General features: G+C 56.5%; 56 protein-coding genes and 1 rRNA gene (1 of these 57 cut by a window edge). 16 read left to right on the top strand and 41 right to left on the bottom strand.

All coding sequences use genetic code 11. The annotated features are described in order from the left end of the window. Positions 1-37, top strand: the 3' portion of a protein-coding gene (locus KIF87_RS04570; protein ID WP_213328051.1) for a MurR/RpiR family transcriptional regulator. It extends 734 nt beyond the left edge of the window; 37 of the gene's 771 nt are visible here — the last part of the coding sequence; its start codon lies beyond the left edge, outside the window; it ends in the stop codon at positions 35-37. A 17-nt stretch (positions 38-54) separates the two neighbouring features. Here the strand turns inward: KIF87_RS04570 and sseB are convergent, their stop codons facing one another. The 11 genes from sseB to trmJ form a co-directional block, all read right to left on the bottom strand. Next, a complete protein-coding gene (sseB, locus tag KIF87_RS04565; protein ID WP_213328050.1) occupies positions 55-831 on the bottom strand; it encodes an enhanced serine sensitivity protein SseB in 777 nt (258 codons plus the stop codon). Between the two features lie 111 nt (positions 832-942). Beyond that, positions 943-2,229 carry an aminopeptidase PepB gene (gene pepB / locus KIF87_RS04560; RefSeq protein WP_213328049.1) on the bottom strand — a complete coding sequence of 429 codons (1,287 nt, stop codon included), beginning with the start codon at positions 2,227-2,229 and terminating at the stop codon, positions 943-945. Positions 2,230-2,289: 60 nt separating this feature from the next. Beyond that, entirely contained in the window at positions 2,290-2,490 is a 201-nt protein-coding gene (iscX, locus tag KIF87_RS04555) for a Fe-S cluster assembly protein IscX (protein WP_003860650.1), read from the bottom strand. 1 nt (position 2,491) lies between these two features. Beyond that, positions 2,492-2,827, bottom strand: a complete 336-nt coding sequence (gene fdx / locus KIF87_RS04550) for an ISC system 2Fe-2S type ferredoxin (protein WP_032659448.1) — start codon at positions 2,825-2,827, stop codon at positions 2,492-2,494. A 1-nt stretch (position 2,828) separates the two neighbouring features. Then, a complete protein-coding gene (gene hscA / locus KIF87_RS04545; protein ID WP_213328048.1) occupies positions 2,829-4,679 on the bottom strand; it encodes a Fe-S protein assembly chaperone HscA in 1,851 nt (616 codons plus the stop codon). A gap of 15 nt (positions 4,680-4,694) precedes the next feature. After that, on the bottom strand, positions 4,695-5,210 hold the full coding sequence (hscB, locus tag KIF87_RS04540) for a co-chaperone HscB (protein ID WP_119915345.1): 516 nt from the start codon (positions 5,208-5,210) through the stop codon (positions 4,695-4,697). A gap of 198 nt (positions 5,211-5,408) precedes the next feature. After that, complete coding sequence (gene iscA / locus KIF87_RS04535) at positions 5,409-5,732, bottom strand: iron-sulfur cluster assembly protein IscA (protein WP_003860659.1); 324 nt, start codon at positions 5,730-5,732, stop codon at positions 5,409-5,411. Between the two features lie 13 nt (positions 5,733-5,745). Next, a complete protein-coding gene (gene iscU, locus KIF87_RS04530) occupies positions 5,746-6,132 on the bottom strand; it encodes a Fe-S cluster assembly scaffold IscU (RefSeq protein ID WP_003860661.1) in 387 nt (128 codons plus the stop codon). A gap of 24 nt (positions 6,133-6,156) precedes the next feature. Then, positions 6,157-7,371, bottom strand: a complete 1,215-nt coding sequence (gene iscS, locus KIF87_RS04525; protein WP_008502157.1) for a cysteine desulfurase — start codon at positions 7,369-7,371, stop codon at positions 6,157-6,159. A 117-nt stretch (positions 7,372-7,488) separates the two neighbouring features. Beyond that, complete coding sequence (gene iscR, locus KIF87_RS04520) at positions 7,489-7,980, bottom strand: Fe-S cluster assembly transcriptional regulator IscR (protein WP_023308826.1); 492 nt, start codon at positions 7,978-7,980, stop codon at positions 7,489-7,491. Positions 7,981-8,199: 219 nt separating this feature from the next. Beyond that, positions 8,200-8,925, bottom strand: coding sequence for a tRNA (cytosine(32)/uridine(32)-2'-O)-methyltransferase TrmJ (trmJ, locus tag KIF87_RS04515; RefSeq protein WP_023333041.1), 726 nt, complete (start codon positions 8,923-8,925; stop codon positions 8,200-8,202). 131 nt (positions 8,926-9,056) lie between these two features. Here trmJ and suhB point away from each other — a divergent pair, with 131 nt between their 5' ends. Beyond that, positions 9,057-9,860: an inositol-1-monophosphatase gene (suhB, locus tag KIF87_RS04510; protein WP_028014077.1), complete on the top strand. Its 804-nt coding sequence runs from the start codon at positions 9,057-9,059 to the stop codon at positions 9,858-9,860. A 61-nt stretch (positions 9,861-9,921) separates the two neighbouring features. Here suhB and KIF87_RS04505 read toward each other — a convergent pair whose 3' ends face one another. Beyond that, the gene (locus KIF87_RS04505) at positions 9,922-10,902 is read right to left on the bottom strand and encodes a nickel/cobalt transporter (RefSeq protein ID WP_213328047.1); all 981 of its coding nucleotides are present in this window, start codon (positions 10,900-10,902) and stop codon (positions 9,922-9,924) included. Next, complete coding sequence (locus KIF87_RS04500) at positions 10,893-11,531, bottom strand: DUF1007 family protein (RefSeq protein ID WP_032659456.1); 639 nt, start codon at positions 11,529-11,531, stop codon at positions 10,893-10,895. Before KIF87_RS04500 ends, KIF87_RS04505 begins: the two co-directional genes overlap by 10 nt. A 125-nt stretch (positions 11,532-11,656) precedes the next feature. Here KIF87_RS04500 and csiE point away from each other — a divergent pair, with 125 nt between their 5' ends. Next, on the top strand, positions 11,657-12,934 hold the full coding sequence (gene csiE / locus KIF87_RS04495) for a stationary phase inducible protein CsiE (RefSeq protein ID WP_213328046.1): 1,278 nt from the start codon (positions 11,657-11,659) through the stop codon (positions 12,932-12,934). Here csiE and KIF87_RS04490 read toward each other — a convergent pair. Beyond that, on the bottom strand, positions 12,929-14,074 hold the full coding sequence (locus KIF87_RS04490; RefSeq protein WP_213328045.1) for a 3-phenylpropionate MFS transporter: 1,146 nt from the start codon (positions 14,072-14,074) through the stop codon (positions 12,929-12,931). The two genes, csiE and KIF87_RS04490, sit on opposite strands and share 6 nt — an antisense overlap. 173 nt (positions 14,075-14,247) lie before the next feature. On the opposite strand from KIF87_RS04490, the gene KIF87_RS04485 reads away from it, so the two are divergent. Further along, the gene (locus KIF87_RS04485; RefSeq protein ID WP_063143407.1) at positions 14,248-14,670 is read left to right on the top strand and encodes a DoxX family protein; all 423 of its coding nucleotides are present in this window, start codon (positions 14,248-14,250) and stop codon (positions 14,668-14,670) included. Between the two features lie 54 nt (positions 14,671-14,724). Here the strand turns inward: KIF87_RS04485 and glyA are convergent, their stop codons facing one another. Beyond that, positions 14,725-15,978, bottom strand: coding sequence for a serine hydroxymethyltransferase (gene glyA / locus KIF87_RS04480; RefSeq protein ID WP_008502165.1), 1,254 nt, complete (start codon positions 15,976-15,978; stop codon positions 14,725-14,727). 304 nt (positions 15,979-16,282) lie between these two features. On the opposite strand from glyA, the gene hmpA reads away from it, so the two are divergent. After that, the gene (gene hmpA, locus KIF87_RS04475) at positions 16,283-17,473 is read left to right on the top strand and encodes an NO-inducible flavohemoprotein (RefSeq protein ID WP_213328044.1); all 1,191 of its coding nucleotides are present in this window, start codon (positions 16,283-16,285) and stop codon (positions 17,471-17,473) included. 81 nt (positions 17,474-17,554) lie between these two features. Here the strand turns inward: hmpA and glnB are convergent, their stop codons facing one another. The 5 genes from glnB to purL all read right to left on the bottom strand — a co-directional run bounded on the left by glnB (position 17,555) and on the right by purL (position 25,872). Beyond that, positions 17,555-17,893 (bottom strand): nitrogen regulatory protein P-II, encoded by a 339-nt coding sequence (gene glnB / locus KIF87_RS04470; RefSeq protein ID WP_003860685.1) that lies wholly within the window; start codon positions 17,891-17,893, stop codon positions 17,555-17,557. 65 nt (positions 17,894-17,958) lie between these two features. Beyond that, positions 17,959-19,296, bottom strand: a complete 1,338-nt coding sequence (gene glrR, locus KIF87_RS04465; protein ID WP_054829700.1) for a two-component system response regulator GlrR — start codon at positions 19,294-19,296, stop codon at positions 17,959-17,961. Continuing rightward, the gene (gene qseG / locus KIF87_RS04460) at positions 19,283-20,020 is read right to left on the bottom strand and encodes a two-component system QseEF-associated lipoprotein QseG (RefSeq protein ID WP_193939301.1); all 738 of its coding nucleotides are present in this window, start codon (positions 20,018-20,020) and stop codon (positions 19,283-19,285) included. Before qseG ends, glrR begins: the two co-directional genes overlap by 14 nt. A 1-nt stretch (position 20,021) precedes the next feature. After that, on the bottom strand, positions 20,022-21,449 hold the full coding sequence (gene qseE, locus KIF87_RS04455) for a two component system sensor histidine kinase QseE/GlrK (RefSeq protein ID WP_213328043.1): 1,428 nt from the start codon (positions 21,447-21,449) through the stop codon (positions 20,022-20,024). Between the two features lie 535 nt (positions 21,450-21,984). After that, positions 21,985-25,872 (bottom strand): phosphoribosylformylglycinamidine synthase, encoded by a 3,888-nt coding sequence (gene purL, locus KIF87_RS04450; RefSeq protein ID WP_213328042.1) that lies wholly within the window; start codon positions 25,870-25,872, stop codon positions 21,985-21,987. A gap of 267 nt (positions 25,873-26,139) precedes the next feature. Between purL and mltF the strand changes: the two genes are divergently transcribed. Next, on the top strand, positions 26,140-27,690 hold the full coding sequence (gene mltF / locus KIF87_RS04445) for a membrane-bound lytic murein transglycosylase MltF (protein ID WP_213328041.1): 1,551 nt from the start codon (positions 26,140-26,142) through the stop codon (positions 27,688-27,690). Here the strand turns inward: mltF and tadA are convergent. The 4 genes from tadA to murQ are packed head-to-tail and all read right to left on the bottom strand — an operon-like array spanning position 27,578 to position 31,046. Beyond that, positions 27,578-28,084, bottom strand: a complete 507-nt coding sequence (gene tadA, locus KIF87_RS04440; RefSeq protein ID WP_213328040.1) for a tRNA adenosine(34) deaminase TadA — start codon at positions 28,082-28,084, stop codon at positions 27,578-27,580. The genes mltF and tadA overlap by 113 nt on opposite strands. A 56-nt stretch (positions 28,085-28,140) precedes the next feature. Further along, on the bottom strand, positions 28,141-28,776 hold the full coding sequence (yfhb, locus tag KIF87_RS04435) for a phosphatidylglycerophosphatase C (protein ID WP_213328039.1): 636 nt from the start codon (positions 28,774-28,776) through the stop codon (positions 28,141-28,143). Between the two features lie 3 nt (positions 28,777-28,779). Next, positions 28,780-30,141, bottom strand: coding sequence for a PTS transporter subunit EIIC (locus KIF87_RS04430; protein WP_213328038.1), 1,362 nt, complete (start codon positions 30,139-30,141; stop codon positions 28,780-28,782). A gap of 11 nt (positions 30,142-30,152) precedes the next feature. Further along, the gene (murQ, locus tag KIF87_RS04425; RefSeq protein ID WP_213328037.1) at positions 30,153-31,046 is read right to left on the bottom strand and encodes an N-acetylmuramic acid 6-phosphate etherase; all 894 of its coding nucleotides are present in this window, start codon (positions 31,044-31,046) and stop codon (positions 30,153-30,155) included. 117 nt (positions 31,047-31,163) lie between these two features. Between murQ and KIF87_RS04420 the strand changes: the two genes are divergently transcribed. Next, positions 31,164-32,012 carry a MurR/RpiR family transcriptional regulator gene (locus tag KIF87_RS04420; protein WP_023308844.1) on the top strand — a complete coding sequence of 283 codons (849 nt, stop codon included), beginning with the start codon at positions 31,164-31,166 and terminating at the stop codon, positions 32,010-32,012. A gap of 46 nt (positions 32,013-32,058) precedes the next feature. Next, positions 32,059-32,319, top strand: coding sequence for a YfhL family 4Fe-4S dicluster ferredoxin (locus KIF87_RS04415; protein ID WP_213328036.1), 261 nt, complete (start codon positions 32,059-32,061; stop codon positions 32,317-32,319). Here KIF87_RS04415 and acpS read toward each other — a convergent pair. From acpS to rseD, 12 genes are all read right to left on the bottom strand, one after another. Continuing rightward, positions 32,316-32,696, bottom strand: coding sequence for a holo-ACP synthase (gene acpS, locus KIF87_RS04410; RefSeq protein ID WP_213328035.1), 381 nt, complete (start codon positions 32,694-32,696; stop codon positions 32,316-32,318). The genes KIF87_RS04415 and acpS overlap by 4 nt on opposite strands. Further along, positions 32,696-33,427, bottom strand: coding sequence for a pyridoxine 5'-phosphate synthase (pdxJ, locus tag KIF87_RS04405; protein ID WP_213328034.1), 732 nt, complete (start codon positions 33,425-33,427; stop codon positions 32,696-32,698). The genes acpS and pdxJ overlap by 1 nt, the downstream gene beginning before the upstream one ends. A 33-nt stretch (positions 33,428-33,460) precedes the next feature. Further along, complete coding sequence (gene recO / locus KIF87_RS04400; RefSeq protein ID WP_159514707.1) at positions 33,461-34,168, bottom strand: DNA repair protein RecO; 708 nt, start codon at positions 34,166-34,168, stop codon at positions 33,461-33,463. A gap of 17 nt (positions 34,169-34,185) precedes the next feature. Next, positions 34,186-35,091 (bottom strand): GTPase Era, encoded by a 906-nt coding sequence (gene era / locus KIF87_RS04395; RefSeq protein ID WP_042715851.1) that lies wholly within the window; start codon positions 35,089-35,091, stop codon positions 34,186-34,188. Beyond that, on the bottom strand, positions 35,088-35,768 hold the full coding sequence (rnc, locus tag KIF87_RS04390; protein ID WP_003860711.1) for a ribonuclease III: 681 nt from the start codon (positions 35,766-35,768) through the stop codon (positions 35,088-35,090). The genes era and rnc overlap by 4 nt, the downstream gene beginning before the upstream one ends. 222 nt (positions 35,769-35,990) lie before the next feature. Further along, on the bottom strand, positions 35,991-36,965 hold the full coding sequence (gene lepB, locus KIF87_RS04385) for a signal peptidase I (RefSeq protein WP_213328033.1): 975 nt from the start codon (positions 36,963-36,965) through the stop codon (positions 35,991-35,993). A 15-nt stretch (positions 36,966-36,980) separates the two neighbouring features. Beyond that, positions 36,981-38,780, bottom strand: coding sequence for a translation elongation factor 4 (lepA, locus tag KIF87_RS04380; RefSeq protein ID WP_063143397.1), 1,800 nt, complete (start codon positions 38,778-38,780; stop codon positions 36,981-36,983). Positions 38,781-38,965: 185 nt separating this feature from the next. Further along, positions 38,966-39,442, bottom strand: coding sequence for a SoxR-reducing system protein RseC (gene rseC / locus KIF87_RS04375; RefSeq protein ID WP_032643653.1), 477 nt, complete (start codon positions 39,440-39,442; stop codon positions 38,966-38,968). Continuing rightward, positions 39,439-40,392 (bottom strand): sigma-E factor regulatory protein RseB, encoded by a 954-nt coding sequence (gene rseB, locus KIF87_RS04370; protein WP_213328032.1) that lies wholly within the window; start codon positions 40,390-40,392, stop codon positions 39,439-39,441. Before rseB ends, rseC begins: the two co-directional genes overlap by 4 nt. Beyond that, on the bottom strand, positions 40,392-41,039 hold the full coding sequence (gene rseA / locus KIF87_RS04365; RefSeq protein ID WP_213328031.1) for an anti-sigma-E factor RseA: 648 nt from the start codon (positions 41,037-41,039) through the stop codon (positions 40,392-40,394). Before rseA ends, rseB begins: the two co-directional genes overlap by 1 nt. A 31-nt stretch (positions 41,040-41,070) precedes the next feature. Next, complete coding sequence (rpoE, locus tag KIF87_RS04360; RefSeq protein ID WP_006176728.1) at positions 41,071-41,646, bottom strand: RNA polymerase sigma factor RpoE; 576 nt, start codon at positions 41,644-41,646, stop codon at positions 41,071-41,073. Next, on the bottom strand, positions 41,643-41,705 hold the full coding sequence (gene rseD, locus KIF87_RS23450) for a rpoE leader peptide RseD (protein ID WP_229255512.1): 63 nt from the start codon (positions 41,703-41,705) through the stop codon (positions 41,643-41,645). The genes rpoE and rseD overlap by 4 nt, the downstream gene beginning before the upstream one ends. Positions 41,706-42,068: 363 nt before the next feature. Between rseD and nadB the strand changes: the two genes are divergently transcribed. Continuing rightward, a complete protein-coding gene (nadB, locus tag KIF87_RS04350) occupies positions 42,069-43,688 on the top strand; it encodes an L-aspartate oxidase (RefSeq protein ID WP_213328030.1) in 1,620 nt (539 codons plus the stop codon). Here the strand turns inward: nadB and trmN are convergent. Next, positions 43,673-44,410: a tRNA(1)(Val) (adenine(37)-N(6))-methyltransferase TrmN gene (gene trmN, locus KIF87_RS04345; RefSeq protein ID WP_023344703.1), complete on the bottom strand. Its 738-nt coding sequence runs from the start codon at positions 44,408-44,410 to the stop codon at positions 43,673-43,675. The genes nadB and trmN overlap by 16 nt on opposite strands. 132 nt (positions 44,411-44,542) lie before the next feature. Between trmN and srmB the strand changes: the two genes are divergently transcribed. Further along, on the top strand, positions 44,543-45,871 hold the full coding sequence (srmB, locus tag KIF87_RS04340) for an ATP-dependent RNA helicase SrmB (protein ID WP_047647043.1): 1,329 nt from the start codon (positions 44,543-44,545) through the stop codon (positions 45,869-45,871). A 49-nt stretch (positions 45,872-45,920) separates the two neighbouring features. Here srmB and grcA read toward each other — a convergent pair whose 3' ends face one another. Beyond that, positions 45,921-46,304: an autonomous glycyl radical cofactor GrcA gene (gene grcA / locus KIF87_RS04335; RefSeq protein WP_008502190.1), complete on the bottom strand. Its 384-nt coding sequence runs from the start codon at positions 46,302-46,304 to the stop codon at positions 45,921-45,923. 313 nt (positions 46,305-46,617) lie between these two features. Between grcA and ung the strand changes: the two genes are divergently transcribed. After that, positions 46,618-47,307: a uracil-DNA glycosylase gene (ung, locus tag KIF87_RS04330; protein WP_213328029.1), complete on the top strand. Its 690-nt coding sequence runs from the start codon at positions 46,618-46,620 to the stop codon at positions 47,305-47,307. 40 nt (positions 47,308-47,347) lie between these two features. Here ung and KIF87_RS04325 read toward each other — a convergent pair whose 3' ends face one another. Next, positions 47,348-48,478, bottom strand: a complete 1,131-nt coding sequence (locus KIF87_RS04325; protein ID WP_023308857.1) for a tRNA/rRNA methyltransferase — start codon at positions 48,476-48,478, stop codon at positions 47,348-47,350. A gap of 204 nt (positions 48,479-48,682) precedes the next feature. Here KIF87_RS04325 and trxC point away from each other — a divergent pair, with 204 nt between their 5' ends. From trxC to KIF87_RS04295, 5 genes are all read left to right on the top strand, one after another. Then, positions 48,683-49,102: a thioredoxin TrxC gene (gene trxC, locus KIF87_RS04320; protein WP_023308858.1), complete on the top strand. Its 420-nt coding sequence runs from the start codon at positions 48,683-48,685 to the stop codon at positions 49,100-49,102. A 69-nt stretch (positions 49,103-49,171) separates the two neighbouring features. Continuing rightward, positions 49,172-49,870 (top strand): tRNA-uridine aminocarboxypropyltransferase, encoded by a 699-nt coding sequence (locus KIF87_RS04315; protein WP_213328028.1) that lies wholly within the window; start codon positions 49,172-49,174, stop codon positions 49,868-49,870. Positions 49,871-49,905: 35 nt separating this feature from the next. Further along, positions 49,906-52,569 carry a bifunctional acetate--CoA ligase family protein/GNAT family N-acetyltransferase gene (locus tag KIF87_RS04310; RefSeq protein WP_213328027.1) on the top strand — a complete coding sequence of 888 codons (2,664 nt, stop codon included), beginning with the start codon at positions 49,906-49,908 and terminating at the stop codon, positions 52,567-52,569. A gap of 110 nt (positions 52,570-52,679) precedes the next feature. Beyond that, the gene (gene pssA, locus KIF87_RS04300; protein ID WP_213328229.1) at positions 52,680-54,035 is read left to right on the top strand and encodes a CDP-diacylglycerol--serine O-phosphatidyltransferase; all 1,356 of its coding nucleotides are present in this window, start codon (positions 52,680-52,682) and stop codon (positions 54,033-54,035) included. A gap of 45 nt (positions 54,036-54,080) precedes the next feature. Next, the gene (locus KIF87_RS04295) at positions 54,081-54,404 is read left to right on the top strand and encodes a YfiM family lipoprotein (protein WP_213328026.1); all 324 of its coding nucleotides are present in this window, start codon (positions 54,081-54,083) and stop codon (positions 54,402-54,404) included. Here the strand turns inward: KIF87_RS04295 and KIF87_RS04290 are convergent. Together KIF87_RS04290 and rrf are read right to left on the bottom strand one after the other, a co-directional pair. Beyond that, complete coding sequence (locus KIF87_RS04290; RefSeq protein ID WP_029741120.1) at positions 54,401-55,696, bottom strand: MFS transporter; 1,296 nt, start codon at positions 55,694-55,696, stop codon at positions 54,401-54,403. The two genes, KIF87_RS04295 and KIF87_RS04290, sit on opposite strands and share 4 nt — an antisense overlap. A 208-nt stretch (positions 55,697-55,904) precedes the next feature. Further along, positions 55,905-56,020: ribosomal RNA gene (gene rrf, locus KIF87_RS04285) — 5S ribosomal RNA — on the bottom strand. Positions 56,021-56,164 lie beyond the last annotated feature (144 nt).

The raw sequence follows: 56,164 nt of genomic DNA, 5'->3' as shown, positions 1-56,164 counted from the left end.
GCTGATGGATTTACTGCTGCTGGAAGCAACGGGGTGATATTCACCCCGCCGTAATCAGATGATGCGGTTAGTTTTGAGATCGCGCAGGAAGCCGCCCCAGCGACGCTCGTAGAACGGGGTGATATGCTCGGTAATAAAGTGGCTGATGCCCTTCTCACCGTTCTTCACCTGGCAGATATCAATCGGCTCATCCCCCGGCAGCGTGTCGGTCGCCACGCTTCCCGCTGCCTGAATGATTTCGTCGATATCGCCGTCCGCCTCAATACCAATCAGCAGAACCGGATGCTCGTCCGCGCGCTCTTTAATGGAGCAGAGAAACGCGCGTCTAACCGGTTTCAAGGTTTTGAACAGCGTGGTCAGGGAGTCAATCATCTGCGCGGGCGGCTCGGCCACTTCAGACAGCAGCAGCGTTTCGCCCCCTTCCAGCACCTCCTGGGTGCTGAGCGGGTTGCCCTCTTCGCCAATCAGGTGGCTGATTTCACGCGGCGTGAACTCTTTCCCGGTCGGCAATTTAGCGTTGAGGAACAGCGTCTGGCCCAGCGTCATTTCAAACAGAGTACGCACCGGCATAACCACGAACGCCTGTTCGTCTTCTACCGCTTTCTGCAGGGCTTCCAGCGAGGTGAAGAACGGGATCACCGACGTGCCGTCGTCTTTCTCCCAGTGCAGCAGTTCCAGCGCGCTGTCTTCGACAACCTGCTCACCTTCCGCCGCGGTGCCCGGCACCCAGACGGTGGATTCCAGCAGCGTGCGGAAAAATGCCGGACGGTGGGCGGGCTCGGTCGCCGCCTGCTCCAGCAGGGTTTCTAATTCGTTTTTGGTTTCTGACATAACAATTCCAGATGATGCATTTCCCCCTCACCCCGGCCCTCTCCCTCAAGGGAGAGGGAGCAAACCATCCCCTCTCCCCATGGGAGAGGGTTAGGGTGAGGGCAATAACGATTACTCAGCCGTCAGCAGGTTCGCCACGGTACGCACGCCCAGACCGGTCGCGCCCGCGGACCACTGCTCAACCGCCGCTTTACGGTACGTTGCGGAGCAGTCGATGTGCAGCCAGCCTTCGTGATAATTCTCAACGAAGTGGGACAGGAAGCCTGCTGCGGTGCTTGCACCCGCCGGGTACGCCGCGCTCGCGGTGTTGTTCAGCTCGGCAAAGTTGGACGGCAGCTGGCTGCGGTGGAACTCGGCCAGCGGCAGACGCCAGAACGGCTCGTTTTCCGCAGCGGCGCTTGCCAGCAGGCGAGCGGCCAGCTTGTCGTCGAAGCTGAACAGCGCATGGTAGTCGTTGCCCAGCGCCGTTTTCGCCGCGCCGGTGAGGGTCGCCATGTCGATAATCAGCTCCGGCTTCTGGGCAGAGGCGTCGATCAGGCCATCGGCCAGCACCAGACGGCCTTCGGCGTCGGTGTTCATCACTTCGACGTTTTTGCCGTTGCGGTAGCGAATGATGTCGCCCAGCTTGAAGGCGTTACCGCTCACCATGTTGTCCGCGCAGCAGAGATACAGCTTCACGCGCTTGTTCAGACCGCGAGTGATGGCAAACGCCAGCGCGCCGGTGATGGTTGCCGCGCCGCCCATGTCGGACTTCATAGAGTCCATGAACGCGCTCTGCTTCAGGCTGTAGCCGCCGGTATCGAAGGTGATGCCTTTACCCACCAGGCAGGCAAAGACCGGTGCCGCTTTATCGCCGGTTGGGTTGTAATCCAGCGCCAGCAGGACCGGAGGACGCTCGGAACCACGGCCCACGGTGTGGATGCCCATGTAATTCTGCTCGCGCAGGTCTTCACCTTTGGTGATGCGGTAGGACATTTTGTCGCCCGCCACACCGCACAGCAGGTCAACGGCGCGCTGCGCCAGCTGCTCCGGACCGAGCTCTTCCGCCGGGGCGTTGATGGTGTCGCGCACCCAGTCGATAATGTTCAGGCGGCTTTCCAGCTCTTTCTGGCCGGCTTCATCAAGGTTAGCCCACTCAATTTTGCGGGTGCCTTTCGGGCCTTTGTAGCCCGCCCAGAATGCCCAGCTGCGGTCGGTGTCCCAGCCTTCGCCTTCCAGGGAGACATGCTTAATGCCCAGACCGTCAATTTTACGGGCAGCGCGCTGGATCAGGCCGGTATCATCTTTGCCGGTCAGGTGCAGGGTAATGCCGTCGTTATTAATGCTGTAGGTGGCTTTCTCGCCCCAGCGCGCGTCGGCAGGCTGATTCGAGAGCGTAATCTTCATCGCTTCGGTCATTTTATTTTTCCTTATTAGCAACTAGCAAACGGGCCGCCTGAAGGCAGCCCGTTATGTTATTTATTCTGCTTCATCTAACCAGACTAACAGAATCGCCTCCAGAATTTTTTCATTGGATGCGTTTGGATCGTCGTCGAAATCCTCTAAATCGCAGATCCACTGATGCATGTCGGTGAATCGTACGGTCTTCGGATCGAGATCCGGGTTCGCGTCGTAGAGCGCTTCGCCGATTTCACGGCTGTCTGTCCACTTCAGTCCCATATCAATGCTCGCGTGCGTGGTTGATGGTGTAGCGTGGGAATTCCACGACCAGATCTTCATCGGTCACCGTAGCCTGGCAGCTCAGGCGGCTGTCTGGCTCCAGACCCCATGCTTTATCCAGCATGTCGTCTTCGTCTTCGGTGCTCTCGGCGAGAGAGTCGAAACCTTCGCGCACGATGCAGTGGCAGGTGGTGCAGGCACAGGATTTCTCACAGGCATGTTCCACTTCGATACCTGCACGCAGGGCAACATCGAGAATGGTTTCACCGGTCTTCGCTTCCAGAACAGCGCCATCCGGACAGAGGTCCGCATGAGGCAAAATTACAATCTTTGGCATATTAAACCTCGTCCACGGACTGGCCTTTCAGCGCGACGCGGACAGATTTGTCCATGCGGCGAGCAGCAAAGTCCTGGGTTTGTTTATCAACGTTTTTAATGGCTTCTTCTATTGCGTCAGCGTCATCGCCTACTGCGACAGCGCTTAAGTGCGCGGCAGCATCGTCAATCACCTGACGCTCAGCGGCGCTTAACAGCGCGGCATCGGCAGCAAGCGCGCCGTTCAGGCTTTCCAGCACGCGGGCGGCTTCAACTTTCTGTTCAGCCAGCATACGCGCCTTCACATCCTGCTCGGCGTAGCTCATTGAGTCCTGAATCATGGAGGCGATTTCGCCATCGGTCAGGCCGTAGGACGGCTTCACCTGGATGGACGATTCCACGCCGGTGGATTTTTCCATCGCCGTGACGCTCAGCAGGCCGTCCGCATCCACCTGGAAGGTGACGCGAATATGCGCCCCGCCCGCAGGCAGCGCCGGAATACCGCGCAGCGCAAAGCGCGCCAGAGAGCGGCAGTCCTGCACCAGCTCGCGTTCGCCCTGCATCACGTGGATGGACATAGCGGTCTGGCCGTCTTTGAAGGTGGTGAACTCCTGCGCGCGCGCCACCGGAATGGTGGTGTTACGCGGGATCACTTTCTCCACCAGGCCGCCCATGGTTTCTAACCCCAGCGACAGCGGAATGACGTCAAGCAGCAGCATTTCGCTGTCCGGTTTGTTGCCGACCAGAATATCGGCCTGGATTGCAGCGCCCACGGCAACCACTTTATCCGGGTCGATGGAGGTCAGCGGCGTGCGGCCAAAGAATTCGCCCACGCGCTCGCGCACCAGCGGCACGCGGGTCGAGCCGCCCACCATGACGACTTCCAGCACCTCGTTTGCCTCAACGCCCGCATCTTTCAATGCGCGACGGCAGGCCAGCAGGGTGCGTTTCACCAGCGGGGCAATCAGATCGCTGAACCGGTCGCGGGTGATGTCACCCTGCCAGCCCGCAACGTTTACGGTAACCGTCTGCGCATCGCTCAGGGCGATTTTGGCGTCGATGGCCGCATCCAGCAGCTCACGCTGCACGCGCGCATCGCTGCGATCGCTGATCCCCGCCTGCTCGCGAATGTAGTCAGCCAGCAGATGGTCGAAGTCATCGCCGCCCAGCGCGGAATCCCCGCCAGTCGCCAGCACTTCAAACACCCCGCGGCTTAAGCGCAGGATCGAGATATCAAAGGTACCGCCGCCGAGATCGTAAACCGCAATGACCCCTTCCTGACCGGAGTCGAGGCCGTAGGCAATCGCCGCCGCCGTCGGTTCGTTCAGCAGGCGCAGCACGTGCAGGCCCGCCAGACGCGCGGCGTCTTTGGTGCCCTGACGCTGTGCATCGTCAAAATAGGCCGGAACGGTGATCACCACGCCGTCTAAATCGCCGCCGAGCGTCGCCGTCGCGCGCGCCGCGAGCGCTTTGAGGATGTCGGAGGAAACACGAATCGGGTTCAGCAGACCGGCCGCGGTCGCGATCATCGGCAGGCCGTTTTCACTGGCCTGCAGCTGATACGGCAGATGCGGATAGCGGGTCTGAATATCGGTCAGCGAGCGGCCCATCATGCGCTTTACGGAGCTGATGGTGTTGGCCGGATCGCGCGCGGCGTTGGCGCGAGCGTCATAGCCGACCGCGTGACCCTGCTGCTGGTAGTGGACTACGGAAGGCAGCAGATGGCGGCCCTGCTCGTCGGCCAGCGTTTCCGCCTGGCCGCTGCGCACGGTCGCCACGAGGGAATTGGTGGTGCCGAGGTCAATACCCACCGCCAGACGACGCTGGTGCGGTGCGGCACTTAAGCCAGGCTCACTAATTTGTAATAAGGCCATAATTGCTTCCGAAATTTAAAAATCGAGCAGCTTTTCTTCGAGTTGTTCAGCACTGCTTCGCAGTTTATCGAGAAAACGGAGTTTGCGCACAGTATCTGCCGCCACGTCCCAGGTCTCGTTGTTCAGTTGCTCCACCATCTGCTGATGGCGGGTATCGAACATGCCCTTCACGCGCGTGATGAAGCTTTCCAGACGCGCTTCGTCTTTGGCCTGTTCAATCTCATCCAGCTCTTCGCGAAGTTCCAGCTGTTCCATCAGAAACGCGGTGTCGCGCACGGTATGCTGTTCGCTCGCCAGATCGAAACCGTGGAGCGAGAGTAGGTACTCGGCACGGCTCAGCGGATGACGCAGCGTCTGCCAGGCCTGGTTGATGGTCGCAGAGTGCGATACCGCAGCCAGCTGTTCTGCCTGAGTACCACTGGCGAATTTATCCGGGTGATACTGACGCTGCAGATCCTGAAAGCGGATCGTCAGCGCCTGCAGATCAATCGGGTATTGAGCGGGTAGTCCGAAGAGAGTGAAGTAATCCATAACAATCTCAGGGGTAGCCTGTTAGAAGAAACCCCACGCGCAGCAGAGCCACGGTGGGGTTATACCTTCTTACTTCGCGCTGCAGATGCGTTGTCTGCGCTCGTTCCCCCCAGTCACTTACTTAAGTAAGCTCCTAGGGATTCACTCGCTTGCCGCCTTTCTGCAACACGAATTAATCGGTATAACAGCGGAACGCGGTTAAACGTGGAAGCTTTCGCCGCAACCACACTCGTCTTTGACGTTCGGGTTCGTGAATTTGAACCCTTCGTTCAGGCCTTCTTTAACGAAGTCCAGCTGAGTGCCGTTGAGGAATTGCAGGCTTTTGCCATCGACCACCACCTTCACGCCCTTGTCTTCAAACACGGTGTCGTCAGACGCCGGTTCATCAACAAACTCCAGTACGTAAGCCATACCAGAACAGCCGGAGGTACGTACGCCCAGTCGCAGGCCAAAGCCTTTACCACGGTTCGCCAGAAAAGAGCTTACTCGCGCGGCAGCGCTGTCGCTAAGGGTAATCGACATACTCAAACCTCAATTATTTTGCTTCACGTTTGCTTTTGTAATCCGCAATGGCGGCTTTGATCGCGTCTTCTGCCAGAATTGAACAGTGAATTTTCACCGGTGGCAGTTCGAGTTCTTCAGCAATATCCGTGTTCTTGATTGCCTGTGCTTCGTCCAGAGACTTGCCCTTCACCCATTCGGTGACCAGGGAGCTGGACGCGATAGCAGAACCGCAGCCGTAGGTCTTGAAGCGCGCGTCTTCAATGATACCTTCATTGTTGACTTTAATCTGCAACTTCATCACGTCGCCACACGCCGGTGCGCCAACCATGCCGCTACCGACAGATTCGTCGCTGTTGTCAAAAGAGCCAACGTTGCGCGGGTTTTCGTAATGATCGATGACTTTTTCGCTGTATGCCATGATTGAATTCTCCTTATATACCGATTAGTGATGTGACCATTCAATGCTGTTCAGATCCACGCCCTGCTTGAACATTTCCCACAGTGGAGAAAGGTCGCGCAGACGGCCGATGGAGTTGCGAACCAGCTTGATGGTGTAGTCAATCTCTTCTTCGGTAGTGAAACGACCTAAAGAGAAACGGATAGAGCTGTGTGCCAGCTCGTCGGTCATACCCAGCGCGCGCAGCACGTAGGATGGCTCCAGGCTTGCAGACGTACAGGCAGAACCGGAAGAAACGGCCAGGTCTTTCAGCGCCATGATCAGCGATTCGCCTTCAACATAGTTAAAGCTGACGTTGAGAATGTTGGGTGCGCCCTGCTCGAGATCGCCGTTCAGATACACTTCTTCCATATCTTTCACGCCGTCCCACAGACGGTTACGCAGCGTGCGCAGGCGCGCCATCTCGGTTTCCATCTCTTCTTTTGCAATGCGGTACGCTTCGCCCATGCCCACGATCTGGTGAACAGGCAGCGTACCGGAACGCATGCCGCGCTCGTGACCGCCGCCGTGCATCTGTGCTTCGATGCGGATACGTGGCTTACGACGAACGTACAGCGCGCCGATCCCTTTCGGGCCATAGATTTTGTGGCCGGAGAAGGACATCAGGTCCACTTTCAGCTGGCTCAGGTCGATAGGCAGTTTGCCCACGCTCTGGGTCGCGTCCACGTGGTAGATGATGCCGCGCGCGCGGCACATTTCGCCGATGGTCGCGATGTCCTGTACCACACCGATTTCGTTGTTGACGTGCATGATAGAAACCAGAATGGTGTCATCACGCATGGCCGCTTCGAGCTCTTTGAGGTCAATAATACCGTTGCTCTGTGGGGCGAGATAGGTCACTTCGTACCCTTCACGCTCCAGCTGGCGGCAGGTATCAAGCACGGCTTTGTGTTCGGTTTTGCTGGTGATAATGTGCTTGCCTTTTTTCTGATAAAAGTTGGCTGCACCTTTGATCGCCAGGTTGTCGGATTCGGTCGCACCGGAGGTGAAAACAATCTCACGCGGGTCGGCACCCACCAGGTCGGCAATCTGATTACGGGCGATATCAACCGCCTCTTCAGCATGCCAGCCAAAACGGTGTGAACGGGAAGCTGGGTTACCAAAGTTTCCGTCCAGGGTCAGACACTGCATCATTTTCTCGGCAACACGCGGGTCCACCGGCGTGGTTGCGGAGTAATCGAGATAAATCGGTAATTTCATTGCTCTTTAAACTCCGTACATCGCTTCAATGCAAGGAATCAGGCAACCGGCTGGATGTACGACCGAGTACGCGGGGCGTGTCCGCCCCGGCCTGATTCTGAAATCTTTATCGTTTTATTACGCGCGCAGTTTGACGTCGATAGCGTCCTGCGCGCGGGTGCTGCGTTGGGAATCCTGACCGTGCTGACGACCCGAGACATCCAGAACTTCCTGGTTATTGACCAGTTCACCCAGGGTGATGTTGTTCAGGAAGCCGGTGAGACGGTCGCTCAGATCGCGCCACAGCGCGTGGGTCAGGCATTTGTCGCCGCCCTGGCAGCCGCCTTTACCCTGGCAACGGGTCGCGTCAACGGATTCGTCAACTGCGCTAATCACTTCACCAACTGCAATACTGCCCGCGTCTTTACCCAGCAGATAACCGCCGCCTGGGCCACGAACGCTGGAAACCAGTCCATTTTTACGCAGTCTGGAGAACAGCTGTTCCAGATAAGAGAGGGAGATCCCTTGTCGTTCAGAAATATCAGCCAACGGAACCGGGCCCGCTTCGGAGTTGAGCGCAACGTCCAGCATCGCGGTCACGGCATAACGCCCTTTAGATGTCAGTCTCATGTCTTACTTAACCTCAAACTCGCCCCTGCCCGGGGTTTTTTATAGTAAAATGGGGTATTGCATAGCAGGGCCAAGTCTGACATTCCTGACTAAAATGGTCAACTATTTACTTGACTGTTTTAGTCAGGTATTTAACCTTCCGTGCCGTTTTACCTGGGTGCGGCCTGATGCCCTCACCCCGGCCCTCTCCCACGGGGAGAGGGAGAAAACAAACCGGCACTATTCCTTATTCTTCTGCTCAATCGACGCCAGAATTCCGCGCAGGATGTTCAGCTCCTGGCTTTCCGGGCGCGCACGGGTAAACATACGGCGCAGCTTGTTCATTACCTGGCCCGGGTGGCCTTCACGGATAAAGCCGGTTGAGAGCAGCGTCTGCTCCAGGTGACCGTAGAAGCGCTCAAGGTCGTCCACCAGAGGGTAGGCCGTCTCTTCTTTCGGTTCGACCGGTTTCTCCTGCGTCGCCAGCCACGCCATACGCACTTCATAGGCGATAACCTGCACCGCCATCGCCAGGTTCAGCGAGCTGTATTCCGGGTTCGCCGCGATGGCAACGTGATAGTGGCACTTCTGCAGCTCGTCGTTGGTCAGGCCAACGCGCTCGCGGCCAAACACCAGCGCAACCGGTGCCTGCTCCGCTTCTGAGACGCTTTTCAGGCCGCATTCGCGCGGATCCAGCATCGGCCACGGCAGCGTGCGTGATCGCGCGCTCGTGCCGACAACGAGGCTGCAGCCGGCCAGCGCTTCGTCAAGGGTGTCGACGATCTGGGCGTTGCCGATCACGTCGCTGGCACCGGCCGCCAGGGCGATGGCCTGCGAGTCTGGTTTCACCAGCGGATTAACCAGCCACAGGTTTGTTAATCCCATGGTTTTCATAGCGCGGGCAACGGAGCCCATGTTGCCGGTATGCGATGTTTCGACCAGCACGATTCGAATGTTTTGCAGCATAATTTTTAATGTCTGAATTCAGCGTCTGAAGAATATTCGGGCATATTATCATAAACGGGAGACATAATCCGATCCCACTGCTATACTCTGCGCCGATTTTCCTGTTCTTTAACATCCAGTGAGAGAGACCGATGCATCCGATGCTGACCATCGCCGTGCGCGCAGCGCGCAAGGCGGGTAATGTAATTGCCAAACACTACGAAACGCCAGACTCCGTAGAAACCAGCCAGAAAGGCAGCAATGATTTCGTGACTAACGTCGATAAAGCCGCAGAAGCGATTATTATCGAAACGATCCGCAAATCTTACCCACAGCACACCATCATCACCGAAGAAAGCGGTGAACATGAAGGTACCGATCAGGATGTTCAATGGGTTATCGATCCACTGGATGGCACCACCAACTTCGTCAAACGCCTGCCACACTTCTCTGTGTCTATCGCAGTACGTATTAAAGGCCGTACTGAAGTCGCCGTTGTTTACGATCCAATGCGTAACGAACTGTTCACCGCTACCCGCGGTCAGGGTGCACAGCTGAACGGCTACCGTCTGCGCTGCAGCAACGCACGCGATCTGGACGGCACCATCCTGGCGACCGGTTTCCCGTTCAAGGCGAAACAGCACGCGACCACCTATATGAATATCCTGGGCAAACTGTTCACCGAATGCGCGGACTTCCGTCGCACCGGTTCTGCTGCGCTGGATCTGGCCTACGTGGCGACCGGCCGCGTTGACGGTTACTTCGAGCTGTCACTGAAGCCTTGGGACTTTGCTGCGGGCGAGCTGATCGCGCGTGAAGCAGGCGCGATTGTTTGCGACTTCACCGGCGGCCACAACTACATGACCACTGGCAACATCGTTGCGGGTAACCCACGCGTTGTTAAAGCCATGCTGGCAAACATGCGTGATGAACTGAGCGATGCGCTGAAGCGTTAATCCCGGTAATTCCCTCTCCCTGTGGGAGAGGGTCAGGGTGAGGGCATCAGACCGCACCCTATTAGAAAGGCCGCAATCCCCTTCCTACCGGCACCGCGCTCATCCACATCGTCACCGCCGCCACCAGCAGAATCACCCCGCCCGCCAGCGCAAGCGTTGTCCACCCTACCTGTCGCCACAGCACCGGCGTTTTATTGCCGCTGAGTTTGACCGCCAGCTGACGGAAGCTGTGTACCAGCAGCGCTAACGACGAAATGGTGAGAGACGTTCCTGCCGCCATCGCCAGCGCGGAGAGCATTCCCCAGCCGAACACGCCAATCACCTTACTGAACAGCAGCACCATGATGGCACCCGAACACGGGCGCATACCCATCGAGAGAACAATCATCAGCCGCGCGCGCCAGTCGTCACCGTTCTGCAACTGTTCCTGCGTGGGCAAATGCTGATGCCCGCAGCCGCAGCTTTCATCATGAACGTGGTGCGGTGTAAAGGTTTTGAATTTCGGTTTTTGCAGCAGCACGCGCAGCTTTTTCAGCGCCCGCCAGCAGAGGATCAGCCCCAGCACGCCCACCAGCGCGTAGCTCCCCTTCTCAAGCCAGAAGCTGCTCAGGTGCAGCTGGCGCGCGGGAAGCTGTAACAGCGAAAGCACGACCACGACGAGCGCAATCGCCACGCCGCCCTGAAGCAGGGAGGAGGCTAGCGTCAGGCCAATACTCGATTTCAGCTTCGACGGATGTGTGGCGAGCCAGGTTGTGATGACAATTTTGCCATGCCCCGGCCCCAGCGCGTGCAGAACGCCATAGATAAAGCTGAACGCCAGCAGGGAGCCACCCGCTTTGGTCGGGTTCTCCGCCACCGCCTTCAGCAGCCCGCTCATCTGCTGGTTGACCTCACGCTGCCAGACAATGCTTTTCATCATGACCTGCGGCCAGGCCTGCCACAGCCACAGCGAACCGCAAACGGCGAACAGCAGAAAGAGCGCCAGCGGCCAGAGGTGAAGCCAGCGGCGTGGTTTCCGAACCGGAGAGGAGATCACTGACATTGTAACGTCACCTCCTGCGCGAACTGTTTACCCAACTCCATGTCCTCAGGCGGTGCATCTTCTTTATCAAGCGAGACCGCAAAGTTCAGCGTCTCCTCGCTGGGTTTCGGGGTATGCACGCCAATTTTGCAGTTTTTTTGCAGAGCGTCCGGCAGCCGTACGTCGCTGTCTTTGTCATAGCGCATGTCGACATAGTAGGTAGGATCAAAGGTGGAAAAACGGTACGTTTGCCCCGCCAGCGGCTGCGGATGCGCCAGAGGAAGCACGAACGTCAGCACCGCCTGATGCCCGTCACGCGTCATACCGTATTCCGTTGGCCGGTTAAGAAATTTGACCTTCTGCCCGTTGTGCCAGAATTCCGTGAAGTAGTGCTGGCCGAGCACGTTGGCCATCACTTCCGCCGCCAGCTTTTTCCAGATTTCGTCGCCGGGCTTCGCGTTTCCCGCATCATAGAGCAGATCGGCCGAGGTGATTTCATCCATCGTCCAGCGCATCTTCAGGCCGCTCAGCTGCGTGCCGTCGGTGACCAGCTCCGTCTGGAGGTCAATAAAACTGTGAGGGTGTGCGCTGGCGGTGAAGCTGATAGCCGCCAAAAATAACGCCATCGCACTTTGTTTAACTGTTTGCATCAATTCCTCACGTCAAAAATTCTGTGATGTTCCCCAGCAATCCTGAGTGAAAGGCCTGCCGGCGCGCTTTTCAGCGCTCATCCTTTAGCTATTCTTATCAAACATTCACACTGGATACCCGACAGATGATGACGACGCTTGAAATTCCATCTGTGCTTTCCAGTTCGCAGCGCCGCTGCCAGGTGCTCTTGATGCTTTACCTGCCCGATGCTGCCGTCACCGCACAGAGCATCATTGCTGCCAACGGGGTTGACGACGCGATGGCACGGCAAGATATAGCCGAGACGCGCGATGAAATCCAGCGCTATCACCGGCTGGACATCGTCACGCACCACGACGGCAGCTACCGGATTGAAGGCACAGCCCTGAATCAGCGTTTATGCCTGCTGCACTGGCTGCGTCGGGCGCTGCGGCTTTGCCCGCAGTTTGTCTCGCACCAGTTTACCCCCGCATTAAAAACCGCGCTTAAACAACACGGCATTGCGCGGCCGCTTTACGACGATGCGAACCTGCGGGCGCTGATCGGCTTCTGCTCACGCAAGCTCCAGCGCCAGTTTGAATGCCGCGACGTCCAGTTTTTACAGCTCTATTTACAATACTGTCTTATTCAGCACCAGCTCGGGAATACGCCGCAGTTTTCTCACGTTCAGCGCAGCTGGACCCAGTCGAGAGGGGAGTATTTTACGGCCCAGGAGATCGTGCGTCACTGGAGACGGCGCGTCCCGCAGGGAGCGCACGGGGAAGAACAGCTGTTTCTGGCGCTGCTGTTTATGATGCTCCGCACGCCCGATCCGGTGCTCGATAAGCACCAGCAGGATCAGCGCTTGCGCCGGGCCATCGTGCGCATGGTCGCCCGTTTTCGCTCACAGACCGGAATGAACTTCAGCGACGAGCAAGGGCTGACCGATCAGCTGTATATCCATCTTGCTCAGGCGCTGGACCGCTCGCTGTTTGAGATTGGCATCGACACTTGCCTGCCGGAGGAGATCCATCGTCTCTATCCCCGGCTGTTACGCACCACGAAGGAAGCGCTGTTTGAGCTGGAGGCGGAATTTGGGCTGCGTTTTTCTGATGAAGAGATGAGCCTTGTCGCGGTGATTTTCGGTGCCTGGCTGATGCAGGAGACCGATCTGCACGAAAAACAGGTGATCCTGCTGACGGGAGACGATAAGGCCAGCGAGGATCTGATTGAACAGCAGCTTCGCGAGCTGACGCTGCTGCCGCTCAATATTCGCTATCTGACGCTGCAGGCTTTCCAGAAAGAGGGGGCACCGCGCGAGGCCGCGCTGGTTATCACCCCCTACCCTACCGTCCTGCCGCTGTTCTCGCCGCCGCTGATCCATGCCGTTGAGACATTGAACGCGCAGCAGCAAGAACATATTCGCGCCATGCTGGAATCATAGCGACGCGCGAGCGGCCACTTTAGGGCGAACAACGATTGCGGGTAAGGCGACCAGCGCCATCACCCAGAAGACGCCATGCCCCAGATGCTGGTAGAGGAACCCCGCAAAGACCGTCATGATCGCGATACTGCCCCCCATTGCAACCGCAGAATAGACGGCCTGCAGCCGAATAACGTCCCCACCCTCGCGCGCAGCGATATAGCGCATCGCCGCCAGATGACACACGGTAAAGGTGCCGCAGTGAAGAATTTGCGCCACTATCAGCCACGGCAATTCGGTCGTCCAGCCCATAATGCCCCAGCGCGCCACGCCGCACACGGCGGAAAGCAGCAGCAGGTCACGCGCGCCAAAGCGACGGAATAGCTTCTTGCTCAGGGCGAAGATAATAACTTCGGCCACCACGCCCAGCGACCACAGATAGCCCACGGCGGAAGCAGAGTATCCCGCTCCCTGCCAGTAGATGGCGCTGAAGCCATAGTACGCCGCATGCGCCCCCTGAAGCAGACAAACACACGCGAGAAAGCGCCAGCTTTGTGCTACCAGGCTCCGCCAGGCGGGCCAGCCTGCGCTCTCCTGATGGCGGCTCTCTCCCTGCGGCATTATCGACGGCCGCAGCAGCATGCCCAGCAGCATTGAGGCAATACCGATACTCAGCAGGGCGAGAATGGCGCGGTAATCGTAAAGGCTGACCAGTTTACCCACCAGCGCGGAGCCAATCACAAAGGCAATAGAGCCCCACAGGCGCACGCGCCCATAGTCCATGGTGATCTGCTTTTGCCAGGTGTTCGCCAGGGCATCCGTCAGCGGTACCAGCGGGGAGAAGAACAGGTTAAAGCCGACCATCACCACCATCAGCCAGGCAAACTGGTGGCTGACCCAGAAGCAGGCAACAAAGACCAGCGTCAGCAGAGCAAGAATGCGCACAGCCTTGATCAGCAAGGAGGGATCGCTGACGCGCGGGGCAATCAGCAGGCTACCGAGGAAACGCGCCACCAGCCCGGCCCCCAGCAGGACGCCGATGGTCTCGGGAGTCAGGCCGATACCCTTGAGCCAGACGCTCCAGAAGGGCAGAAAAATACCGTAGCTAAAGAAATAGGTGAAATAACTGAGCGCCAGCCAGCGCGTGGAATGCAAGACCATGAATCCCTCCCGAAATCGAGGCCATAGTCTGGCGAGAATATAAAAATTAAGCAAGTCGATAGCCTGCTATAAATTAACGAAAAATTAACATCTTGTGCAGTCGCCTGGCTTATGGCAGGGAATGAAAATATGTATTACGTTTAAATTACTCCACTTGCAGAGGTTTTTCTGCCATGAACTCACTACGTTATTTCGATTTCGGTCAGTCACGTCACCTGCTGCTGCTGATTGGCCGCATCGCGCTTGTCGTGCTGTTTATTATCTTTGGTTATCCAAAACTGACGGGGTTTAGCGGCACCGTACAATATATGACCTCGCTGGGTGCACCGATGCCCATGCTGGCGGCCATTATTGCGGTGGTGATGGAAGTGCCTGCCGCTATCCTGATCGTGCTGGGCTTTTTCACCCGTCCGCTCGCGGTACTGTTTGTATTCTATACCCTCGGAACCGCGGTGATTGGACACCACTACTGGGATATGACCGGTGATGCGGTCGTGCCGAATATGATTAACTTCTACAAGAATATCAGTATTGCCGGTGCCTTTATTTTGCTGGCCATTGTCGGACCGGGAGCCATTTCCCTCGACCGGCGTTAAACCATAAAAAAAGGCCGCATGCGCGGCCTTTTTTATTTCTGCAAAGCAGATGAATTATGCGTATACCGGGAAGCGTGCGCAGATATCCAGAACTTTACCTTTGACGCGCTCGATTACCGCTTCGTCATTGATGTTGTCCAGAACGTCACACATCCAGCCGGCCAGCTCTTTTACTTCCGCTTCTTTAAAGCCGCGGCGAGTCACGGCCGGAGAACCGATACGGATACCGGAGGTCACGAACGGGCTCTTCGGATCGTTTGGCACGCTGTTTTTATTCACGGTGATGTTGGCGCGGCCCAGGGCAGCGTCAGCTTCTTTACCGGTCAGGTTCTTATCAACCAGATCCAGCAGGAACAGGTGGTTTTCGGTACCGCCGGATACCACTTTGTAGCCACGGTTCAGGAACACTTCCACCATCGCTTTGGCGTTCTTAGCAACCTGCTGCTGATAAACCTTGAACTCTGGCTCCATCGCTTCTTTCAGCGCTACCGCTTTAGCCGCGATAACGTGCATCAGCGGGCCGCCCTGCGCGCTTGGGAACACGGCGGAGTTCAGTTTTTTGTACAGCTCTTCGTCACCGCCTTTCGCCAGGATCAGGCCACCGCGCGGACCCGCCAGGGTTTTGTGGGTGGTGGTGGTCACAACGTGAGCGTGTGGAACCGGGTTCGGGTAAACGCCAGCGGCAATCAGGCCCGCAACGTGCGCCATGTCGACGAACAGGTAAGCACCGATGCTGTCCGCAATTTCACGCATTTTTGCCCAGTCAACGATACCGGAGTAAGCGGAGAAGCCACCGATGATCATCTTCGGTTTGTGCTCTTTAGCCTGCTTCGCCATGTCTTCGTAGTCAATTTTACCGGACTCATCAATACCGTAAGGGATGATGTTGTACAGTTTGCCGGAGAAGTTAACCGGGGAGCCGTGAGTCAGGTGGCCGCCCTGCGCCAGGTTCATACCCAGAACGGTATCGCCCGGCTGCAGCAGCGCGGTGTAGACCGCGAAGTTAGCCTGAGAGCCAGAGTGCGGCTGCACGTTCGCATAGTCAGCGCCAAAGAGTTCTTTCGCACGGTCGATAGCCAGCTGCTCAACGATATCAACGTACTCGCAACCGCCGTAGTAGCGTTTGCCCGGGTAACCTTCAGCATATTTGTTAGTCAGCTGAGAACCCTGCGCCTGCATGACGCGCGGGCTGGTGTAGTTTTCGGAGGCGATCAGTTCGATGTGCTCTTCCTGACGTACTTTTTCCTGCTCCATAGCCTGCCACAGTTCGGCATCATAATCGGCAATGTTCATTTCACGCTTTAACATCCGCATCTCCTGACTCAGCTAACAAGTAAATTTTGGCCTGAAAAGGCAGTCCTGTTGGACGACGGGCAACAGTATAACTGATTAGTTCTGTGATAACAGGTCTTGACAAACGATTTTACGCAAACGTTTTCCTACGCGCCACGCAAGGGTTTGAGGAATAAAGCTCTCGTCATTTCCAGCGGATTTCTTTTCAGGTTTGTGATGCATATTTTTCATCTTGCAAAGAACCATTTACAACGCAGGGGTATTTTTTATAAGATGCATTTAAAATACATCATTAAAGTCACATCAGAAGGATGCGCTCATGCTCGACGCTCAAACCATCGCTACCGTTAAAGCCACCATTCCCCTGCTGGTGGAAACCGGCCCTAAACTCACCGCCCATTTCTACGATCGCATGTTCACGCACAACCCGGAGCTCAAAGAAATTTTCAACATGAGCAACCAGCGTAACGGCGATCAGCGCGAAGCGCTGTTCAACGCCATCGCGGCCTACGCCAGCAATATTGAAAACCTGGCTGCGCTGCTGCCCGCGGTGGAAAAAATCGCCCAGAAACACACCAGCTTCCAGATTCAACCCGAGCAGTACAACATTGTGGGTGGCCACCTGCTGGCGACGCTGGACGAGATGTTCAGCCCGGGTCAGGAGGTGCTGGACGCGTGGGGTAAAGCCTACGGCGTGCTGGCAAACGTGTTTATCAACCGTGAAGCACAGATCTACAGCGAAAACGCCAGCAAGAACGGCGGCTGGGAAGGCACGCGAGCCTTCCGCATCGTCGAGAAAACCCCGCGCAGCGCATTGATTACCAGCTTTGAATTTGAGCCGGTGGACGGACAGCCGGTTGCCGATTACCAGCCAGGCCAGTATCTGGGCGTGTGGCTGAAGCCTGAAGGCTTCCCGCATCAGGAGATCCGCCAGTATTCTCTTACCCGCAAGCCAAACGGCAAAGGCTACCGTATTGCTGTGAAGCGTGAGGACGGCGGTCAGGTCTCCAACTGGCTCCACAACGAAGCTAACGTGGGAGACGTGGTTCATCTGGCCGCGCCGGCGGGCGATTTCTTCATGGCCGTAGAAGCGAATATCCCGGTTACGCTGATCTCTGCGGGCGTCGGCCAAACGCCAATGCTGGCGATGCTCGATACGCTGGCGAAGGCAAACCACGGTGCGCAGGTCAACTGGTTCCACGCTGCGGAAAACGGTGACGTGCACGCCTTTGCGGATGAAGTGAAAACGCTCGGGGCGTCCCTGCCGCGCTTCACCGCGCACACCTGGTATCGCCTGCCGACGGATGCAGACCGCGCAGCCGCACGGTTTGACAGCGAAGGCCTGATGAATTTAAGCCAGATGGAAGGGGCGTTTAGCGCGCCGGACATGCAGTTCTACGTCTGCGGACCGGTGGCGTTCATGCAGTATGCCGCGAAGCAGCTGGTAGAGCTGGGTGTGAACAAAGACAATATTCATTACGAATGTTTCGGGCCGCATAAGGTGCTGTAATGAAAAAGCCCCTCGTTCGAGGGGCTTTTTTTCGCCGGGTGGCGGCTGCGCCTTACCCGACCTACAAAACCGTTGGCAATGTTAAATCGCGGCGTCGTCTTCTTCGCCGGTACGGATACGGATCACGCGCGCCACGTCAAAGACGAAGATTTTACCGTCGCCGATTTTGCCCGTCTGCGCGGTGCGGATAATGGTATCCACGCAGGTATCGACGATATCGTCGCTGACCACGATTTCAATTTTTACTTTCGGCAGAAAGTCGACCATGTACTCTGCGCCACGGTAAAGCTCGGTGTGGCCCTTCTGACGACCAAAACCTTTCACTTCCGTCACGGTCATCCCGGTGATGCCGACTTCCGCCAGCGCTTCACGCACATCATCCAGTTTGAAAGGTTTAATAATCGCATCAATCTTTTTCATGGTGGGTCCTTAAACTCTTGCCTGTAAGCTGCCTCGTAATCGATTGCTCACAGTACCATACGGCATTACTCTTTAAAATCGTTTGCTTCCAGCTCGTGGCGCGACAGCAGCTTGTAGAACTCGGTGCGGTTGCGTCCGGCCATGCGCGCCGCGTGGGTCACGTTGCCTTTGGTGATCTGCAATAGCTTGCGCAGATAGTTGAGCTCAAACTGATTCCGCGCTTCGGCAAACGTCGGCAGGGCCGTGTTTTCCCCCTCCAGCGCCTGCTCCACCAGCGCATCGCTGATCACCGGTGACGAGGTCAGCGCCACGCACTGCTCAATCACGTTCACCAGCTGACGCACGTTGCCCGGCCAGCCTGCGGCCATCAGCCGCTTCATCGCGTCGGTGGAAAACGCGCGGACGAACGGTTTATGGCGATCGGCCGCCTGGCGCAAAAGGTGGTTCGCCAGCAGCGGAATGTCTTCCGCCCGTTCCGCCAGCGCCGGGATCTTCAGGTTCACCACGTTCAGGCGGTAGTAGAGATCTTCGCGAAACTCGTTGCGGGCCATCACTTTTGGCAGATCGCGGTGGGTGGCGGAAATAATTCGCACATTAATATCAATGTCGCGGTTGCTGCCCAGCGGGCGAACTTTTCGCTCCTGCAGCACGCGCAGCAGTTTGACCTGCAGCGGCGCGGGCATGTCGCCAATCTCGTCCAGGAACAGCGTGCCACCTTCTGCTGCCTGGAACAGCCCTTCCCGGCTGCTCACCGCGCCGGTGAATGCGCCGCGGGCGTGACCAAACAGTTCAGATTCAAGCAGCTGTTCCGGAAGCGCGCCGCAGTTAATGGCGATAAAGGCGTTTTTACTGCGCGGGCTGGCGTTATGGATTGCCTGCGCCAGGATCTCTTTCCCGGTTCCGCTCTGGCCGTTGATGAGCACGCTGACGTCGGACTGCGCCACCATCCGGGCCTGTTCAAGCAGACGCAGCATAATGGGGCTGCGGGTGACGATGGACTCTCGCCATGCTTCATCCCCCGCCGGGGCAGCATGTTCCAGCGCGCTGTCGATGGCCTTATAGAGCGCGTCTTTGTCCACCGGCTTGGTCAGGAAGCTGAAGACCCCCTGCTGCGTCGCGGCAACGGCATCCGGGATCGACCCGTGCGCCGTCAGGATAATCACGGGCATACCCGGCTGCTGCTTCTGGATCTCCGCAAATAGCTGCAGGCCATCCATTTCATCCATCCGCAGATCGCTTATCACCAGATCGATTTTCTCGCGGGTGAGGATCTTCAGTCCCTCCAGCCCGCTTTCAGCGGTCACGACGCTGTAGCCTTCACTCACCAGACGCATGCCCAGCAGCTTTAACAGCCCGGGATCGTCATCCACCAGTAACAGATGGGCAGGTTTACGGCTCGTCATGCTTCACATCCTCTTGTTTCGGCGTATCGCTATCCGGTGCCGCGGATGAACTCCCCGGCTGATATTTACGCGACGAAAGCTGCCTTTCGATATCGGTCAGGTTCTCCAGCTTGCGCGTCGTGGTATCCAGTTGCGTACGTAAATGTTGCTGCTGTTGACGCAGCGTATCAAGCTCGCTGTCGGTTGACTGTTGCAGTTTGCTGTAGCGGGAGCGCTCTTCAGACAGCTGAAGCTGTAATGTCTGCCCATCGCGCCAGAGCTGGTATACCGGGCGTACCTGTACCGGAAGATTGACCACAAACGTGTCCAGTCGGGTCACATTGACGCGGCGTTCAACGGGGGTGATTTTCGCATCTGCGAGTAAAATCCCACGCTTGAACGCGTCCTGCCAGGTGTCGTCATCCAGCATCGCCGCCTTCGAACGGGCGTCTACCGGCGCAAGACGCTGGGCGCAATCTATTCCACGCAGCCAGAACAGCGGGTTGCTTTCAACGTCATGTCCTGACAGGTTCCAGATGTCTTCACAGCGGGTGGAGAGGAAATCTGCCAGCTGGTTATCGGGCCATTTATCTTCTTGTTTATCGCTAATGGCACTTTGTGGCGTATGGGAAACACACCCAGCCAGAAATAAACAGGGCAGGCTCAGGCGAAGCGTGTTGCAGGAAAACACCGCGCGTACGGCGCGGAAAAAGACGTGTGACATACTCACCAGACATAGATTCATTTTATTGATTTTTCCGGCTCAGGGGCAGTTCGATACGGAAGCAAACATCTGAACGTTCGTCCGCGGCAATGTTTAGCTCACCCTGCATGCGTCGTATGCAGTCCCGGGCGATGCTCAAGCCCAGCCCGCTTCCTTTAACCGCGCCTTTCCGCTGATGACTCCCCTGGAAAAAGGGTTCGAAGATCATGATTTTTTCGTCATCGGGGATCGGGGTGCCGGTGTTTGCGACGTCAATAAACACCCGTGAACCATTCGTATTACTTCGGATATAAATGTTACCGGATTCAGTACCATAGTGCACCGCATTGGAGTAAAGATTATCCAGAACGCTCATCAGCAGCATGGGCTCAGCCAGGCACGCAGGCGCATTCAGCTCGACGCCGGTATGCATCATTTTAGCTCTTGCTGGCAAGCTATGGGCGGAGATCACCATATCCACCAGCGGCTCAATCGCAACGTTTTCCAGTACGACCGCCCCGTCTGCCAGCTTGCGGTTGTAGTCCAGCAGTTGCTCAATTAGCTTTTGCAGATTACGGCTGCTGTTATCCAGGATCTCGACAATTTCTTTCTGTTCTGGCGTAAGGGGCCCGGCCACTTCGTCCGCCAGCAGCTCCGTTCCTTCACGCATGCTGGCCAGCGGCGTTTTAAGCTCATGAGAGATATGGCGCAGAAACTGATGGCGCTGAGATTCGAGCCACGCCAGGCGCTCGGACAGCCAGATAATGCGCTGGCCGACGGATCGCAGCTCGCGAGGGCCTTTAAAAGCGACCGTATCCCCGAGCGATTTTCCCTCTCCCAGGCGGTTGATCATACGCTGAATGCCCTTCACCGGGCCGATGATCATGCGGGTAAAGAGCAGTACCAGCCCAAGACTCACCAGGAAAAGCACCAGCGCCTGCCAGCCGAAGAACTGGCCGCGCTCGGCAATCTCCTGCTGGAGCTGCTGGCCGCGAGAGAAAATCACCGTGCGCGTTGACTGCACCATCTCGGTGTTGGCGCTGGCAAAAGCTTCAAGACGCGCGGCGGCGGCGGCATCCGGGCCGCTGTTGCTGCACTGCAGCTGCGCAAGATCGTTCAAATCCTGACGTAACGCCTGATAGAGCTTGTCGTCAGGCAAAACCCCCGCGTGAGCGTCCAGCATTTCGCTGTAGCGTTTACGCTGACTCTGATAAACCTTTTCCAGCGTCCGATCGTCAAGCACGCAATACTGACGATAGCTACGCTCCATCTCCAGCGCGGCGTTGGTCATCGCTTCACTGCGCCTGGCGTCGATGAGCGTCGTGCGGTTGGTCAAAGCCGCCTGCGCGCTCAGCGCGTTCAGACTTTGCCACGCCTGCCAGGCAAGGATCAGCAGCGGCAGCAGGATCAGCAGGAAGGCCATCATGACGAGCTGCCGCAGGGAACGGGGGAAAACGGGCCAGCGTTTCAACGCATTACTCTCTTAATGGGGGTTTACGCAGAGCGTAACTGAGTCTGCCCTTCAGATACAACAAAGCCGGGTAAAAACCCGGCTTTGTCATGGAATGAGGCGGTGCCTAACTCGACGTTTCGCCCTGGCCTGATAAAGCATCGCTATGATCAGTAGTTGGACGGCAGGCACCTTTTTGTGCGTCATTCGAAGTTTATGTAGCGCGTCCCGAAGGGGCTGACATAAGAAGGTGAATGAGCCACTGGTTAATATTATGCAACACCCGTGCCAGAATGCAAAACAAAATATTAACACATTGAAATATATGATTTTTACTCGTTTAACCGATTAATTATCGGTTGAATGATTTCCAGGCTAAGTGTCGCTATTAAGCAACACCTTAACGGGAACCTTTACTGCCATATATAAATCAATGAGTTAAGTGTCTCCATTTAGAGACAGTCGCATACCCTCTTTGTCGCAGTTTTGCGACACGCATAAAAAAGCCCGGTGGCGCTTACGCTTACCGGGCCTACAAGGGTTAGGGTGCTAAAACTTAACCCAGCTGTTTGCGCGCGTTACGGAAGATACGCATCCACGGGCTGTCCTCGCCCCAGTTTTCCGGGTGCCAGGAGTTGCTCACGGTACGGAACACGCGTTCCGGGTGCGGCATCATGATGGTCGCGCGACCGCTTTCGCTGGTCACTGCCGTAATACCGTTGGCGGAGCCGTTCGGGTTAGCCGGGTAGGTTTCTGTCACCTTGCCGAAGTTATCGACAAAGCGCAGCGCCACCAGGCCTTTGCTCTCCAGCTGAGCCAGATGCGCAGCATCACGCACTTCTACCTGACCTTCACCGTGGGAAACGGCGATTGGCATCTGTGAACCGACCATCCCCTGCAGCAGCAGAGACGGGCTTTGGGTCACTTCCACCAGGCTGAAGCGCGCTTCGAAGCGGTCAGACTGGTTGCGCACAAAGCGCGGCCAGGCTTCGCTGCCCGGGATCAGCTCGCGCAGGTTAGACATCATCTGACAGCCGTTACACACGCCCAGCGCCAGGGTCTGCGGACGGTGGAAGAAGGTTTCGAACTCGTCGCGCACGCGGCTGTTGAACAGGATGGACTTCGCCCAGCCTTCGCCCGCGCCCAGCACGTCGCCGTAGGAGAAGCCGCCGCACGCCACCAGCGCCTGGAAATCTTCCAGACCGGTACGCCCGGCCAGCAGGTCGCTCATGTGGACGTCGATAGCGTCAAAGCCCGCGCGGTGGAAGGCAGCCGCCATCTCAACGTGAGAGTTAACGCCCTGCTCGCGCAGCACCGCCACTTTCGGACGCGCGCCGGTCGCAATGTACGGCGCGGCAATGTCTTCGTTGATGTCGAAGGAGAGCTTCACGTTCAGGCCTGGATCGTTGTCGTTAGCCTTGGCGTTGTGTTCCTGGTCGGCGCATTCCGGGTTATCACGCAGGCGCTGCATCTGCCAGGTGGTTTCCGCCCACCACATGCGCAGCGTGGTGCGGCTTTCGCTGAACACGGCGTGACCGTCTGCTTCAATGACGAAGCGGTCGCCCTGAACGGCTTTACCCAGATAGTGCACGCAGTCTGCCAGACCGTGCTTCGCCAGAATGGCTTCAACCGCGTCGCGATCCGCCGCACGTACCTGAATCACGGCACCCAGCTCTTCGTTGAACAGCGCCGCCAGACGGTCTTCGCCAAGCGTGGCAATGTTCGCTTCCACGCCGCAGTGGCCGGTGAAGGCCATCTCTGCCAGGGTCACCAGCAGGCCGCCGTCGGAACGGTCGTGGTAGGCCAGCAGCTTACGCTGCGCCACCAGCGCCTGGATGGCATCGTAGAAGCCTTTAAGCTGGGCAACGTCGCGAACGTCGGCTGGCTTGTCGCCGAGCTGGCGGTAAACCTGCGCCAGCGCGGTGGCACCCAGCGCGTTGTGGCCTTTACCCAGGTCAATCAGCAGCAGGGCGTTGTCTTCGGTCGCAAGCTGCGGCGTAACGGTGTGGCGCACGTCTTCCACGCGGGCAAACGCGGTGATCACCAGCGACAGCGGAGAGGTCATCTCGCGCTGCTCGCTGCCTTCCTGCCAGCGGGTTTTCATCGACATGGAGTCTTTGCCCACCGGAATGGTCAGGCCGAGGGCAGGACACAGCTCCTCGCCCACCGCTTTCACGGCTTCATACAGGCCAGCATCTTCGCCAGGGTGACCGGCTGCGGCCATCCAGTTTGCGGAGAGCTTAATGCGTTTGATATCGCCAATCTGCGTCGCGGCGATGTTGGTCAGCGCTTCACCGACGGCCAGACGGGCAGAGGCCGCGAAGTCCAGCAGCGCCACCGGGGTGCGTTCGCCGAGAGCCATCGCTTCGCCGTAGTAGCTGTCGAGGCTCGCGGTGGTCACGGCGCAGTTAGCAACCGGGATCTGCCACGGGCCGACCATCTGGTCGCGCGATACCATACCGGTCACGGTGCGGTCGCCGATGGTCACGAGGAAGGTTTTCTCCGCCACGGCAGGCAGGTGCAGCACGCGGTTAACCGCGTCGGTAACGGTAATGCCCTGGCGATCCAGCGCTTTGCCCGCCGCTTTGCGGGTCGTTACGTCGCGGGTCATCTTCGGCGTTTTACCGAGCAGAACGTCGAGCGGCAGATCGATCGGCTGGTTGTCAAAGTGGGTGTCACTCAGGCTCAGATGCTGCTCTTCGGTCGCTTCACCGATGACGGCATACGGCGCACGCTCGCGGCGGCACAGCTCGTCAAACAGCGGCAGCTGATCCGCAGCAACCGCCAGCACGTAGCGCTCCTGGGATTCGTTACACCAGATTTCCAGCGGGCTCATGCCCGGCTCATCGCTCAGGATATCGCGCAGGTTGAAACGACCGCCGCGACCGCCGTCGCTCACCAGCTCCGGCATAGCGTTGGACAAACCGCCCGCGCCCACGTCGTGGATGAAGAGGATCGGGTTGGCATCGCCCAGCTGCCAGCAGCGGTCGATCACTTCCTGGCAGCGACGCTCCATCTCAGGGTTGTCACGCTGCACGGAGGCGAAGTCGAGATCCGCGTCAGACTGGCCGGAGGCCATAGAAGAGGCCGCGCCACCGCCCAGACCGATGTTCATCGCCGGGCCGCCGAGCACGATCAGCTTCGCGCCGACGACGATCTCGCCTTTCTGCACGTGATCGGCACGGATGTTGCCGATCCCGCCCGCCAGCATGATCGGCTTGTGGTAGCCGCGCAGCTCTTCGCCGTTGTGGCTGTCCACCTTCTCTTCATAGGTACGGAAGTAACCGTTCAGCGCCGGACGGCCAAACTCGTTGTTAAACGCCGCGCCGCCCAGCGGGCCTTCGGTCATGATATCCAGGGCAGTCACAATGCGCTCTGGCTTGCCGAAATCTTCTTCCCACGGCTGTTCAAAGCCCGGGATACGCAGGTTGGAAACGGAGAATCCGACCAGACCCGCTTTAGGCTTAGCGCCACGACCGGTCGCACCTTCGTCACGGATTTCGCCGCCGGAGCCGGTCGCCGCACCCGGCCACGGGGATATCGCCGTCGGGTGGTTGTGGGTTTCCACTTTCATCAGAATATGCGCGGGCTCCTGATGGAAGTCATAGCGCCCTGCTTCGCGATCGGCGAAGAAGCGGCCCACCTCGGAACCTTCCATTACCGCGGCGTTGTCCTTATAGGCAGACAGCACGTGGTCAGGGGTTTGCTCCATGGTGTTTTTGATCATTTTGAACAGCGACTTCGGCTGTTGTTCGCCGTCAATAATCCAGTCGGCGTTGAAAATCTTGTGGCGGCAGTGCTCAGAGTTAGCCTGCGCGAACATGTAGAGTTCGATGTCGTTCGGGTTACGGTTGAGCTTAACAAACGCATCCTGCAGGTAGTCGATTTCGTCTTCTGCCAGCGCCAGGCCGAGACGCAGGTTGGCGTCAATCAGCGCCTGGCGGCCCTGCCCCAGCAGGTCTACGCTCTGTACCGGCGCAGGCTGATGGTGAGAGAAAAGCTTCTGCGCGTCATCGAGAGAGGCAAATACGCTCTCCATCATGCGATCGTGCAGTTCAGCCGCAACCGCCTGCCACTGCGCGTCGCTCAGGGTAGAGGCTTCCACGTAGTACGCCACGCCGCGTTCCAGACGGTTAATCTGGTTCAGGCCGCAGTTGTGGGCGATGTCGGTGGCTTTGGAAGACCAGGGGGAGATGGTGCCCGGACGAGGCGTCGCAAGGATCAGTTTGCCGGTTGGCGTATGGCTGCTCAGGCTTGGACCATACTTGAGCAGGCGTTCCAGCTGTACGCGCTCCTCTGCATTGAGGGGGGCATTCAGGTCAGCAAAATGGACATACTCAGCGTAAATATTGCTTACCGGAAGGTCGGCCGCCTGAAAACGTGCCAGCAGTTTAGTGATACGGAAGGCAGACAGTGCAGGCGAACCACGCAGAATTTCCATCATAAGTCTCTCGTCTTCGAAGCGCCGGGGCGCTTACAGTGTGCGCAAGGGGGGAAAACGGGCGTCATTATAGAGAATCCTGAGCGCCGACGAAACCGTTTGCGTCGAAATAAAATTTGCACGGAGATTTAACAATAGATGTGACCTGTCTCTCTAATTGGTTGCCAAGTGGCGCAAGTTTACGCAAAATGCCGCTCATTCAATGGCAAACCTTATGATTAACATGGCTACAGCAGACTGAGGCAACCGGCGTCGCAGAGAATTAACTAATTGAAAAAATTAAAGATTAATTATCTGCTCATCGGCATTGTAACGTTGCTGCTGGCAGTGGCCCTCTGGCCTTCCATCCCCTGGTTCGGCAAAGCCGAAAACCGTATCGCCGCCATTCAGGAGCGGGGGGAATTGCGCGTCAGTACCCTCAACTCTCCACTGATTTACAGCGACATCAACGGCAAAATCATTGGCCTGGATTACGAGCTGGCACAACAGTTCGCCGATTATCTTGGCGTGAAGCTTAAAATCACCGTCCGCCAGAATATCAACCAGCTGTTTGACGACCTCGATAACGACGATGCCGATATGCTTGCCGCCGGGCTGGTGTATAACAGCGAGCGCAGCAAGAACTACCAGCCAGGCCCGACCTACTATTCCGTTTCGCAGCAGCTGGTTTACCGCGTCGGGAGCCTGCGCCCGCGCTCGCTGGCCTCGATTAACGATCGGCAACTGACGATTGCGCCCGGCCACGTGGTGATTGACGATCTGCGTGAGCTCAAGGAGAAGAAATATCTCGACCTGAGCTGGACGGTGGATCCGAAACTTGGCACGACGGAGCTGCTGGAGCAGGTAAAAGACCAGAAAGTGCCCTACACCATCGCCGATTCGGTTGCGATCAGCCTGTTCCAGCGGGTGCATCCTGAAATCGCCGTGGCGCTGGACGTCACCGACGAGCAGCCCGTGACCTGGTTTAGCCAGCTTGATGACGATCAGACCTTCTCTGCCGCGATGCTCGATTTCTTCAACACCATCAATGAAGACGGTACCCTGGCGCGTCTGGAGGAGAAGTACCTCGGGCACGGTGATGACTTTGACTACGTTGACACCCGCAGCTTCCTGCGCGCGGTAGACAGCGTCCTGCCGGACCTGCAGCCGTTGTTCGAAAAATACGCCCAGGAGATTGACTGGAAGCTGCTGGCGGCTATTTCGTATCAGGAATCCCACTGGGACACCCAGGCCACGTCGCCCACGGGCGTACGCGGTTTGATGATGTTAACCAAAAATACCGCGCTGAGCCTGGGCGTGAATGACCGGACCGATGCCGAACAGAGCATCAGCGGCGGCGCGCGCTATCTGCAGGATATGATGGCCAAAGTACCGGAAACGGTGCCGGAAGAAGAGCGGATCTGGTTTGCGCTGGCGGCCTACAATATGGGCTACGCGCATATGCTTGATGCACGCGCGTTGACGGCCAAAACGAAAGGTAACCCGGACAGCTGGTCAGACGTTAAGCAGCGCCTGCCGCTGCTTAGCCAGAAGCCATGGTATAACAAGCTGACATACGGCTACGCGCGCGGGCATGAAGCCTACGCCTACGTGGAAAATATCCGTAAATATCAGATTAGCCTGGTTGGGTATCTGCTGGAGAAAGAGAAAGAGGCGACGGAGGCCAAACAGCTGGCTCAAAGTTACCCGGTCGTGGCGCCGGACGAGCTTAATCGTCCGACAGCTTCAATTTTGCCTTTTGCTGCTTTTTCTGCTGACGGCGCATTCGAAAGAAATCGCTTAATAGCCCCGAACACTCTGGTGCAAGCACCCCACCGATAGTCTTCACCTGGTGGTTCATGCCCGGGTGACCCAGCACGTCCATCAGCGAACCGGCCGCACCAGTTTTTTCATCCCGCGCGCCGAAAACCAGAGTCCCGATCCGGCTGTGCACCATCGCGCCGGAGCACATCACGCACGGCTCCAGCGTCACATACAGCGTGGTATCAAGCAGGCGATAGTTTTGCAGCACCAGACCGCCCTGGCGAAGCGCCATGATTTCCGCGTGGGCTGTAGGATCGTGGCGTCCAATAGGACGGTTCCAACCTTCGCCAATCACCTGGTTGTTATGAACCAGCACCGCGCCCACGGGCACTTCGCCCTCTTCCCAGGCGCGTTGAGCCAGCGTCAGCGCATGGCGCATCCAGTATTCATGATTGTATTCAGGGTTGGACAACGGTTGATACTCCAGTCGAAAGCGGGCGGCATTATACACGCCCGTTTTAGAGAAGACTATTCGAGTTGCTGAAGTTCGCCCGCAGGCGTGACGCGCCAGCGGTGCTGGCAAAAATAGAGCAGCGGGTTGTCCTGCTTGCTGTCGCTGTAGCCGCTGTACAGGCGCAGCGGCGTACCGATGCGTTTCTCCAGTTGGACCACTTTTTCATGCCCCAGGCAGCGCATAGTCAGCACCCAGCCGCCGTAGCCGCGGGCGATTTGCGTGGCGATAAGATTCACGCGCGGAAGCCAGGGGGTATCAAAATAGACCTGCTCCACCAGCGTCTGCGGGGAGCCGGTAATCAGCCAGATGTCGGCATCGTTCGCGTCGAGGTAGCTGGTCAGGCGCGCCTGCACCACCGGAAAGGCGGCGACGTGGCCGCGAAACCAGTGCGCAAAATCCTTTTCGAGCTGTTTGAGCCGCGCTTCGCTGTGCCCAAAGGTACATCCCCACAGCAGCAGGCTCATCGGCCATCGCGCCGCCCGGCCTTTCACCAGCAGCGCGATACCGATAACCGGTAAGAGCGGTAGCACGAGCAGCGCATTCAAAGGCTGACGCCGCAGCAGGTAACGCATAAACGTACCAAACATATCCTGCTGATGCAGCGTTCCATCCAGGTCGAAAAAGACAACGCGACGCCCGTGATTTGCCAAACCTTACTCCTCTGGGTCGTTGAAACCTAACAGCCAGGTAAACAGGAACCCGGCGATCACCGCTACTAAATAGCCTAACAGATAGAGCATCACTTTTCCGGTCACGATGGTTAATGCCAGCGGTAAACCGGAAAGCCCAAAGGTGATAACGGTAGCGACTTTCCAGTAGCTAATGAGCGCCCCGCCCACCGCGCCGCCCAGACAGGCGGCGAGGAACGGTTTACCCAGCGGCAGCGTAACGCCGAAAATCAGCGGCTCGCCGATGCCGAGCAGTCCGACCGGGAGTGCGCCTTTAATCATTTTTTTCAGACGCGCGTTGCGGGTTTTCATCAGTACGGCAATCGCCGCGCCCACCTGCCCCACGCCCGCCATCGACAGGATAGGCAGCAGCGCGTTATAGCCGTGCGACTGCACCAGCTCGACGTGGATCGGCACCAGCCCCTGGTGCAGACCGGTCAGCACCAGCGGCAGGAAGGTACCGGAAAGCACAGCGCCCACCAGCAGGCCGCCGCGGTCAATAGCCAGAGATGCACCGTGAGCGATGGCTTCAGAGATCCACCCGCCTAACGGCTGGAGGGCCACAATCGCTACGCTACCGGTAATTAACGTGGTCAGCAGCGGGTTGAGGATCAGCTCGATCGAGCCAGGCAGGATCGCGCGCAGCCTTTTCTCGATCCAGCACATCAGGATGACCACCAGCAGCACGGCGATCACCCCGCCGCGCCCGGGCTGGAGCGCCTCGCCAAACAGCGTTATCTGCGCCAGCTGCGGGCTGGACAAGATACCCGCCATTACCCCACCCATCGCCAGCGATCCGCCAAACACCTTCGCGGTATTCACCCCAACCAGAATGTTCATGATGGCGAAAACAGCGCTGCCGAAGATCCCCAGAATCCCCAGCAGGTTCGGATACTGCGTGGCGAAATCCCCCACAATATCCGGTCGCTTGAGGATGTTGATGATCCCGGTGATCAGGCCTGAGGCAATAAACGCCGGGATCAGCGGAATGAAGACGTTTGCCAGCTGACGCAGCGCATCGCTCATGGGGGCTTTGTATTTGGCCTTTGCCTGTGCTTTGGTGCGCTCCGCATCGTCCATCGACGCGCTCGCGCTACCACCCATCAGCGCGCGCATGGCATCGACAACCTGCGCAGCTTTCCCCGGCCCGACGATCAGCTGGTGCTGCTGCCCCTGCTTCACGTAGCCGCTGACGCCGGAGAGTTGCTTCAGGCGCGGCACGTCAAGCTGGTCGTCGTTATGCACCTCGACGCGCACGCGCGTCATGCAGTTTTCGAGACGCTGAATATTTTTTTCCCCACCAATCCCCTGCAGGATATCGCTGGCGAGCGCTGCTGTTTTGTCCATAGACGCCTCTGTTAGTTTTCTAATGCCGCCCGTAAGAAGCCGTTATGCGCAGCGAGTTTGGCTCTCGCGGTCGCCGCATCCAGCCCGCTTAAAATCATCAAAATGGCCGGTTTAACATCGTGCTCGGTCTGCTTGAGTACCGCTTCTGCCTCTTCACGGCCTGCGCCTGTCGCCTCCATCACCATGCGGCATGCTCTATCCACCAGCTTGACGTTGGTGGCCTGCATATCCACCATCAGGTTCTGATACACCTTGCCGAACTTCACCATCGCGCCGGTGGAGATCATATTGAGCACCAGCTTTTGCGCGGTCCCGGATTTCAGGCGCGTGGAGCCGGTGAGCGCTTCCGGCCCGACAACCGGAGAGATAGCGATAGCGGCCACCTGCGCAATCGGGGAGCCCGGATTACAGGAGATGGCCACCGTCGTGCAGCCGGTCTGGTTGGCGTATTCCAGGCCGCCAATGACGTACGGCGTGCGCCCGGATGCCGCCAGCCCGACCACCAGATCCTTCGCGGTCAGATTCAGACCCTTCAGGTCATCCTCACCCAGCTGTTTGTTATCTTCCGCCCCTTCAACGGCTTTTAGCAGCGCGCCGGGTCCACCGGCAATCAACCCAACGACCAGACCATGCGGAACCCCAAAGGTTGGCGGACATTCTGACGCATCCAGCACCCCAAGACGCCCGCTGGTGCCCGCCCCCATGTAGATAATACGGCCGCCGGCCTTGAGGGCTTCCGCCGCCGCATCGACAGCTTTCGCCACCTCGGGTAATGTCTCTTTCACTGCCTGCGCGACCAGCGTATCCTGTTGATTAAAGCGGTTAACCAGCTCCAGGGTGGAGAGCGCATCCAGATCCATGGTTTGCGGGTTACGCGTTTCAGAAACAAGTGAGCCAAGATTCATTTTTGTACCTCAAGAATTTTTAATTCATAATAATCACACTATAATGGAATATAAAATTCATTCAGGCGAGCAAAATTCGTATTTGCGCAGATAATCACATTTTCGCCAGGAGACCGTATGAACTGTTTAATTCGCATTCGCCAGCGCTACGCAGGCTTTGCCCAAAGCGACAAGAAGCTGGCGGATTTTCTGCTTTCTCAACCTGACCACGCGCGCCATCTCAGCTCGCAGCAGCTGGCGAGTGAAGCCGGCGTGAGCCAGTCCAGCGTGGTGAAATTTGCGCAGAAGATTGGCTTTAAGGGGTTCCCCGCCCTCAAGCTGGCGATCAGCGAAGCGCTGGTCAGCAACCCCAACCCGCAGTCCATGCCGGTGCATAACCAGATCCGCGGCGATGACCCGATGCGGCTGGTCGGCGAAAAGCTGATCAAAGAGAACGTGGCGGCCATGCATGCGACGCTCGACGTGAATACGGAAGAGAAGCTGCTGGAGAGCGTGGCGATGCTGCGCGGCGCGCGGCGCATCATACTGACCGGTATCGGGGCGTCCGGACTTGTGGCGCGTAACTTCGGCTGGAAGCTGACGAAAATTGGGCTTAACGCCATCGTCGAGCAGGATATGCACGCCCTGCTGGCGACCGTACAGGCGATGGATCCTGACGATCTGCTGCTGGCTATCTCCTATTCAGGCGAGCGCCGTGAAATCAATATGGCCACCGATGAAGCCCTGCGCGTCGGCGGTAAAATTCTGGCGATCACCGGTTTTACTCCGAATGCCCTGCAGCAGCGGGCCACGCGCTGTTTATATACCATTGCCGAAGAGCAGGCCACGCGCAGCGCGGCTATCTCGTCCACCAGTGCGCAGATGATGCTGACGGACCTGCTGTTTATGGCGCTGGTGCAGCAGGATCTCGAGCGCGCGCCCGAGCGCATTCGTCACAGCGAAGAACTGGTAAAGAAACTGGTTTGACGCGTATAATGCCCGCCCAGTTTGTGTTGTTTCTGAGAATTTCCTGATGGCGCTGTTAATTACCAAAAAATGCATTAATTGCGATATGTGCGAGCCCGAATGCCCAAACCAGGCGATTTCGATGGGCGACAGCATTTATGAGATTAACAGCGACCGCTGCACGGAATGCATCGGCCACTATGAAACGCCGACCTGTCAGAAAGTGTGCCCGATCCCGAATACCATCCTGAAGGATCCGGCCCACCTCGAGAGCGAAGAGCAGCTATGGGATAAGTTTGTCCTGATGCACCACGCGGACAAGCTTTAACTTTCGATGATCACCGTCGCGCTGGCATAGTGGCGTTCATCCGCGATCGTCACGTGCATGTAATTCACCCCCAGCTTTTCCGCCAGCTTTTGCGCTTCCCCCCACAGACGCAGGCTCGGTTTGCCCAGCTCATCGTTAAATACTTCGAACTGGTTAAACGCCAGGCCGTTACGAATGCCGGTCCCGAAGGCTTTGGCCGCCGCCTCTTTTACCGCAAAGCGCTTTGCCAGAAAGCGCACCGGCTGCTGATGCGCTTCCCAGATGGCCCACTCGTTATCGCTCAGCACGCGTCTTGCGAGGCGATCGCCGCTACGGGCGATCACCGCTTCAATGCGGGCTATTTCAACGATATCGGTGCCTAAGCCCAGAATGGCCATTACTGACGCGCTTCCTGCATCAGGCGTTTCATTTCTAAAACCGCCTCTTTCAGACCGCTCATCACCGCACGGCCAATGATGGCGTGGCCGATGTTCAGCTCGTGCATTTCCGGCAGGGCGGCAATGGCCTTCACATTGTGGTAGGTCAGGCCGTGACCGGCGTTAACCTTCAGGCCCAGGCTTGAGGCATACGTGGCCGCTTTGGCGATACGCTCCAGCTCTTTGGCCTGTTCGGCGTCATTTTTGGCATCGGCATAACAGCCGGTGTGAATTTCAATATACGGTGCGCCCACGTCGGCCGCCGCTTTAATCTGGGCGAAATCGGCGTCGATAAACAGAGAAACCAGGATACCGGCATCCGCCAGACGTTTGCAGGCATCGCGCATTTTGTCGAGCTGCCCGGCCACGTCCAGACCGCCTTCGGTGGTCACTTCCTGGCGTTTTTCCGGCACCAGGCAGCAGAAATGCGGCTGAGTCTCGCAGGCAATGGCCAGCATCTCTTCGGTAACCGCCATCTCCAGATTCATACGGGTGTCCAGCGTCTGACGCAGAATGCGCACGTCGCGGTCAGTAATGTGGCGACGGTCTTCACGCAGGTGAACGGTAATGCCGTCAGCGCCAGCCTGTTCAGCGATAAACGCTGCCTGAACCGGATCGGGATACGCCGTGCCGCGCGCATTACGCAGCGTGGCGATATGATCGATGTTGACGCCTAACAGTAATTCAGCCATGACAATCCTCGGTTTTCTTTTCGATTCTGTGGTCTAACGTTTCGGCACAAACTGCCTGAATAATTCGCGGCTCTTTAAGGGCTTGCCGCCAAGATACGGCTTGAGGGCAATCCGGGTAAAGCGTTTTGCTGCGCGCAGGGTGTCCAGATCGGGAAACTCGCGCTCATACAGCGCCCGGAGCTGGCGCCCGGTAAAGGTGCTGTTGTCTATCACGATACTGGCAATGAAGCCCTTTTCTTCACGGTAGCGGTAGGTCATGGTGTCTTCTACCTCGTCCCCGCTGCCCGCACAGTGCAGAAAATCTACGCCGTACCCGAGGTGGCCCAGCAGCGCCAGTTCGAAACGGCGCAAGGCGGGTTCGGGCGTGCCGGTTGCGCCAGCTAGCGCCTGGATACAGTGCAGATAATCGAAGAAAAGTTCAGAGAAGCGAGTCTCATGTTCAAGAACCCGTGAGATGAGTTCGTTGACATACAGACCGCTGTAGAGCGTGATGCCAGAAAGAGGAAGCGCCAGGGAGACAGCTTCGGCGCTGCGCAGGGTTTTGACTTCCCCTCGCCCACCAAAGCGTACCAGCAGCGGCGTGAAAGGCTGTAGGGCACCTTTCAGATTAGAACGTTTGGAACGTGCGCCTTTCGCAACAAGGCGCACGCGGCCCGACTCTTCCGTGAAGACGTCCAGCATGAGGCTGGTTTCGCTCCAGGGACGACTATGCAGGACAAAGGCGCGCTGCCATCCATCCATATGTTCGTCGTCTTAAGTTACTGGTCTTCGCCGTAACCGAGGCTGCGCAGAGCACGCTCATCATCGGCCCAGCCAGATTTCACTTTCACCCACAGTTCGAGGTGAACCGGCGCTTCGAACATCTCCATCATGTCCTTACGGGCTTCAATACCGATGGTTTTGATCTTGGCCCCTTTGTTGCCGATCACCATCTTCTTCTGCCCTTCGCGCTCAACGAGGATCAGGCCGTTGATGTCGTAGCCACCGCGTTCGTTGGTCTGGAAACGCTCGATCTCCACCGTCACAGAGTACGGCAGTTCAGCGCCCAGGAAACGCATCAGCTTTTCACGGATGATTTCAGACGCCATAAAGCGCTGAGAGCGATCGGTGATGTAGTCTTCCGGGAAGTGATGAATCGCTTCCGGCAGATGCTTACGCACGATGCCCGCGATGGTATCCACGTTCAGGCCGGTCTCAGCAGACAGCGGAACGATGTCGAGGAAGTTCATCTGGCTACCGAGCCACTGCAGATGCGGCAGCAGGTCGGCCTTTTCCTGCACGTTATCAACTTTGTTGACCGCGAGGATGACCGGCGTTTTGCCGTCACGCAGCTTGTTCAGCACCATCTCGTCGTCCGGCGTCCAGCGGGTGCCTTCAACAACAAAAATCACCAGCTCTACGTCGCCAATGGAGCTGCTCGCCGCCTTGTTCATCAGACGGTTGATGGCGCGCTTCTCTTCCATGTGCAGGCCTGGGGTATCGACGTAGATCGCCTGATACGCGCCTTCAGTATGGATGCCGACGATGCGGTGACGCGTGGTCTGCGCCTTACGCGAGGTGATAGAAATCTTCTGCCCGAGCAGATTATTCAGCAGGGTGGATTTGCCAACGTTCGGACGTCCGACGATGGCAATAAATCCGCAATAGGTTTTGTCGATGCTCATTCCAGCTCCAGCATTTTTAACGCCTGTTCGGCGGCAGCCTGTTCAGCCTTACGACGGCTTGAACCTGTGCCCACCACCGGTTCACTCAGGCCACTGACCTGGCAATGGATGGTAAATTCCTGATCGTGCGCTTCGCCACGTACCTGCACCACCAGATAAGATGGCAGCGGCAGATGACGACCCTGCAAATATTCCTGCAGACGCGTTTTCGGATCTTTTTGTTTATCGCCCGGACTGATTTCGTCCAGACGGGTCTGATACCAGTTCAGGATCAGCTTTTCTACGGTCTGGATATCGCTGTCCAGGAACACACCACCAATTAATGCTTCGACCGTATCGGCAAGAATAGATTCACGACGGAAGCCGCCGCTTTTCAGTTCACCCGGACCAAGACGCAGACATTCGCCCAGCTCAAATTCGCGCGCGATTTCCGCAAGGGTATTACCCCGAACCAGCGTGGCACGCATGCGGCTCATATCACCTTCATCCACACGCGGGAAACGGTGATAAAGCGCATTCGCAATCACGAAACTTAAAATAGAGTCGCCTAAAAACTCGAGACGCTCATTATGTTTGCTGCTGGCACTGCGGTGGGTTAATGCCTGTTGCAACAACTCCTGATGATGAAAAGTGTAGCCCAGCTTCCGTTGAAGCCGATTAATTACGATGGGGTTCATGCGATACCAATAAATGAATGCGTCAAAAATGCAGCACACGAAACCGACCTGAGAAAACCAACGCGGTTTCGTGTGCCGTGGCACCCTTGCAGGGCCAACCTTAAACTTCGGGGGAATATTCTATACACAACGACAGGGGATGTCGTTAGTTCGAAGAGATTTATCGTGGAAATAATTCACGTAGCCGCTAATTAAAGCGGCTACGCGTTCATTTAGTGAGAATTAATGGATTCCGCCGATACGATTCAGGCGTACACCGGTCGGCCATTCGCCTTCCTGCTTCTCAAAACTCATCCAGATGGCGGTCGCTTTACCCACCAGATTCGCTTCCGGCACAAAGCCCCAGTAACGGCTGTCCGCAGAGTTATCGCGGTTGTCACCCATCATGAAGTAATGTCCTGGCGGTACAATCCAGCTCGCCAGCTGCTGGCCCGGCTGGCGATAGTACATACCCAGCTGATCCTGCGCGATTGGCACGGTGAGGATACGGTGCGTCACATCGCCCAGCGTCTCTTTGCGCTCAACCAGACGGATGCCGTCCTCTTTGGTTTCACCTTTCGGTACCTGGAAGAATCCGCTGGTCGCTTCGCCGCCGTTACGACGGGCGAAGGTCTGCACAAAATCACTTGGCTCAACGTTTGAGTAGGTGATTGGCAGCGCGTTTTCACATGCGGTACCGGAGCTGCAGCCCGGCTGAACGGTGACTTCTTTCGCAACCGGATCGTAAGTGACTTTATCACCCGGCAAACCTACCGCACGCTTGATGTAGTCCAGGCGCGGATCTTCCGGATATTTGAACACCACGATGTCGCCACGTTTCGGATGACCGGTTTCGATCAGCGTTTTCTGGTAGATAGGATCTTTAATGCCGTAGGCAAACTTCTCTACCAGAATAAAATCACCAATTAGCAGCGTTGGCATCATTGAACCTGATGGGATTTGGAACGGCTCGTAAATAAACGAACGTACCACCAGCACAATCGCCAGCACCGGAAATACCGAGGCACCCGTTTCCAGCCAGCCCGGTTTCGGACCGACCTTCTTCAGGGTTTTCGCGTCAATCCCATCATCAGTGGCTGCCTGTGCGGCAGCCTGACGTTCACGACGTTTTGGGGCGAAGATAAACTTATCCAGACACCACAGCAGACCTGTCACCAGGGTAGCAATGACCAGGATCAGGGCAAACATGTTCGCCATGCCAACTCCTTAGGGTTATTTGCCGTCTTTACCAACGTGAAGGATGGCAAGGAATGCTTCCTGCGGCAGCTCGACGTTACCGACCTGCTTCATACGCTTCTTACCGTCTTTCTGCTTCTGCAGCAGCTTTTTCTTACGGCTGACGTCACCGCCATAGCACTTGGCCAGAACGTTTTTACGCAGCTGTTTCACGGTTGAACGCGCGATAATGTGGTTGCCAATGGCCGCCTGAATCGCGATATCGAACTGCTGACGCGGGATCAGCTCTTTCATCTTTTCAACCAGCTCGCGGCCACGGTATGGCGCATTGTCGTTGTGGGTGATCAGCGCCAGCGCATCCACGCGCTCGCCGTTGATCAGCACGTCCACACGCACCATGTTGGAGGCCTGGAAGCGTTTGAAATTGTAATCCAGTGACGCATAGCCACGGGAGGTGGACTTCAGACGGTCAAAGAAGTCGAGAACCACTTCCGCCATTGGGATTTCATAGGTCAGCGCCACCTGGTTACCGTGGTAAACCATGTTGGTCTGCACGCCACGCTTCTCAATACACAGCGTAATGACGTTACCCAGGAATTCCTGCGGCAGCAGCATGTGACACTCTGCAATAGGCTCACGCAGTTCATGAATGTTGTTCAGCGGCGGCAGCTTGGACGGGCTGTCAACGTAGATCACTTCTTTCGAGGTGGTTTCAACTTCATAGACTACGGTCGGTGCCGTGGTGATCAGATCCAGATCGTATTCACGCTCCAGACGCTCCTGAATGATCTCCATGTGCAGCAGACCAAGGAAGCCACAGCGGAAGCCGAAGCCCAGCGCCGTTGAGCTTTCTGGCTCGTAGAACAGGGAAGCATCGTTCAGGCTCAGTTTACCGAGCGCGTCGCGGAAGTTTTCATAGTCGTCAGAGCTGACCGGGAACAGACCCGCGTAAACCTGCGGTTTCACCTTTTTAAAGCCTGGCAGCGCTTTATCTGCCGGGTTACGCGCACCGGTCAGGGTATCGCCCACCGGCGCGCCGAGGATGTCTTTAATGGCGCAGACCAGCCAGCCTACCTCGCCGCACGTCAGCTCGGTACGATCAACCTGTTTTGGCGTGAAGATACCCAGACGGTCGGCGTTGTAGACCTGTCCGGTACTCATTACCTTGATTTTGTCGCCTTTACGCATGGTGCCGTTTTTAATACGCACCAGCGAGACTACGCCCAGATAGTTATCAAACCAGGAGTCGATAATCAGCGCCTGCAGTGGCGCATCCGGATCGCCTTCCGGGGCCGGAATGTCACGTACCAGGCGTTCCAGCACGTCGGTTACGCCCACACCGGTTTTCGCGGAGCAGCGCACGGCGTCGGTCGCGTCAATGCCGACAATATCTTCAATCTCTTCCGCTACGCGCTCAGGATCGGCGGCTGGCAGGTCGATCTTGTTCAAAACCGGCACAACTTCGAGATCCATTTCCATCGCGGTGTAGCAGTTTGCCAGGGTCTGGGCTTCAACGCCCTGCCCGGCATCCACCACCAGCAGCGCGCCTTCACAGGCCGCGAGCGAGCGTGAAACCTCATAGGAGAAGTCAACGTGGCCTGGGGTGTCGATAAAGTTCAGTTGATAGGTTTCACCATCAGCCGCTTTGTAATCAAGCGTAACGCTCTGCGCTTTAATGGTGATACCGCGTTCGCGTTCCAGGTCCATGGAGTCCAGAACCTGGGCTTCCATTTCACGATCAGACAGGCCACCGCAAATCTGGATAATACGGTCAGACAGCGTCGACTTACCGTGGTCAATGTGAGCAATGATCGAAAAGTTACGTATGTTCTTCATATAGTTAAATAATTATGCCTTACGAATTCCTGGAGGCCGCTGTTCTTAGCCTGACGTTTTTCAGTGCGAAAACGCAGCATTCTACACTACATCCTCGCTACCTGGAAATGCACTTAGAGACAGGTATAGCGTGAAGAAAGGACGTTTTCTGTTTTAGGGTGTAAAAAATGATAAAGCCCGATGGATTACCGGGCCTCAGAAGAGAGCGTTTCAACACGAAGCTGGTCTGGCGCCAGCCCAACGCTGAGAATGACAGGCTGCCACTCCTCGCGCGCGGCGAGCCTCGGAGAGAGACCTTTGGCAAGCCAGAATCCCCCTACGCCACCCAATGCGGCACCGCACATGGCGGCCACATCGGTACCAAACAGCATCTGAAACAGGCCGCCCATGATAAACAGCCCGACCAGCGGAGAGAGATACACCAGCATGGCGGAACTGAGCAGACTGCCTTCCGCGATGCCCAACTCTACCTTTTGCCCCGCCATCAGCGGCTGTTCGCTTGGCACAGAAATCGTGTGCGATGTTTGCGGCCCGAGCTTATTCAGCACGCGGCTGCCGCAGCCGGCGCGGGATGCGCAGCTATTGCATGAGGCTTTTACATCGCAGCTAACCAGCGCAATGCCGTTCTGCCACGAGACAACCGTCGCCCACTCTTTGATCATTGTGCGGCCCTGAATTTAATGCTGTCGGAGATGCGCTTCGCCGTTTGCGGAGGAAGTTCTCCCACAATGGTGATCTCTGCGTTATCGCGGACCGTTGTACTCACCGTACGGCGCCCGGTACGCAGCATTTGTTCGGCGCTGTTTGCCGTTGCGCGATTGATATTCACCGAGAAGCTGAACAAGCCGTCGGAATAGAGGCGCGATTCCACCGGCGTTTCAATCGTTGGCAGCTGACGACGGCTGCTGGACACTTCGCTAAACCCTTGCGGGATCCAGGCAGGTACCCAGTTGAACTTAACGGAATCCCCGGCAGGAACAGAAAGCAGCGGTGGCAGGCTGGCCTTAGCCAGGTTCTGCATGCTGTTACCAACCTGATTGTTCACGCTAAAGGAGATAACCCGGAACTGTTCCAGCGTTTCGCCGTCACGGTCGAGGAGGTCAACACGCATGGGGAGTTTGGTTTCGGCGTCAATCCAGACGATATAGCTGTAGCGCGTTCCGTCCCGGGCAACAACGCGAATCACCTCGCACAGTCTGTCCGCGATGCGGGTACGCCCTACCGAAATAAAATCGTAGTAAGGGGCAAGCCGTTTGAAGTCGGTGTAAATGAGTGACGGCAGAGAATCAACGATATAATCGCCATTCAGCGTGAAAGGTTCCAGGCCTGGCTCGAAATAGCTGATTTCGTTGCCACGCTGGACAACTTCCCGACGCGGACCATCCATCTGTAGAAGCTGGGCGAGCGGCTGGTTATCAAGACGGGCATGACGATAGCGTAACGACTCGACGCCCTGCTTATTGATGCTGATAAATGCCAACTCGTAATTGAGTGACTGGCTAGCCAGATTCATTTGCTGCAACAACGCCCCGGATGAAACATCAGCCGAGGCGTTGGCAGAGAAGAACAGGCTACCCGCCACCAGAGACATGGCGAACCAAAGTTGCTTCATTACTGCGATTGCGTTCCTAAAGTTTGGTTTCCGGGCACCTGCACAGCAGCTTGCTGTGTCTGGGCCTGCTCAAACTGAAGCTGTTCAGAGTGCAGACGACGCTGCAACTCGTAATCCTGCAACATCGCATTAATGCGACGGCGCTGCTCCTGAACCTGCTGCTGACCGCCGCTGGCGGAAGCATCAGCCGGTACGCCCAGACTTACCGGGCTGGCTTTGCCCATCATCGGCAGTGTGTTAAACACTGGCGCTTCTGGCTGCTGATTAGTTTCAGACTGAGTATTATAGTGCTGGACGCCAACAATAACTGCAAGCGATACGCATGCAGCCACACCCATTTGGGTAAGCTGGCTGGCCCACGGACGCACCTTTTGCCAGAACGGCATTTTCTGCCACTGGTGAGGCGCAGGTTGAGCTTCAGGAATCAGCGGAGTGGTCTGATGGACAGGCTCATTCTCAATCGCCGCCATGACGCGGGCTGAGATATCGAAATGGAGAACCTCGCCGGTGTCACCGCGAAGGGTGTCACGGATGAGATGGTAACTCTCCCAGGTCTCTTGCATTTCGGGTGAATGAGACAGCTCGTTGAGCAGCTCACTATCCACCGTTTCACCATCCATTAAAGCGGAAAGTTTTTCTTTCTGCATGCCTAATACCTTTTCCAGTATCCCGCTATCGTCAACGCCTGATAAGCGGTTGAACTTTATTATCAATAGCTTCTCGCGCACGGAAAATTCGTGAACGTACCGTGCCGACCGGACAATCCATGATAGCGGCTATCTCTTCATAGCTCAGACCATCCAGCTCCCGTAACGTAATTGCCATGCGTAAATCTTCCGGGAGCGACTCGATCGTGCGAAAAACGATTTGTCTCAGTTCTTCTGACAACATTAAGTTCTCAGGGTTCGAAATTTCTTTCAATGCGCCGCCACTTTCGAAGTTTTCGGCGTCGATTGCGTCCACATCACTTGAAGGCGGACGACGGCCCTGAGCGACCAGATAATTCTTTGCCGTATTGACCGCAATACGGTACAGCCAGGTATAAAAAGCACTATCTCCCCGGAAAGAATCCAGCGCGCGATAGGCCTTAATAAAAGACTCTTGCACCACATCAGGCACATCGCCTGACGGTACATAGCGGGAAACCAGGCTCGCCACCTTATGCTGGTAGCGCACCACCAGTAAGTTAAAGGCTTTCTGATCTCCCTTCTGGACCCGTTCAACCAGGACCTGGTCCGTTAACTGCTCGCTCATCCGAGGTAATGTCTCCCCAAACCTAAATTCCACGCGTTATCGAAACGCCACTCTAAAATACCGCACTTTGAGCAAGCACCGAATTAGAGTGTCTGATCTTCAATAAGTTCCGTAACGCCTTTGTTTTTGTTCATCGCGCCGCAGACCGTTCATTTTCTCTCATTATAAGTCTGTTCACGATACGCACCACTTTCTGACAAGAAACATCTTTTTCCCGCCAGAAGAGTAACGCAACACAGGCTTTATTTCACCACAAAATCTGACGCTAACGATCTGCTTCGCAAAATAATTTCACTCATTTACCCTCCGTTTACCTCCGCTTACGCGTTTAGCCATTGCAACAGCCCTTAAATAAAACGTGCGATAAATCGCATTCGAGTGCTATTCTGACCAAACACTGTTTAGTAAATTAAACAACAATCATGAACACAACACCTGAACTCCATTGTGATGTACTGATCATCGGCAGCGGCGCTGCCGGTCTCTCTCTGGCGCTGCGCCTGGCCGAGCATCAAAACGTTATCGTTCTGAGTAAAGGACCGATAAGTGAAGGTTCTACGTTTTATGCCCAGGGCGGCATTGCCGCCGTGTTTGATGAAACAGACAGCATTGCATCCCACGTCGACGATACGCTGATTGCCGGGGCCGGGATCGTGGATGCGCACGCCGCAGAGTTTGTCGCCAGCAACGCCCGCCACTGCGTTCAGTGGCTCATCGACCAGGGCGTTTTATTCGATACACAGGTTCAACCCAACGGTGAAGAGAGCTACCATCTGACACGCGAAGGCGGCCATAGCCACCGCCGAATCCTGCACGCAGCGGATGCCACCGGAAAAGAAGTGGAAACCACGCTGGTCAGCAAAGCGCTGAACCATCCTAATATTCGCGTTCTCGAGCGAAGTAATGCCGTTGACCTGATCATTTCCGACAAGATTGGCCTGCCCGGCACGCGTCGCGTGGTGGGCGCCTGGGTCTGGAACCGTAATAAAGAGAAGGTGGAAACCTGCCAGGCGAAGGCAGTGGTGCTGGCGACGGGCGGCGCCTCCAAGGTGTATCAGTACACCACGAACCCGGACATTGCCTCCGGAGACGGTATCGCGATGGCCTGGCGCGCTGGCTGCCGGGTGGCGAACCTCGAGTTTAATCAGTTTCACCCAACCGCCCTGTTCCACCCTCAGGCGCGCAACTTCCTGCTGACGGAAGCCCTGCGCGGTGAAGGCGCTTATCTGAAGCGCCCTGACGGCTCCCGCTTTATGCCCGACTTTGACGCACGGGGCGAACTGGCCCCGCGCGATATCGTTGCCCGCGCCATCGATCATGAAATGAAACGTCTTGGCGTGGACTGCATGTATCTTGATATCAGCCATAAGCCAGCAGAGTTCATTCGCCAGCATTTCCCGATGATTTACGAAAAGCTGCTCAATCTTGGCATTGATTTAACGCGCGATCCGGTGCCCATTGTGCCAGCGGCCCACTATACCTGCGGTGGCGTGATGGTTGACGATCATGGACGTACCGATGTGGACGGTCTGTATGCTATCGGTGAGGTCAGCTATACCGGACTTCACGGCGCGAACCGTATGGCCTCTAACTCGCTGCTTGAATGTCTGGTGTACGGCTGGTCAGCAGCGGAAGACATCACCAAGCGCATGCCTTACGCCCGCGAGACAGAGCACCTGCCAGCCTGGGATGAAAGCCGCGTGGATAACCCGGACGAGCTGGTCGTGATCCAGCACAACTGGCATGAGCTACGTTTGTTTATGTGGGACTACGTGGGGATTGTGCGCACCACGAAACGCCTGGAACGCGCCTTGCGCCGCATCACCATGCTGCAGCAGGAAATTGATGAGTACTACGCCAATTTCCGCGTATCCAATAACCTGCTGGAGCTGCGCAATCTAGTGCAGGTGGCCGAGCTGATTGTTCGCTGCGCGATGATGCGTAAAGAGAGCCGCGGGCTGCACTATACCCTGGACTACCCGGATCAGCTTGCTGAGTCCGGCCCGTCGATACTCGCCCCGCAGGTTTACATAAACAGATAAAACGCCTGGGTCAGAGCAGTGTAATCTTCGGAATAACGCTGGTCTGGCCCACGGATCACCATTCGGTCATTAAAGCATTCACCCTCTTTTGGCGAGAGCGCCAGCAGCACGCGGTGCGGCAGTCGTCCTTCCGTATCCGAAATATCGGTACGCAGACGTAACGTCCAGCCGATCTCCTGCGCGATACCGATGAACGTGTTGCCGGTACTCTCAGGCAGGACCACGCAGAAAAAACCTTCTTCGGAGATGAGTTCTGCCGCACTGGTGAGCAGCGCTTTATGATCGAGGGAGCCGGTATAACGCGCCTGTTCACGCTCGGGTGTCCCGCACTCAACGCCGGGTTCGTAGTAGGGAGGATTGCTGACGATCAGATCGTAACGCGCGGTTTGCTCAGGCGCCCAGGCGAGCACATCTGCGCATTCCACCTTCATTCGGGCTGCCCAGGGAGATTCGGCCATATTGTCACTCGCCTGCTCTGCGGCCTGCGCATCCAGTTCGACGGCATCAATGGTGACATGTTCTTCCGTACGCTGCGCCAGCATCAACGCCACCAGCCCGCTGCCGGTACCGATATCAAGAATACGCTTAACACCTGCGACAGGCGCCCACGCTCCCAGTAAAATACCGTCTGTACCGACTTTCATGGCACAGCGATCGTGGGCGACAAAAAATTGTTTGAACGTAAAACCATCGCGGCGCAGCTGCGCTTTGAGTTGAGACATGTCAGGGCAACCTTCTAAGTGAAACTGGAGTAGCATAGGGGAAAGCGAAGTGGCCGAAAAGCGATATCCATACAAACAGATGAAGATTACAGCCGTAACGTCTATAATCAGCGCCCCACACAGAGGTAGAACATGACTGTAACGACTTTTTCCGAACTTGAACTCGATGAAAGCCTGCTCAATGCACTGGAGAGCAAAGGCTTTACACGCCCGACCGCCATTCAGGCAGCGGCCATTCCGCCTGCGCTTGAGGGCCGCGATGTGCTCGGTTCTGCGCCAACCGGCACGGGGAAGACAGCAGCCTATTTGCTGCCTGTGTTGCAGCATCTGCTCGATTTTCCACGTAAAAAATCTGGCCCGCCGCGTATTTTAATCCTGACGCCTACGCGCGAACTGGCAATGCAGGTTGCCGATCACGCGCGTGAACTCGCGGCAAATACTCATCTGGATATCGCCACCATCACCGGCGGCGTTGCGTATATGAACCACGCCGAAGTGTTCAGCGAAAACCAGGACATCGTCGTTGCGACCACGGGACGCCTGCTGCAGTACATTAAAGAAGAGAACTTCGACTGCCGCGCGGTTGAAACGCTGATCCTCGACGAAGCCGACCGCATGCTGGACATGGGCTTCGCACAGGATATCGAGCATATTGCCGGGGAAACGCGCTGGCGTAACCAGACGATGCTGTTCTCTGCCACCCTCGAAGGGGAAGCGATCAAAGACTTCGCAGAGCGTCTGCTGGAAGATCCGGTTGAAGTCTCGGCGACGCCGTCCACCCGTGAGCGTAAGAAGATCCACCAGTGGTACTACCGCGCGGACAACCTCGAGCACAAGGTCGAATTGCTGAAACACCTGCTGAAGCAGGAAGATGCTCTGCGCACAATCGTGTTTGTGCGTAAGCGCGAGCGCGTGCACGAGCTGGCTGAAATGCTGCGTAACGCCGGGATCAACAACTGCTATCTTGAAGGCGAGATGGCGCAGATCAAGCGTACCGAAGGCATCAAGCGCCTGACCGACGGTCGCGTTAACGTGCTGGTTGCGACTGACGTTGCCGCTCGTGGGATCGACATCCCGGACGTCAGCCACGTCATTAACTTCGATATGCCGCGCAGCGGAGATACCTACCTGCACCGTATTGGCCGTACCGGCCGCGCGGGCCGCAAAGGGATTGCGATTTCACTGGTCGAAGCGCATGACTACCTGCTGCTGCAGAAGATTGGCCGCTATGTTGATGAGCCGCTGAAAGCGCGCGTTATTGACGAACTCCGCCCGACCACGCGCGCGCCGAGTGAAAAGATGACGGGTAAACCGTCCAAGAAAGCGCTCGCGAAACGTGCTGAGAGAAAAGAGAAAGAAAAAGAGAAACCGCGCGTGAAGCAGCGCCACCGCGATACCAAAAATATTGGTAAGCGCCGTAAGCCAAGCTCTGCCACACCAGAGACGAAAACTGAAGAGTAAAAAAAGCCGGGGATTTCCCCGGCTTTTTTATTCCCCCCTGCTGAAGCCGTTACAGGCTTTCAGTAAAGGTACGGGCGATAACATCGCGCTGCTGTTCTGGAGTCAGTGAGTTAAAGCGAACCGCATAGCCGGACACGCGGATGGTCAGCTGCGGGTATTTTTCAGGATGCTCAACCGCGTCCATCAGCGTTTCGCGGCGCAGTACGTTTACGTTCAGGTGCTGACCACCTTCCACGCGCACTTCCGGTTTCACTTCCATTGGAATTTCACGGTACTCGATTTCGCCCAGTTTGCTCACCGGCACGATTTCATCTTCAGCAAAACCCGCTTTCGCAACGACACAGCGCGCTTCGTTTTTCTCGCTGTCCAGCAGCCAGAAAGAATTGAGCAGATCGTCATTTGCAGCTTTAGTAATCTGGATACCTGTAATCATGTGTTGCCTCCCTAGGCTACATTAACTGATGTCGGCCTCTCGCGGCCAATTGGTAAAACCATTGTTTCTTGTGTGTATATATATCATTCACACCCCGGTGATTTATTGATTTAAATCAACAAAAACACCAACCACATAAAGAGTGTGGTTTGAATTTATTGTTTTAGATCAATTTCGCAACCTTACCAATTCAACTTGCCCTGCATCTTTTCAATATAAATTTAGCCACTTAGCGCACTTTTCAGCGTGTAATTTTGCTCACCGGGGTTAAACAGGTAAGCTAGTCACAGATTGAGATTCGCAGGAGAGCGAGATGACAACACCTTTAACCTGGCATGACGTGCTGGCAGAAGAAAAGCAGCAGCCTTATTTTATCAATACGCTCAGCACCGTTGCCGCTGAGCGTCAGTCTGGACAGACGATTTACCCGCCACAGAAAGATGTGTTCAACGCCTTTCGCTACACCGAACTGAGCGATGTGAAAGTGGTGATTTTGGGCCAGGATCCCTATCACGGCCCTGGGCAGGCGCATGGGCTGGCGTTTTCCGTCCGTCCGGGCGTGGCTATCCCCCCTTCTCTGCTCAACATGTATAAAGAGCTTGAGGGAACCGTGCCCGGGTTTACCCGGCCAAACCACGGCTACCTGGAAAGCTGGGCGCGCCAGGGCGTGCTGTTACTGAATACGGTGCTGACCGTACGGGCGGGCCAGGCGCACTCACACGCCAGCCTTGGGTGGGAAACCTTTACCGATAAAGTCATCAGCCTTATCAACGAGCATCGTGAAGGGGTCGTGTTTTTACTCTGGGGTTCTCACGCGCAGAAGAAAGGGGCGATTATCGATCGTCAGCGTCATCACGTGTTGAAAGCACCGCACCCGTCACCGCTGTCTGCGCATCGCGGTTTCTTTGGCAGTAATCATTTTGTTCTGGCGAATGAATGGCTGGAAAAACGTGACGAAACGCCAATTGACTGGATGCCTGTATTACCGGCAGAGAGCGAGTAGGATTTGAATGTGCCGGGCCAGGCCCGGCACATTAAGAGGCTTATGCCTTGTTCTGACGCCACCACTCGGCCAGCAGTACGCCGGTCGCAACGGATACGTTCAGACTTTCCACATTACCTGTCCCGTCGATAGAGACGCTCAGATCCGCACTGGAGAGCGCCGCGTCAGACAGACCATCGCGTTCCTGACCTAATACCAGCACCATTTTACGCGGCAGCGTCGCTTTAAACAGCGGCGTACCGGCATGGCTCGAGGTAGTCACGATGGAATAGCCCGCTTTACGGAACTGCTCAAGGGCATCCAGAACGCTGTCGCCGGTGATCGGCTGTACGTGCTCGGCTCCGCCTTCCGCAGTACGGATCGCGGCGCCGGATTCCAGCAGCGCGGCATCCTGCAACAGCACGCCTTTCACGCCAAAGTGCGCGCAGCTGCGCATCATTGCGCCCAGGTTGTGCGGGTTACCCACATCTTCCAGCGCCAGCACGCAGTCATCGGCATCCGCCTGGCTGACCCACTGCTGCACGGTCGTGCCATTACGTTTTTTGATCAGGAAGCAGACGCCGCCGTGGTGTTCAGTACCGGAGGCTTTGGTCAGCTCGGCATCATCCACGACGTGGTAGGCTTTACGGTTCGCAGCCATCCAGCGCAGCGCTTCTTTAAAGCGCGGAGTCACGCTCTGGATAAACCAGGCGCGGACGATACACTCAGGACGGCTCTGGAACAGCGCCTGGCAGGCGTTTTCGCCATACACGCGGGTCTCTTCTGCGCGCTGACGGCGCAGCACTTCCGGGTCGATAAAGCTTTTACCGCTGATACCGCCGTGATCGGCTTTTTCCGGCGTCTCATCGCCAGGGGCGCGAGAAACGGTGCGCCACGGGGAGGCGTTATCGCGTGAGAAGTCATCACGCGGACGATCGTCGCGTGGACGGTCACTGCGTGGGCGGTCGGAACGCGGACGGTCATCGCGTTTGCGATCGTCACGTTTGCGGTCATCACCGCGGTTATTTCTGTCATCGCGGGCGGGGCGACGGCCACCGTCTGCACGAGAAGACGCCGGACGCCCGCCACCTTTTCCGGTACGCGGATTTTGGGTGCGTTTATCAGAGTCATCATCACTGCGGACATACATCACTTTGACCTTGCCGCTTTTGTTTTTCATTTCGTCGTTCATGCTTTTCTCCACCAGCGCTGCGCGAAGCGCGCAGATTACCCGATGTGCCAGCGCATAGCCATAATTTCGTACAAAAGCCTGTGACTATTGTTCTCATTGAATAAAACGCATTGTTGTTTCAAACAGGCTCATTGATAATATGTAACATATTAGAAACATTATCGGCGTTCTGCCGCTGTCCCACGGCTCTATCAGAGGTTAGTTATGAATACCGTATGTGCCAACTGTCAGGCTCTTAATCGCATTCCGGACGATCGGATGGAAGATGGTGCGAAATGCGGACGTTGTGGCCATGAATTATTTGATGGCGATGTCATTAACGCGACGGGTGCTACGCTGGACAAACTCCTCAAGGACGATCTTCCTGTCGTGATCGATTTCTGGGCGCCATGGTGCGGCCCATGCCGTAGCTTCGCGCCGATCTTCGAAGATGTGGCCGAAGAGCGCAGCGGAAAAATGCGGTTCGTGAAGGTCAATACCGAAGCTGAACCCGAACTGAGCGCACGTTTTCGTATTCGCAGCATCCCGACCATTATGATTTTCAAAAATGGCGAAGTGATCGATATGCTCAACGGTGCGGTTCCAAAAGCGCCTTTTGAAAGCTGGTTAAACGAGTCGCTGTAACATTCACGGGGCACATCTTGTGCCCCGCTCCCGCCTCTGCGAAAATAGTGTTTTTCCTGCATTTCGCCCATGACTGATAACGCTGTCCTTAAATTACGCGCCGAACGCCTTGCGCGCGCCACCCGACCGTTCCTCGCCCGAGGCAACCGTATTCGCCGCTGTCAGCGCTGCCTGCTGCCGCTGAAGGTTTGTCTGTGCGAGACGCTGGCTCCGAGTACGGCGGAGAGCCGTTTTTGTCTGGTCATGTTCGATACCGAGCCGATGAAACCCAGCAATACAGGGCGTCTTATCGCCGATATTCTGCCGGATACGGCCGCGTTTCAGTGGTCCCGTACGGAGCCACCTCAGGCCCTGCTCGATTTAGTGGCAAGCAAGGACTATCAGCCGATGGTCGTTTTCCCCGCGTCATATGCAGGCGTGGATCGCCAGGTGCTTTCAGTGCCGCCATCCGGTAAACCACCTCTGTTTATTATGCTGGACGGTACCTGGACCGAAGCGCGGAAAATGTTTCGCAAAAGCCCCTATCTCGACGCGCTGCCGGTGATTTCTGTCGATCTTTCCCGCGTCTCCGCCTACCGCCTGCGTGAAGCGCATGCTGACGGGCAATACTGCACCGCCGAAGTGGCCATTGCGCTTCTGGATTTAGCGGGAGATACCGCTGCGGCTGGGGCCCTGGGCAACCATTTCTCATGCTTCCGGGAGCGCTATCTGGCGGGAAAAACCGTTCATAAGGGCAGCGTCACAGCACTCGAGCCAGAAAGCGTTTAAAATCATCAGGTCGCTTGCATTCACAGGAGGCCTGCATGAGCCAGCGAGGGTTAGAAGCGCTACTTCGTCCTAAATCCATTGCCGTCATCGGCGCATCAATGAAACCGGATCGTGCTGGCTATCTGATGATGCGCAACCTGCTGGCCGGGGGGTTTAATGGCCCCGTCATGCCCGTCACGCCGGCTTATAAGGCCGTTCAGGGGGTGCTTGCATGGCCTGACGTACAAAGCCTGCCCTTCGTGCCGGATCTTGCCGTGCTCTGTACAAACGCGAAGCGTAACCTGGAACTGCTGGAATCACTCGGCAAGAAGGGGTGTAAAACCTGCATTATTCTCTCGTCCCCCCCTGAACAGAAAGCCGAGCTTCTGGCCTGCGCCAGCCGCTATCAAATGCGCATTCTTGGGCCAAACAGTCTGGGCCTGCTTGCCCCCTGGCAGGGGCTGAATGCCAGTTTCTCCCCGGTTCCAATCCGCAAAGGCAAACTCGCGTTTATCTCGCAGTCGGCTGCGGTATCTAACACCATCCTCGACTGGGCGCAGCAGCGTGAAATGGGATTCTCCTACTTCATTGCCCTGGGCGACAGCCTGGATATCGATGTTGATGAGCTACTGGATTTTCTGGCTCGTGACGGCAAAACCAGTGCGATCCTGCTTTATCTTGAGCACCTCAGCGACGCGCGTCGTTTTGTCTCGGCTTCTCGAAGCGCCTCGCGCAATAAGCCGATCCTGGTGATCAAAAGCGGACGAAGCCCTGCGGCACAGCGTTTGCTGCATTCGCATTCCGGCATGGATCCTGCCTGGGATGCCGCCATCCAGCGCGCGGGGTTGCTGCGGGTGCAGGATACGCACGAGCTTTTTTCCGCCGTTGAGACGTTAAGCCATATGCGCCCGTTGCGCGGTGAGAAATTAATGATTGTCAGTAACGGTGCCGCCCCTGCCGCGCTCGCGCTGGATGAGCTGTGGCGGCGCTTCGGCAAGCTGGCAACGCTGAGTGAAGAGACGCTACAGCGCCTGAAAGACGCGCTTCCGACCAGCGTGACGCCCGGCAATCCGCTTGATTTGCGCGATGACGCCAGCAGCGACCGCTATATCAGGGCGATTTCCATTTTGCTGGATAGCCAGGATTTTGATGCGCTGATGATTATCCACTCCCCGAGCGCGGTCGCACCGGGCAGCGAAAGCGCGCGCGCGCTCATTGACGCCGTGCACAACCATCCACGAGGCAAATATGTCACCCTGCTCACCAACTGGTGCGGTGAATTTTCCTCTCAGGAGGCGCGGCGCTTGTTCAGCGAGGCCGGGCTGCCAACCTACCGTACGCCGGAAGGCACCATCACCGCGTTCATGCATATGGTGGAATATCGCCGCAACCAGAAACAGCTGCGTGAGACCCCGGCTTTGCCCGGGAATCTGACGGCGAACACCGTCGACGTTCACCGGCTGTTGCAGCAGGCCATTGAAGAAGGCGCGACGTCGCTTGATACGCATGAGGTCCAGCCCATTCTGGGCAGCTACGGCATGCAAACCCTGCCGACATGGATCGCCAGCGACAGCGCTGAGGCCGTGCATATTGCCGAGCAAATTGGCTATCCGGTGGCCCTGAAGCTGCGCTCCCCGGACATCCCGCATAAGTCTGATGTTCAGGGGGTTATGTTATACCTGCGTACTGCGACTGAGGTGCAGCAGGCAGCTGATGCCATTTTCGACCGGGTCAAAATGGCCTGGCCGCAGGCAAGGATCCACGGATTGCTGGTGCAAAGCATGGCAAACCGCGCTGGGGCTCAGGAATTACGGGTGGTGGTCGAACACGATCCCGTCTTCGGCCCGCTCATCATGCTGGGGGAAGGTGGCGTTGAGTGGCGCCCGGAGGAGCAGGCCGTGGTCGCTTTACCGCCGCTGAACATGAACCTGGCGCGCTATCTGATCATCCAGGCGATTAAAAGTAAAAAGATCCGTGGCCGGAGCGCGCTGCGTCCGCTTGATATTGCCGGGTTAAGCCAGTTCCTGGTACAGGTCTCTAACCTGATTGTGGATTGTGCTGAGATCCAGCGGCTGGACATTCATCCGCTACTCGCCTCCGGCAATGAGTTCACGGCGCTGGACGTGACCCTGGATATCGCGCCATTCGACGGAGACAGAGAGAGCCGTCTGGCAATCCGCCCGTATCCCCTACAGCTGGAGGAGTGGGTTGAGATGAAGAATGGGGAACGCGCCTTGTTCCGCCCTATTCTGCCGGAAGATGAGCCCCAGCTGCGGGCCTTTATCTCTCAGGTCACGAAAGAGGATCTTTATTATCGCTATTTTAGCGAAATCAACGAATTTACCCACGATGATTTAGCCAATATGACCCAGATCGACTACGATCGAGAAATGGCGTTTGTTGCCGTTCGTCGCTCCGATAAGGGGGATGAGATCCTCGGCGTCACGCGTGCGATTTCTGACCCGGATAACGTCGATGCGGAGTTTGCGGTGCTGGTGCGCTCCGATCTTAAAGGCCTGGGTCTGGGAAGACGGCTGCTGGAAAAACTCATCAGTTATACGCGAGATCACGGATTGTTACGCCTCAATGGCATTACTATGCCTAACAATCGCGGTATGGTGACCCTGGCGCGAAAACTTGGGTTTGACGTTGATATTCAGCTGGACGAAGGTATTGTGGCCTTGTCCCTCAGTCTGACATCAGCAGACAAACGCGAGTAAGCTACTGGAAATGTTACCCACTTTGGACGGGACTGGTGGTATCATTGTCCGCTTATGTTGTTTGCATGGTACAGACAACCCTTCAATGAACAGAGAAGAAACGCACTGTGATGTTGTCAAAATTTAAGCGTAATAAACATCAACAACACCTTGCTCAACTACCGAAGATTTCTCAGTCAGTTGATGATGTAGAGTTCTTTTACGCTCCCGCTCATTTTCGGGAGACGCTTCTGGAAAAGATTGCCAGCGCCACGCGACGCATTTGCATTGTGGCGCTGTATCTTGAACAGGATGAAGGCGGGCGCGCGATCCTGAACGCGCTCTATGAAGCCAAACGTCAGCGTCCGGAACTCGATGTTCGCGTGCTGGTCGACTGGCATCGCGCTCAGCGTGGCCGTATTGGCGCTGCCGCGTCAAACACCAATGCCGACTGGTATTGCCGCACGGCGCAGGAAAATCCTGGCGTTGATGTGCCTGTTTATGGCGTCCCGGTTAATACCCGTGAAGCGCTCGGCGTACTTCATTTCAAGGGCTTCATCATTGATGACAGCGTGCTTTACAGCGGCGCAAGTCTGAATGATGTTTACCTTCATCAGCTCGATAAATATCGCTACGACCGTTACCATCTGATCCGTAATCCGCAGATGGCCGATATCATGTTCAACTGGGTTGATAAAAACCTGGTCCATGGACGCGGTGTTAATCGCCTTGACGATCCCGAGCGTCCTAAAAGCCCGGAAATCAAAAACGATGTTCGCGCCTTCCGCCAGGAGCTGCGTGACGCGGTCTATCATTTCCAGGGCGATGCGAACAACGAAGAGTTATCCGTTACCCCGCTGGTAGGGCTCGGCAAATCGAGCCTGTTGAACAAAACGATCTTCCATCTGATGCCGTGCGCGGAGCAGAAACTCACCATCTGTACGCCGTACTTCAACCTTCCTGCCGTGCTGGTGCGTAATATCATTCAGCTGCTGCGCGACGGTAAAAAAGTGGAAATTATCGTTGGTGATAAAACCGCAAACGACTTCTTCATTCCTGAAGATCAGCCGTTCAAAATCATCGGTGCGCTGCCTTATCTCTATGAGATTAACCTGCGCCGTTTCCTGAGCCGTTTACAGTATTACGTAAACACTGACCAGCTGGTTGTGCGTCTCTGGAAAGACGAAGACAACACTTACCATCTGAAAGGAATGTGGGTCGACGATGAGTGGATGCTGCTGACCGGTAACAACCTGAACCCACGCGCGTGGCGACTGGATCTGGAAAACGCTATCCTGATCCATGACCCGCAGCATGAGTTAGCCACAAAACGTGAGCGTGAGCTGGAGCTGATTCGCACACATACCACTGTGGTTAATCATTACCGCGAACTGCAGAGCATTGCCGATTATCCGGTGAAAGTCCGCAAGCTTATCCGCCGCTTACGTCGTATCCGTATCGACCGACTTATCAGCCGTATTCTGTAATGTCCAGGCCCTGCCATCCGCAGGGCTTTTTTATAGGGCCCGTTGATGCGTATTCCTCTGTTACTAAGCGTCTTCTTTCTGAGCGGCTGTAGCCATATGGCCAACGATAGCTGGTCCGGACAGGATAAAGCACAGCATTTCCTCGCTTCTGCGATGTTGTCCGCAGCCGGTAATGAATATGCGCAGCATCAGGGATACAGTCGTGATCGTAGCGCAGCGATAGGGTTGATGTTCTCAGTCGGTCTTGGGGCATCAAAAGAACTGTGGGATAGCCGCCCCGCAGGGAGCGGCTGGAGCTGGAAAGATTTCGCCTGGGATGTCACCGGCGCAACGACCGGCTATGCCGTGTGGCAGATGGCGCGCTATTAAAGTCGAATGCCTTTCCCTTTGCGATGCAGCATCAGGGAAACAATAAAGGCCAGTGCGCCCATTATCGTTACGTACCAGAAGAATGTCGTTTCACTTCCCCATGATTTAAGCGATAACGCAACGTACTCCGCCGATCCGCCAAATAGCGCATTAGCAACCGCATAAGAGAGCCCTACCCCTAAAGCGCGGACCTGCGCCGGGAACATTTCAGCTTTCAGTATTCCGCTGATAGAGGTATAGAAACTGACAATCACCATCGCCAGCATCACCAGCGCAAACGCGGCATATGGAGAAGTCACATGCTGAAGGGCAGACAGAATAGGTACGGTACATAACGCCGACAGCCCGCCAAAAATCAGCATCGACGTGCGTCGACCGATTTTATCCGAGAGTGCACCGATAATGGGCTGTATGAGCATAAAGACAAACAGCGCCACGGTCATGACTACGCTGGCGACGTTTGCATGCATGCCGGTGGTGTTCACCAGATACTTCTGCATGTAGGTGGTGAACGTGTAGAAACTGAGAGAGCCGCCCGCAGTAAAGCCCAGCACCATAAGGAAAGCTTTGCGGTTACGCCATAATCCTTTGAATGTTCCCGCCTCCTTCAGCGTTCTGACTTCCTTCTGAGAGGTTTCATCTAACTGACGGCGCAGCCAAAGTGCAACAACTGCCAGTACAGCGCCCATCGCGAAAGGAATTCGCCATCCCCAGGCATGAAGTTGTTCGTCCGTCAGAATCTGCTGCAGGATCACCACCACAAGGATGGCCAGCAGTTGACCACCAATCAGCGTGACGTACTGGAATGAGGCGTAAAAACCTTTACGGCCTTCCAGTGCAATCTCACTCATGTAGGTCGCACTGGTACCGTATTCACCGCCCACCGATAATCCCTGGAATAAGCGGGCCAGTAAAAGTAGCGCCGGCGCCCAGGTACCAATCGATTCATATCCCGGTAAGCAGGCGATCACCAGAGAGCCAAAGCACATCATACACACCGAGATCAGCATAGAAGCCTTACGCCCGCGACGATCCGCAATGCGGCCAAACAGCCAGCCCCCGATGGGTCGCATCAAGAATCCTGCGGCAAATACCCCTGCCGTTTGAAGCAGCTGCGTCGTGGTGTTGCCGGAGGGGAAGAAGATATGTGCGAAGTAGAGTGAACAGAATGAGTAGACGTAAAAGTCGAACCATTCAACCAGATTCCCTGAAGAGGCGCTGACGATTGCCCATACCCTTCTTCGGGTATCACTGTTGGCCAGCGTCCCGTTTGATGTAATGCTTTCTGTCATTGTGATTATGCTCCTGCCATAAACAGCGGCGTATTGAGCCAGGAGACTCAATTACCTCGTAAATGAAATGTTATAATTTTGTTATAAATAACATTGAGACAGAGATCACACATTTCATTAGCAGGAAAAGGGATTAAGAGAAAGGCCAGAGAGGGGAGCACAAAGCAAAAAACCCCGCACCTTACGGTACGGGGTTCTTCTAATTGATGCCTGGCAGTTCCCTACTCTCACATGGGGAGACCCCACACTACCATCGGCGCTACGGCGTTTCACTTCTGAGTTCGGCATGGGGTCAGGTGGGACCACCGCGCTAAAGCCGCCAGGCAAATTCTGTTAAATCTGTATCAAAGCTGAAAATATTCTGTCTCTCGTCCGCCGAAACAGCTTCGGCGTTGTAAGGTTAAGCCTCACGGTTCATTAGTATCGGTTAGCTCAACGCATCGCTGCGCTTACACACCCGACCTATCA

Source organism: Enterobacter sp. 120016 (genome assembly GCF_018383635.1).
Lineage (GTDB): Bacteria > Pseudomonadota > Gammaproteobacteria > Enterobacterales > Enterobacteriaceae > Enterobacter > Enterobacter asburiae_D.
This window is presented reverse-complemented; position numbering and strand designations above follow the sequence as displayed.

Excerpts from the sequence above, each read along its gene's own strand:
- grcA (WP_008502190.1), bottom strand. The coding sequence starts at position 46,304 with ATGATTACAGGTATCCAGATTACTAAAGCTGCAAATGACGATCTGCTC.
- lepB (WP_213328033.1), bottom strand. The coding sequence starts at position 36,965 with ATGGCGAACATGTTTGCCCTGATCCTGGTCATTGCTACCCTGGTGACA.
- suhB (WP_028014077.1), top strand. The coding sequence starts at position 9,057 with ATGCATCCGATGCTGACCATCGCCGTGCGCGCAGCGCGCAAGGCGGGT.
- KIF87_RS04500 (WP_032659456.1), bottom strand. The coding sequence starts at position 11,531 with ATGCAAACAGTTAAACAAAGTGCGATGGCGTTATTTTTGGCGGCTATC.
- csiE (WP_213328046.1), top strand. The coding sequence starts at position 11,657 with ATGATGACGACGCTTGAAATTCCATCTGTGCTTTCCAGTTCGCAGCGC.
- ung (WP_213328029.1), top strand. The coding sequence starts at position 46,618 with ATGACAACACCTTTAACCTGGCATGACGTGCTGGCAGAAGAAAAGCAG.
- KIF87_RS04420 (WP_023308844.1), top strand. The coding sequence starts at position 31,164 with ATGAACTGTTTAATTCGCATTCGCCAGCGCTACGCAGGCTTTGCCCAA.
- iscR (WP_023308826.1), bottom strand. The coding sequence starts at position 7,980 with ATGAGACTGACATCTAAAGGGCGTTATGCCGTGACCGCGATGCTGGAC.
- glyA (WP_008502165.1), bottom strand. The coding sequence starts at position 15,978 with ATGTTAAAGCGTGAAATGAACATTGCCGATTATGATGCCGAACTGTGG.
- rseA (WP_213328031.1), bottom strand. The coding sequence starts at position 41,039 with ATGCAGAAAGAAAAACTTTCCGCTTTAATGGATGGTGAAACGGTGGAT.
- KIF87_RS04430 (WP_213328038.1), bottom strand. The coding sequence starts at position 30,141 with ATGGACAAAACAGCAGCGCTCGCCAGCGATATCCTGCAGGGGATTGGT.
- KIF87_RS04490 (WP_213328045.1), bottom strand. The coding sequence starts at position 14,074 with ATGGTCTTGCATTCCACGCGCTGGCTGGCGCTCAGTTATTTCACCTAT.
- glrR (WP_054829700.1), bottom strand. The coding sequence starts at position 19,296 with ATGACGAGCCGTAAACCTGCCCATCTGTTACTGGTGGATGACGATCCC.
- KIF87_RS04295 (WP_213328026.1), top strand. The coding sequence starts at position 54,081 with ATGCGTATTCCTCTGTTACTAAGCGTCTTCTTTCTGAGCGGCTGTAGC.
- rseC (WP_032643653.1), bottom strand. The coding sequence starts at position 39,442 with ATGATCAAAGAGTGGGCGACGGTTGTCTCGTGGCAGAACGGCATTGCG.
- rpoE (WP_006176728.1), bottom strand. The coding sequence starts at position 41,646 with ATGAGCGAGCAGTTAACGGACCAGGTCCTGGTTGAACGGGTCCAGAAG.
- KIF87_RS04315 (WP_213328028.1), top strand. The coding sequence starts at position 49,172 with ATGACTGATAACGCTGTCCTTAAATTACGCGCCGAACGCCTTGCGCGC.
- qseG (WP_193939301.1), bottom strand. The coding sequence starts at position 20,020 with ATGAATCTATGTCTGGTGAGTATGTCACACGTCTTTTTCCGCGCCGTA.
- pdxJ (WP_213328034.1), bottom strand. The coding sequence starts at position 33,427 with ATGGCTGAATTACTGTTAGGCGTCAACATCGATCATATCGCCACGCTG.
- era (WP_042715851.1), bottom strand. The coding sequence starts at position 35,091 with ATGAGCATCGACAAAACCTATTGCGGATTTATTGCCATCGTCGGACGT.
- lepA (WP_063143397.1), bottom strand. The coding sequence starts at position 38,780 with ATGAAGAACATACGTAACTTTTCGATCATTGCTCACATTGACCACGGT.
- iscA (WP_003860659.1), bottom strand. The coding sequence starts at position 5,732 with ATGTCGATTACCCTTAGCGACAGCGCTGCCGCGCGAGTAAGCTCTTTT.
- nadB (WP_213328030.1), top strand. The coding sequence starts at position 42,069 with ATGAACACAACACCTGAACTCCATTGTGATGTACTGATCATCGGCAGC.
- KIF87_RS04310 (WP_213328027.1), top strand. The coding sequence starts at position 49,906 with ATGAGCCAGCGAGGGTTAGAAGCGCTACTTCGTCCTAAATCCATTGCC.
- iscS (WP_008502157.1), bottom strand. The coding sequence starts at position 7,371 with ATGAAATTACCGATTTATCTCGATTACTCCGCAACCACGCCGGTGGAC.
- hscA (WP_213328048.1), bottom strand. The coding sequence starts at position 4,679 with ATGGCCTTATTACAAATTAGTGAGCCTGGCTTAAGTGCCGCACCGCAC.
- pssA (WP_213328229.1), top strand. The coding sequence starts at position 52,680 with ATGTTGTCAAAATTTAAGCGTAATAAACATCAACAACACCTTGCTCAA.
- pepB (WP_213328049.1), bottom strand. The coding sequence starts at position 2,229 with ATGACCGAAGCGATGAAGATTACGCTCTCGAATCAGCCTGCCGACGCG.
- trxC (WP_023308858.1), top strand. The coding sequence starts at position 48,683 with ATGAATACCGTATGTGCCAACTGTCAGGCTCTTAATCGCATTCCGGAC.
- KIF87_RS04505 (WP_213328047.1), bottom strand. The coding sequence starts at position 10,902 with ATGTCAGTGATCTCCTCTCCGGTTCGGAAACCACGCCGCTGGCTTCAC.
- purL (WP_213328042.1), bottom strand. The coding sequence starts at position 25,872 with ATGATGGAAATTCTGCGTGGTTCGCCTGCACTGTCTGCCTTCCGTATC.
- recO (WP_159514707.1), bottom strand. The coding sequence starts at position 34,168 with ATGGATGGATGGCAGCGCGCCTTTGTCCTGCATAGTCGTCCCTGGAGC.
- KIF87_RS04485 (WP_063143407.1), top strand. The coding sequence starts at position 14,248 with ATGAACTCACTACGTTATTTCGATTTCGGTCAGTCACGTCACCTGCTG.
- glnB (WP_003860685.1), bottom strand. The coding sequence starts at position 17,893 with ATGAAAAAGATTGATGCGATTATTAAACCTTTCAAACTGGATGATGTG.
- hscB (WP_119915345.1), bottom strand. The coding sequence starts at position 5,210 with ATGGATTACTTCACTCTCTTCGGACTACCCGCTCAATACCCGATTGAT.
- KIF87_RS04290 (WP_029741120.1), bottom strand. The coding sequence starts at position 55,696 with ATGACAGAAAGCATTACATCAAACGGGACGCTGGCCAACAGTGATACC.
- KIF87_RS04415 (WP_213328036.1), top strand. The coding sequence starts at position 32,059 with ATGGCGCTGTTAATTACCAAAAAATGCATTAATTGCGATATGTGCGAG.
- KIF87_RS04325 (WP_023308857.1), bottom strand. The coding sequence starts at position 48,478 with ATGAACGACGAAATGAAAAACAAAAGCGGCAAGGTCAAAGTGATGTAT.
- trmN (WP_023344703.1), bottom strand. The coding sequence starts at position 44,410 with ATGTCTCAACTCAAAGCGCAGCTGCGCCGCGATGGTTTTACGTTCAAA.
- fdx (WP_032659448.1), bottom strand. The coding sequence starts at position 2,827 with ATGCCAAAGATTGTAATTTTGCCTCATGCGGACCTCTGTCCGGATGGC.
- trmJ (WP_023333041.1), bottom strand. The coding sequence starts at position 8,925 with ATGCTGCAAAACATTCGAATCGTGCTGGTCGAAACATCGCATACCGGC.
- iscX (WP_003860650.1), bottom strand. The coding sequence starts at position 2,490 with ATGGGACTGAAGTGGACAGACAGCCGTGAAATCGGCGAAGCGCTCTAC.
- iscU (WP_003860661.1), bottom strand. The coding sequence starts at position 6,132 with ATGGCATACAGCGAAAAAGTCATCGATCATTACGAAAACCCGCGCAAC.
- acpS (WP_213328035.1), bottom strand. The coding sequence starts at position 32,696 with ATGGCCATTCTGGGCTTAGGCACCGATATCGTTGAAATAGCCCGCATT.
- sseB (WP_213328050.1), bottom strand. The coding sequence starts at position 831 with ATGTCAGAAACCAAAAACGAATTAGAAACCCTGCTGGAGCAGGCGGCG.
- rseB (WP_213328032.1), bottom strand. The coding sequence starts at position 40,392 with ATGAAGCAACTTTGGTTCGCCATGTCTCTGGTGGCGGGTAGCCTGTTC.
- rnc (WP_003860711.1), bottom strand. The coding sequence starts at position 35,768 with ATGAACCCCATCGTAATTAATCGGCTTCAACGGAAGCTGGGCTACACT.
- srmB (WP_047647043.1), top strand. The coding sequence starts at position 44,543 with ATGACTGTAACGACTTTTTCCGAACTTGAACTCGATGAAAGCCTGCTC.
- hmpA (WP_213328044.1), top strand. The coding sequence starts at position 16,283 with ATGCTCGACGCTCAAACCATCGCTACCGTTAAAGCCACCATTCCCCTG.
- murQ (WP_213328037.1), bottom strand. The coding sequence starts at position 31,046 with ATGAATCTTGGCTCACTTGTTTCTGAAACGCGTAACCCGCAAACCATG.